Below are 57,671 nucleotides of genomic sequence, written 5' to 3' on the forward strand. Positions count from 1 at the left end.
AAAGTTTTGATAATCTATATGCTTCATTAGCAGAATCAGCTTACAGAGATAGACCAAATAAGTTTCCATATGAACAATTGGATCCGAAAATTCAAAAAACACTTGATTCAGGGAAATCCGTTGAATTTAATTTCTCTACAGATGGAAAAGATTCGGAAGGTAAAGTAACTCATGGCGGGGGTACGGATCTGCCAAATGGTGGCAAGGTTTATCTTCAACCGGATAATAAAAAGTTGTTAGAGGATGAAGAAACTGGATACCACGCTTATTATGTCACGGATACAGATACGATCAACCAAAATACCAAACAGACCTATTTTGCTGTTCGTGGGAGTGATGGTTTCGGAATTGATATAGATGAGGCACAAAAGGACTGGGGTGGATACTTGCAGACTTACAACCCTAGCGATTTCAACTTCCAAGACTGGGTTTACAATGATGCAGCTTTTGCACTGACAGACGCGATTGTTCCACAAGCCAAGCATGCTACTGAAGGCATGAAGGCCAAAATTGCGGAACTAAATCAATATGCAGCACCAGATGCCAAGATGGATATAACAGCTCATTCATTGGGGACGATGACTTCGATACAAGGGGTTGCAGGACTTAATGAGAAAGAGTTGAATAAGGTTGGTCAGATTGTTCTTTTTGATGGTCCGGATCCTACTAAAAGTCTGGAAAAAGCAGGTTATGGCGATAAAATCCCACAATTAGATGCTAAAACAATTTATTATGTTAATCCCTTTGATCCTGTTAGTATGCTCAATCGTGATAAACCTTGGGATCAGCAACTTGGTGATGTCAGAGTGGTAGTTCCGATCGAATATACAAGTATGATGGATAAACACTCCTCCCATGACTTTGGCGCTTATCAGATAGATAGTAAGGGAAATCTCTTGGAGGTTTCTGAAGACTATCATCCTGAATTATGGAAAGCAGGTCATAAACTTGCGGAATTAAACAAAAAGAGCATTGAAAATATAAAAAAATATGTTCCAGAAAAAGCGATTGAAAAATTAGTAACCATGAGTCCGGGTGAGTTTAGTAGATTAGCGGGACAACTACAAGATAGTATTAAGAGCGGAGACCTATCAGAGATTTTAAAAAGTGTACTTGTGATAAAAGAAAAATTGGGGTTGAGCTTGGAAGAAGCATGGAATATTGCTAATAACATAGATAAACTCAAAGCTACATATAAAAATTATGAAAAGGAATATGAAAAAATCATCAAGGATGCAAAGAAGGAGTCCTTGGCTTGGGATCGAAAGAATCTCGATCTTAATAATCCGAATAACTTACACGAGAGAATCAAGCGTGCAGGTAGTTACGAAGATCGTATTTTGCTGAGGAGCCAGCTGTTGTATACTGCTGTAGAATTGGCTGGTTCAGATATTGAACAAAAGATATCTGAAGTGAAAACTGCCTTGGCTGATGCCGAATCGAATCTTAAGGGATTTATTGAGTATAGTAGAAGTGCTATTAAGATTTTGGGTTTTTTATTGTCTGATTCGGAGATAGAGGGACTAATGTCAGAACTGTCCTTTGAAAACTTGTGGGATTCAGGGATTAACGAGTCAAATATCAGTCATTTAAAAGAATTTGAAACTAAGATAACTAATTTCTCTCAAAGTATGATTCAGTGTGCACAAAATCTGGAGCAAGTAGATGCTCAAGGCGCTGCAGATATTTTTGCAGCCTTCTCTTGATTGTACTCAAGTTTAAACGATAAAAGTAAAGGATAATTATGGCAGAAAAAATAAGTGAAAATATTATAATAGAAATATTGAAGAGCCAACAAAGACTAGCTATAAAAGCGGCCGTTACAGTCTCTGTAGTAGCTGCCAAGGCCAAGAGAGAGGCGCTTCAACAAACGTTAGATACCAAAGCACAAGAACTGCAAGATTATGCCAAAAACACATATAACACGAATATCACGGATGGGCTAGAAGGTCAAGCAGCAAATGCAGCTAAAGACTATCTATCCCAAATGCCAAAACCAGAATTAACAAGTCCAATCAAAAGTTAGTTATAGGTGATAAAGATGAATGCAGAAATTTATAGACTGGATGAACAGTTTGATAAAAAGATGAGGGAATTAAAGAAAAAAGAGGAATATTTAGAAGACAATTTGTCTTATGTCCTTCATACGACAGAGCAATTAAAAGATGAAGTTTACCGAATAGCAAACGGAGAACTGCCTGTGGAGGCGTATTCCGATATTTTTCAAATGGATACTAATGCAGAGTTGTTTCGAAAAGATGTTCTTGAGCAAATCGATGATATCGGTGAAGAACGCTCAAAACTTCGTTGGGATTATGAGGAGCAATTAGATGCTCTCTATAAGAAAAAAGCTAAAAAGCAAAATAACTAAGCAAGTATTGGAGTTTTAGGAGATTAAATGTTTATAGACATTCAGGAGTTATTTCTTGGATGGCTTTTTTACGTTATTTAGCTCACCTATAAAATTCTTCTATTACTTTCATAGAAAATATATATTAGCCAGAAAGGGGCAATCATAGTAAAATAGCTATCAAAATAGACTAAAGGAGTTTGGAATGAAGTTAGTTTCTTTATGGTCAAAGGTTTATCTGGGCTTGCAACTCTTGATTGCTTTAATTTTGGGGGTTCTTGTTGCTCTTATCTGGCCGCAGTTTTCGGCTTTTTACCAGTTTTTGGGTCAAGCTTTTATCAGTTTGATTAATATGGTGATTATTCCACTGGTCTTTCCGGTTGTGGTCGTAGCTGTGGCTGGTGTGATTGGTAAGAAATCTTTTGGGAAGCTTTTGTCAAAGAGTCTGCTCTATTTCTTTGCGGTCACGACGGCGATTACTTTTATTTTTGTCTTTGCAGCTTATTATCTGGGCTTTGGTCAGGGAGTCAATATCGGTCAGGCGGGAGCCAGCATTGACGGGCTTGCCAAAAGTATTCAGCTGGATGAGTTCTTGCTTAGCTTCATTCCCTCCAATATTGTCAAGTCGCTTTCGGAAGGAGCTCTGCTTCCTATTATTGTTTTTGCTATATTTTTAGGATTTGGGCTTGGAAGTCTCAAGGAAGAAAAGACTCAGAAAGCTGTTGAGCTGCTGCAGATTTGGATTGAGGCTATTTATAAAATTGTCGGTGTGATTGTGAAGCTGTCTCCGATTGGTATTTTTGGTTTTATTGCTAAGGATGTGGCTACGACAGGAGTTGACAAGTTGGTCGGTTTGGGGCAATTTGTAGCAGGGACTTATCTGGCTTATGCGGTGCTAGCTTTAGTGATTTTTCCTTTGATTGCTTTTGCTTTCAGAATTCCTTATCTAACAAGCTTGCAACGGATTTGGAGTCTTTTGACTTTGGCTTTTGTCTCTGGCAGTTCCAGTGTTGTCTTGCCGTCACTGTTGAAGGATTTAAAGAAGCAGGGCTATGATGAGCATGTCATAGATTTGGTTGTGCCTTTGGGTTACACTTTTAATCTTGAGGGGGCTGCTGTTTATTTCTCTGTAGCAACTGTTTTTATTGCGCATGCTTATGGGATTGCTTTTTCGGTATCAGGACTTTTCTTTACTGTTTTGCTTTTGACTTTGATTGGTAAAACAGCTGCAACGGTGCCTTCAGGAGCGATTGTTGTCTTGCTGGCAGCTGCGCCTCAGCTAGGCCTGCCAGTAGAAGGCGTTGCCCTGATTTTTGCGGTTGATTTCTTTGTCAATGCTGGTCGCACTGCCCTCAATGTTCTAGGCCAGGTCTTGGCCGTCAGTGTTATTGAAAAGACGGAAGGCAATGTAGTAGAAGAATCGAAAAGCAGCAAGCTGGCTGTTCGGTATTCATAATGGAGAGGAGACTTATGAGTCAAGCAAAAGTATACGTTATTCATGAAAATTTGGAGTGGACGCAGCACTTGGTCAAGTGGCTGGAGGAAAAGGATGTGCCCTATGAACTGTGGGATTTGTCAAGTGGGATCCTAGATCTGCAGAGTCCGCCCCCAACAGGAATTTTCTACAATCGGATGTCAGCCTCTTCTCATACGCGTGGACACCGCTATGCACCGGAATTTACAGAACAAGTTCTAACTTGGCTGGAAGCTCACGGTCGCAAGGTCATCAACGGAAGCGGGGCTATTAATCTGGAAATCAGCAAAATTAAACAATATTTGAAGCTTTCTGAGGCTGGAATTGCTTATCCAGAGACAGTAGCCGTTTTGGGACAGGAGAATATTCTTGAGGCAGCTAGAAAGCTTAATATTTATCCCCTGATTACCAAGCATAATCGGGCGGGGAAAGGTTTGGGAGTGCAGCTCTTCAATAGTGAGGAAGAGTTGGAAGCCTATGTAGAGAGTCCTGCTTTTGAGCCTTCTGTGGATGGGATTACCCTGCTTCAGGCCTATATCAAGCCTGCGGATGGTCGGATTCGTCGTTCGGAGTTCATCAACCAGAAGTTTCTTTATACAGTGTCCATTGATTCATCAGATGGCTTTCAGCTTTGTCCGGCAGATGGGTGTCAGATTGGGCAAAAGCCTGCTCAGTTGGAAACATCGGATAAGTTTCAAATCACGGAGCCGCTGCCTGCTAGTCAAAGACAGGCTTATGAAACCTTTCTAGCTAAGGCTGGTATTGATGTAGCAGCTATTGAGTGGGTAGAGTCGGAGTCGGGTCAGATTTATGTCTATGATGTGAATACCAATACCAACTATAATCCGACAGCAGAAGAAAAAGCAGGAATTTTTGCTCATCAGCACTTGGCAGAATATCTAAAGAACGAGCTGGCACCATCCTATTCAGAATAAATTTAAAAAGAACAAGAGCTTTCCGTTTTGGAGGCTTTTTGTTTTTTCTTCGTTTCTAAAATATGACATCTGTCATTTTGTTTTTGTGACAAACGTTAGGTGAAGCGCTTACAAAAATTTGTTATATTTAGATTATTGAGATTGCTTCTTTTTTATAAGGGAGTTAGGTGCTAAATGAGGTGTTCATTTTGAACAAAGAAAGTTGAAAGGAGTGTGTTATGTAACAGTGATTTGGTTGTGAGGAGTCTGATTTTATTTTTAGAATATTGAGGTGTGTCATGAAAAATCATCAGGAAAAAGTGTGTAAAAATTGGTTTATGAGAAAAAGCGGCAAGCGTTGGGTTTTTGGGTGTGCCCTGCTGGCTTTTGGAGCATTCTTGTTAGATGGCGGCGGAGTGGTTTATGCGGATGAGGGTAAGGCTAATCCAGTTCCAGCTCAGATTTTGCAGACTGATTCATCAGCTGTCTCGGAGCCTGAGAGCGGGCAAACAGCTGCTCCTATAAGGAATGCCGATAAGACAGATAACCTTGTAGCTGGGGAGACTGTTGCGACGGAAGCAGGTAATCAGGATGCAGCAATAGAGTCAGCCAACCAAAAGGCTGATAAGGAAGATCAAGTCACAGCAAATGCTAGAGAGACCAAGCAGGAAGAAGACGAACAGCCAGCAGCGAAGGAAGTTGCTTCGGAAAAACTCCTTGCCGTAGAGACTGTGGATAAGCAGACAGGCTTCAATACTAATTTGGCAGAAGCCAAGGGAGACAAAAATGGAGTTTGGGAAGTCCGAGAGCAAGGACTTTATAGTGATGCCAGAGGCAAAGGTGATAGTTTCCTTTACTCTCAAAGTCAGGGCAAGGATTTTGTTTACTCAACGGATGTAACCTTCCTCAGTAGGGAAGGGGCGGCAGCCCTCATTTTCCGCAGTAATAATAATCCGGATGACAAGAGCAGCTATGCAGTTAATATTGATGGTGGCAGTAACAATGTGAAATTTTGGCGTTGGCAAGGCGGACGTGACTATCAATTTATCAATGAAAAACATATCGAGCCAACGGATGATAATAAATATAGACTCAAGGTCGTTTCTATCGGCTCTTGGGTATCCTACTATGTCAATGATATTCTAGTGGCCAGCTCAGGAGATTACACGCTTCAGAGAGATGATAAGGGGCAGAATACTTATCTGTCAGAAGGCTATTTTGGCTTACTTAACTGGAATAGCGAGCTGCTTTTTCAAAATACCTTTTATAAAGAAATCACTCCTCAGTCTAATCCCGAGTTGGAGGATATAAGGGTGACTTCTTCGGTTGGGAGAGTGGAGCAGAAAGGTCAGTTCACTGCCCCTATCACTATCCAGTATGTCAAGCATGATGCTGAGACTGTAGACTTGATTGTCGTAGCGAAAAATCCTGCTGCCAAGGTAAGCGTGACTGATGCTGCAGGTAGGGTTTATAGTGATTTGAAGAATATTCCGCTGGCAGTGGGGGCAAACTATCTGACTGTAACCAGCACTGTGACGGATGCGGATGGGCAGAAGGTCAGCCTGACTTACCGGCTTAATGTCCATCGTCGGCAGGTAGATGAGGTATACTACAATGAGCTCTATCGCGGTCAGTATCACTATTCGGTCAAGGACGGTTGGGCCAATGATCCCAACGGGCTGGTTTATTACAAGGGAGTTTATCATTTCTTCTATCAGTTTTATGACGATACCAAGTGGGGGCCTATGCACTGGGGCCATGCGACCAGCAAGGATTTGATTCATTGGGAAGAACAGCCGATTGTCTTTTATCCGGATGCTAATGGGGCTATGTTCTCAGGCTCTATCGTAGCAGATACTACCAATTCCTCTGGTTTATTCGACAATGACCAGGGCGGTTTAGTCGCACTGATTACTGCCGATGGAAACGGTCAGCGCATCAAGTTAGCCTACAGTAAGGATGAGGGTCGGACTTGGACGAAGCTTGATCAAATTGCAGCTGACTGGACGGATGATCCACTGCAATCTCAGGATTTCCGTGACCCCAAGGTCTTCCGTTGGGAGGGTAAATGGTTTATGGTCGTTGCAGGCGGACCGCTGAGAATTTATTCGTCTGATAATCTGCGTAATTGGAAGGTGGAGTCAACTTATGCGGATCTCCATACGGAGTGTCCAGATTTCTATCCTTTACTGGCAGACGATGGCAGCCTTAAGTGGGTCCTGTCTCGTGGCGGGCGCTCCTATAAGGTCGGTGATTTTAGACAGGTGGAGGGCAAGTGGACCTTCGTCCCAGATGCTGAGTTTGCTCAGGCTGATCAGGTCATGAACTTTGGTAAAGATTCTTATGCGGCCATGACTTACTACGTTCAGGACTTTGGCAGCAAGGCTAATCCAACCCTACCCGACATTATCGCGTCTAACTGGATGAATACCTGGGAGGACTACTGTAATCTGGTAGCCGATACCGTCGGTCAGAAGTTCAACGGCACCTTCAATCTTAACCTCAAACTAGGCCTTATCAAGCAAGACGGCAGCTATCGGCTGACTCAGACGCCAATAGCAGCCTATCAGTCTTTGCGTCAGGAAGACAAGGCTGTGTTGTATAAAGACGTGGAAGTTAGTGAGAAGAATGGGCTGTTGAAAGATTTTTCAGGTGATCAGTATGAAATTGTCTCTACTTTCCGTCCGAGTGAAACGACCAAGAAAGTCGGTTTTAACCTGCGGGTTGGAGATGGAGAAGTGACTAGAGTTACCTATGATTTAGAAAAGGAAACTCTCTCTATTGACCGCAGCCAGTCCGGCATTCTTCTCAGTAATAAATTTGCTCAGGTGGATAGTCAGTCTGTCAAGCGCAATGCGGATGGCAGCATAGATCTGCATCTCTATGTGGATCGCTCCAGCCTAGAAGTCTTTGCAAAAGGGTATACTGTAGCGGGTGCCAATCAGATTTTCCCTGCACCAAATAGTCTTGCCGCTAGTGTGTTTGTAGAAGGTGGTGCTGCTAAGGCTGACATTGCTCTTTATCCGCTGAAGGGCATCTGGAAAGACAAGCAGGCAGTGACCAAACCACTGGAACTAGTGCAGGCTTCTCCTGTAACAAATAATATTTATGTCGGCGATACTTTAGATTTGAAAGCATATGTCATGCCAGCAAGTGTCTCTCAAGCGGTCAGTTGGAGTGTGGATCAGCCAGACCTAGTCTCTGTCACGGAAGATGGCAATAAGCTACGAGTGACTGCTCTGCAAAGGGGTGTGGTCAAGGTAACGGCGACCTCTAAGGAAAATCCAAGCCTTTCCAAGGTCTTCACCATCAATATTAGCCGTAATGACTTTAAGACCAATGTTCCAGACTTAAAAGCTGTCTCTGGTAAGTGGTATGTCGACGGTGAAAGTCTCTATAATCAGAATACCAGCGCCAATGATTATTATATAGGAGGTCAGAAGATACCTTTCCCTGAGTATAACTTGGATGTGGATCTCAAGTATCAAAAAGGCTTGATTAACATTTTCTATGCGTCTGAAAATGTTGATCCTCGCAATGCTTATTCTATTCAATTTGGCGATAATGATAAGATTCGACTTTACCGCTTTATGGGAGAGACGATTGCAGAAAGTAGCATGAATGGCAAGCATCTTAATGACGGCCAGTTCCACCATGTTAAGCTAGTGAAAACTAAAAATGGTGTTAGTGTATCTGTAGACGGTGTAGAATACCTGAACCACCAATTTGATACGGTTGAGCCTTATTATAATGATGCCTATGTCGGTCTGGGGCTTTGGGATGGAGATTTGGAAGCGCGCAATTTCTTTGTGAACAATCTTCATGCGCCAGCGGTTAATAAGGCTTCTCTGCAGAAAGTGGTAGACAGTACATCTAGTCTAGATCCGAGCCTCTACACAGATGAGACAGTTCAGGCTTACCAGTCAGCCTTGGCTCGAGCTCAGTCTCTCTTGGCAGATGAAAAAGCGGAGCAGGCGGATTTAGATAGAGCAGAGCAGGATCTGAAGACAGCTCTTGCTGCTCTGGCTGAGAAACCAAGTCATCAGGTCACTCCGGAAGAAGGGATAAAGGACCTAGTGGAAGAAAAGCCTTTCTTAGAAGTCGTAATGGAAGAGATTGCATATCAGACCCGAGAACAGGAAAATCCAGAACTGGAACAAGGGCAGCGGCGGATACTTGTAGCCGGCCAAAAAGGTCAAAAGCGGGTCTTTGTAGAAGTCTTGAACGGTCAGCGAACCATCCTCGGTCAGGAAGTGCTCTCTCTAGCAGTTGACGAACTAGTAGAAGTTGGCAGCAAGGTGGTGGCTGAAAGTGCTAAACAGCCTTTGACAAGGACCCAGGCTCAAGCTTTGAAACAAGGTGAGGAAGGAAAAGTTATTCCGTCGCCAAGATTGCAGCCAGCTCCCGACTCAGCCCTGCCTAAGACTGGCACTCAAGAAGATAAGTTTCTGCCTCTGGCTGGTTTAGCTTTTCTGGGAATGGGTCTTCTAGCTGGAAGAAAGAAGCAAGAAGACTAAGATGCTAAGCAATGGTTATTTGCACATAAAAAGGATGGGTGTTTTCCCGTCCTTTTTTGATATAATTATGGCTTGCGAAATGATTCGTTTCTAGCTGAGCATGCTCCAGTATTTGGCAAGAAATTTCGCTACATCCTCTTTCCTCCTTTCTTAATCCTCTATCCGAACTTGCATCCGGATGAACATATCGCGGTGCTGCTCCTGGAGTTGTGGCTGTTCATGAATCACCTCGCAGATATAATCGCCCACAGGAGTATATCCAGCTTGGGTCAGAGCCTGGTGAAAATGCGGCAGAGCTTTAAGTTCATCTGCAAAGGAAGAGCAGTAAGCAACAGCATAATTTCCTGCCGGCAGCAACATTCGATTTAAGTGAGGGAGTTCATTGGGAGTATGATGGAAGAGACAGAGTTGTTTGGAAATCCATCTTTCTTTTTGGAAATCTTCTTGTTTCATAATGGAGCCAACACGGCTGAAATGAGTGAAAAAAGGACTGTAACGCAGGATTTCTTGCTTGAAGCAGCGGAGAGCAAGTTCGTATTCCTCACTTTTCATTTGATAAATATTTTGATTAATTTCAAAAGTAAGCAGCTGCCGTTCAGAAAAAGTTAGGATTTCCAGCTCTTGCTCGCTCTGCTTTTCGCCATAGATACGGGCACCAGACCGAAAGATTTCAATTTCTTGGATTTGTTTTTCTAAATTCTCTTTTTCCTCTAGAAGGCGCTGATAGCGCTCCTCGATAAGCTGGTTCAGTTGAAAATGGTCCTTATCAGATAGGATTTCTTTGATGTCTTCTAGAGAAAAATTCAGTTGACGCAGGTACTGAATGGAGTCAACCAGAGAAGATTGATTGATGTGATAGTAGCGATAGTTGGTTTCTGGATCGACTTTATAGGGTTTTAAAAGACCGATTTGGTCATAGAATCGTAGAGTTTGGATGGAAATCTGATTTATTTGGGAAAATTCTCCGATACGCAAAATTTTTTTCATTTTTTAAAACCCTCTATTGACTCTCTAGTTACTAGAGATATTATACTATAATTGTGAAAATAATAACAATTAATGGAGGATTTGCCATGAGAAATACAAAAATTCGTGCTGTTCAGTATGGCTGCGGCAAGATGCCTAAAGTGATTTTCAAGTATCTATTGGATCACGGTGTAGAAATCGTCTGAGCTATTGATAACAATCCTGCTGTTGTAGGGCAGGATGTTGGTGATTTTGCAGAGCTAGGCTATAAGACTGGTGTCTTGATTTCTGATAATGCTGAACGTGTCTTTGAAGAGTGCGACGCTGACATTGCCATTGTCACCATTGCTTCCTATATGCCGGAAATGTATGATTTTTTTGAAACAGCTATCAAGCATGGAGTTAATATCATCACGACCTGTGAGGAAGCTATCTACCCTTGGACGACATCGCCATCTGAAACAAACCGCTTGGACAAGATGGCTAAAGAATATGGTGTCACTGTAATGGGATCAGGCATGCAGGATATTTACTGGATTAATATGCCTTGCTTGGCTATGTCTGGCCTTAATCGCATTCAAAAGGTGAAAGGGATTGTCAGCTATAATGTGGAAGATTATGGTCTGGCTTTGGCAGAAGCGCATGGTGCTGGTTACGATTCAGAGCGATTTGAAAAGGAAATTGCCAGTGCTGAGAGTCTTCCGTCCTATATGTGGAATGCTGCTGAAGCTATTTGCTCTAAGATGAACTGGACCATTCAGGATATTTCACAAAGGAGCGTTCCTTACATTTTGGATGAAGATGTTTATTCTGAAACGCTGGGACGTACAGTTCCGGCGGGGCAAGTAACGGGTATGTCAGCTGTGACAACCATTCATACCCATCAGGGAATTGAGTTGGAAGTAGAGTGTATTGGCAAGGTCTATCGTGAAAATGACGGAGATATGTGTGATTGGGAAATTACTGGTGAGCCAAATCTAGCCTTTTCAGTCAGCAAGCCTGATACTGTAGCCTTGACCTGTGCCACTATCGTCAATCGAATCCCTTCTGTGTTAGACGCACCGGCTGGTTATGTAACCTCAGAGTTGGCGCGTGAGCTGGCCTATCCGACCTATCCGCTTCATACCTATGTGGAAAAATAGAGAGTTTATAACTAAAAATACACCTCCCGCATCAATTGGGAGGTGTATTTTTAAGTATTAGTCTTCCTTTTTCTTTAAAAGTAAGAGTCCAGCTGCTCCTGCGATTAGGAGTCCAGCTAGAGCAAAGCTGGCAGTTTTTTCTTGGCTGCCAGTTTGCGGAAGGGTCTGACTCTTGTAGGTCAGGACTACCGTTTGAGCCGGTGGATTCACTGTAGCAGGCTTCCAGTCAAGGACAGTCTGACTTGGCGCTTGATAGGTTGGAACAGGTGTCGCAGGACTTGGGAGGTCTGTCAGTTCGGCCAACTGGCTGCCAAAGATAGCATTTGAGATCCAACGGTAGAAGTGGACAGGGTGAAGCCGGTTGGTCGGATTGCCAGCATAGACAAAGAGAGGTTGTTCTTTATAAGTGCCGGCAATGGCTACGACTTTGTTGGCCAGTTTTTCATTGCCAGGCCACCAGCCAGCGATGTAGAAGTCACTGCCAGCAATGCTGGCAAGAGTCCTAAAGTTGGCAGGAATCTTAGCAATCCAGTTACCAGAGTTGGAGTAAAAGAGTCCATCCTTTTTGTAGCCGCTTGTCAGCGGGTCTTGGTCTTGAATAACGGCTTTCATCAATCCTTCATAGTCACTGCCGTTCTTGAAGCGCTCAGCGTCAAATCCATCTAAGATTCCTAGTTTTTCCAAGCGCTGCATAGCAGAGCCTCCGACGACGATGGTTGGCTTAAGTCCGATAAGAGACTTGTCATAGTCGTTGCTTTCAAGGACGATGACGTCCGCTTCTTCTGGGCTGTCAACGATTTCAAAGCCCATATTTTTCAGAGCCAAAGCTGTGTGAGCGGGTGAGTCCACACCTGCCCAGTAAAACTGATGCGGCGGTGCATAGACCTTGAGAGGCTTCAGAGTCGGTCCTTGTGGAATCTTATAAAGGGCATCACCATAAATAGCATAACGATCTAGGAGGCTGGTAAAGGTCGGTGTATCAACGATGTAGCCGTCATCTGTCAGGTAGACTTTCTTGCCTTCAGCAAGAGCTTGGTTGACGGCCTTGACCGCGCTCTCAGACGTATTGGCAATGACGTAATAAGGCGCTTTGTGATCAACCTGACTGGTACGTGCAGCACGGAGGGCTGTCACCTCGCCTAGCTTGCCTTCAAAGAGCTTGTCGCCAAAGACTGGCTGGGCTTTGAAGCCTTTCATATCAGGGAAATTGACAACCAATTCCGCATACATAGCAGCCCACTTGGATTCATTTGAGCCTTTGTAGAGGACATGATTGGCATAGCCACGCTTGGCCTGCGCCATATCGACAACCAAATCGCCTTTTTTATAGTTGCCGCTGTCTTCCTTGAGTTCTTTGACCAGGACACCGTTGCGCTTGAAATAGTCAATCATATTAAAGGCTTCTTGGGTATCGTTGTCCTTGTCTACTCCCATCGGGATGACATAGTAGTCTGGGAAGAATTTTTCCTGGCCTTTTTTAATCCGGCCTACGACCTGACCATCAGGTCCGACGAGTTCATTTTCTGCCTTAGGATCTTCGACTTTATTGATGCCGCGCAGGTAGAAGTTGAGACGCATCTCCATGAGTTTATCTGGGTTCTGAGCTAGATAGTCAAGGCCTCCTAGAACTGCATAATATCCAGCCTTGTAGGACTCTTGATTGCCCTCCGGAATTTCGATGGTATGTCCCAGGATGCCATGGTACATAGAATAAACCGCTGTGTAGCCGGAGAAGGAATCGTCCCATCCGTCTCCCCAGTCCAGTTTTGGAATGATGTATTTGTCGTAGCCAGAGTTGGCAACGCCGGCCCGTCCCATATGATGGGCATTGTCCAGCATGAGGTCAGCTAAAAGGTCATATTCAAAGTTAGGATCGTGAGGCGGGGTTGCCGGCTCAATCAGGAATTCCTTGACAAATCCGTGGATATCATAGAGGGCAATTGGGTTCCATTTGTTAATCAATCCAGCAACAGTACGGGTTTCAGGATTGGCTTGGTAGCCAGTATCACGGTTAGGGTCAAGTCCATTGGCCAGAGCCCGAGTGTTGAGGACATCGCCGTCAGGATTCTCCGTAAAGTCAAAGAGAAAGATAAACTTCTTCAGTAAATCTTGGATTTTGAGAGTGACAAGTTTTTCAGAACCATCGGCAGCGGTTGTTTTGAAGCTGATTTGGTCTTTAGTTGCAAAAGTTTTAAAGAGACCTGTGATAATATCAATAGCAGGCTGTTCATCAGCGTGAGTGTTGTTAATGAGCACAGGCAGTTTATAGTCTAAGTTGCCATTTTTGAGAGCTGCCAGCATTTCTGCTGGTTTGGTCAAGGCTTGCGGATTAGTTGTGCTGAGGTAGTCGTCGATGCTCTTTTGGTCAGAACTGATGATACCCAGCTTGATATCGCGCCCCTGAGCGCTCTTTCCAATGTTCTCAATCTGTACCAAACGATCTGTTTTGGCATCCTGTCTGCTCTTTTCAATAGATGCCAGCATCTCCTCATGGCTGTGGAAGTCTTCATAAGGGCGCAAGACGATATTTTTGCGAATAGTCAGGCTCAGGTCCTGGCTCGTACCGACCAGTTCATGGCTGCCAATGAAGTTTCGATAGGTGCGGCGGATATTATGGGGAGAGCGCAGACTGAGATCGTCTCCGAAAAGTTTTTGAAACTGCAGATTCAGATGAAGATCGTTCCCGTCAGCCTTTTCCTCAATTGTGACAAAGGGTTGGCCGGTAAAGGTGCCGCTGTCCATATTCCAGGTTTTCCAGTCGGCTATTGGTTTATTGTCCAGAGTCCAGGTCAGTTTGCCCGCCTGAGAAGCCTGTCCTTGGACGGTTTCCTTGAGCTCTGCAGGTTCGGACATATAAACGGTACTGTCGGCCAGCTGTGTCTTGGCTTCTTCAGAAGCAGCTGCTCTTGTTTGAGCTGCTGCAGAGACAGCTGGATTGCCCGCTGCAGGAGCAGGAGTCTGTTCTTTTTCTCCTGTCTGATTTGGAGCAGCTTCTGTCGCTGGAGTTACAGCCTCTACCTGATTGGCGGTTGGCTGTGACTCAGTACTGTTCTGCTGGTCAGCCGCGGCCTTGCCCTGAGCTAAGACAGCCATCAATACAGCGGCTGATAAACTCAAGACCTGAGTATAGAGACGCTTCTTGTATGAATCGTTCATTAGGAAATCTCCTTTGTGTAAAATATTCTATATTTAGTATAACAAATATCGAAAGCGCTTTCAAACAAAAATAGAAAAAACATACAAAGTTGCCCCAAAAAGTCTCTCAGATGAATTGCTGAGCATAGGGGTCTTCCTAGTTCCAAGTGCTATTTGCAATATCCGAACCTTCTGTCTTTATTTTCTGAAATAGTATACAAAATCCTTGAATTTATGCTACAATGAGACAAACTAAAAATGATTGGAGCCAAGCATGAAAGCAATTATTACCGTTGTCGGAAAAGATAAAACAGGGATTGTAGCCGGAGTTTCCACCAAGATTGCGGAGCTGGGGCTGAATATTGACGATATTTCCCAAACCGTTTTGGAGGAATATTTTACCATGATGGCCTTGGTGTCCAGCGATGAAAAGCAAGATTTTACGGTACTTCGCAATGAGTTTGAAGCTTTTGGCCAAGAGCTCAACGTCAAAATCAACATTCAAAGTGCAGCCATTTTTGATGCCATGTACACTATCTAAGGAGTGAAGGATGGATATTAGACAAGTAACAGAAACCATTGCCATGATTGAGGAGCAGAATTTTGATATTCGGACCATCACCATGGGCATTTCACTCTTGGACTGTATCGACACAGATATTGATCTGGCGGCAGAGAAGATTTACCAAAAAATCACGACCAAAGCGAAAGATCTGGTGGTAGTTGGGGACGAAATTGCTGCCGAGCTTGGGATTCCCATCGTCAACAAGCGGGTCTCTGTGACTCCGATTTCGCTGATTGGGGCAGCGACAGACAGCAGAGACTATGTGCCTCTGGCCAAGGCTTTAGACAAGGCGGCCAAGGAAATCGGTGTTGACTTTATCGGCGGCTTCTCGGCCTTGGTTCAAAAGGGCTATCAAAAAGGCGATGAAATTCTAATTAATTCCATTCCACGTGCTTTGGCTGAGACGGATAAGGTTTGCTCCTCTGTCAATATCGGCTCAACCAAGACTGGCATCAATATGACGGCAGTGGCGGATATGGGGCGGATTATCAAGGAAACAGCCCAGCTTTCTGACATGGGGGCGGCCAAGCTGGTCATCTTTGCCAATGCGGTGGAGGATAATCCCTTCATGGCGGGCGCCTTTCATGGTGTCGGTGAAGCAGATGTGGTCATCAATGTCGGTGTTTCTGGGCCAGGTGTTGTCAAGCGGGCCTTGGAAAAGGTCCGTGGTGAGAGCTTTGACGTGGTCGCTGAAACGGTCAAGAAAACGGCCTTCAAAATCACTCGTATCGGTCAGTTGGTCGGTCAGATGGCCAGCGAGCGTCTGGGCGTCAAGTTCGGGATTGTTGACTTGAGTCTGGCTCCAACACCGGCGGTCGGGGATTCAGTGGCCCGTGTCTTGGAAGAAATGGGCTTGGAAACAGTCGGTACTCATGGTACGACAGCGGCACTTGCCCTGCTCAATGACCAAGTCAAAAAAGGCGGTGTCATGGCCTGCAATCAGGTGGGCGGACTATCTGGTGCATTCATTCCTGTTTCTGAAGATGAGGGCATGATTGCAGCTGTGCAAAATGGCTCGCTCAATCTAGAAAAGCTAGAAGCTATGACAGCTATCTGCTCGGTAGGTTTGGATATGATTGCCATTCCAGAAGCGACACCGGCTGAAACCATCGCAGCCATGATTGCGGATGAAGCGGCGATTGGAGTTATCAATCAGAAGACAACAGCTGTGCGGATTATTCCGAAAGGCAAGGAAGGCGATATGATTGAATTTGGCGGGCTCTTGGGAACAGCTCCGGTCATGAAGGTCAATCAAGCTTCGTCTGCTGCCTTTATCGCGCGGGGCGGTCAGATTCCAGCGCCTATTCACAGCTTTAAAAATTAAAAAGCTAGATTTGAAACAGCTTTTAAGAAAGCATCATAAAGGACAGCTATTCAGTTTCCGAGTAGGAGTTTGCGGGATTGAGTCTAGCTGGATGCTTGAAAGATAGGGGATTATAAGGAGATTGTTTAGGTTATGAATAAAAGAGAGCTAGCTGAGCTGGCCCTTGATTTAGGTTTGGATTTTGATAAGGAGAGCGGCATTATATATGGCCGTAGAGGGGATTATGCTTTTTATCTAGAGACTATAACAGATGGCGACGAATTTGCGATTTTTTTCTCAGTCAGATGTGAGCAGGGCTATATCGGTCGAGATACCTTGGAAGCTTTGATCAACGATTCTGAGGTCTTGATTGATTTTGAGAGAGCTGGCTATAACTTGGCTTGTCAGATTTTGGCTGATCAGGATCGAGATCTGCTGCCGGATATTTTGGAGGAGGCTATTGAGGACTGCACCCGCTACTTTGAGGAGCAAGGGCTGGTTAGCGCCTGTGAAAAAACCGGTGAAACCGGAGATGTGGACCTGTATCAGATCAAAGGCGATTGGCTCTTTCTCACGCCATCTAGCTATGAGCGGATGATTTCCATCTCACAGGATAAGGTGACAAAGCGTTCCCTTCCTCATCAAAGTCCGCAGAAAATACATTATTTTCTGGGTGTTCTCGGAGCATTCTTGACGAGCTTGCTTGGCGCATGTCTTGTCTTCTTTCTGACAGGTGCATCCTTGGCCATGGGCTTCATATCAGGTTTTACACTGCTATTTAGCATTGCTTGCTATGAAAAGTTTGTCAAAGGTATTTCTGTTTTAGGAATTGTGGCAAGTTTCTTTTTTACTTTAGCGATGAGCTTTGTAGCTGTTCAAATTGGTTATGCCAATTCTTTTTACCAAGGGGAAGGCAATATTTTGCAAGCCGTTATCGCTATTAATAAAGCCGCTTTATCCGGACAGTTTGGTCTTAATTATTGGCTCCATTATCTGTACATTGTTCTTGGATGTGTCAGTGCTGTAAAAGTTCATATTAAGTCTCTATAGTTGATTAGATGCTGACTTCAAAGTGAGCAGCTGTCTATCATAGTGGGAAACCGGGTTCTCCCTCTTCTTTATCTAAAGAATACGAAGGCCTATACTATAATAAACAAAGAAAAAATAAAAGAGGTGAAGTATGTCAAAAACAAGACTCTATGTTATCCGTCATGGCAAGACCATGTTCAATACTATCGGCCGGGCTCAAGGTTGGTCTGATACCCCGCTGACTGCTAAAGGGGAGCGCGGTATTCGCGAGCTGGGTATCGGATTGCGAGAGTCTGGTTTTCCTTTTGTCAAGGCTTTTTCCAGTGATAGTGGTCGGACCATTCAGACCATGGGGATTATCCTAGAGGAGCTGGGCCTGACTGGTCAGATTCCCTATCGCTATGACAAGCGCATCCGGGAGTGGTGTTTCGGCAGTTTTGATGGTGCTTATGGTGGTGAGCTCTTTCATGGCGTTATCCCACGAGTTCTTAAGACGGATAATTACAAAGAACTCAGTTGGCCGGATTTGGCGAATGGCCTGGTAGAAGTGGATTCGGCAGGTTGGGCTGAGCCTTGGGACAAGCTAAGCGGTCGGATTTTAGAAGGATTTGAAGCCATTGCTAGAGAGGTGGAGTCCTCAGGCGGTGGCAATGCTCTGGTCGTCAGCCACAGTATGACCATTGGTACTTTGGCTTATCTGGTTGATGAGAATATCACGAAAAATCCTAATGTCGACAATGGCAGTGTCACAGTGCTGGAGTATGAAGATGGTCGCTTTAGCATCCAGGCCTTGGGTGATGTGTCTTACCGTCAGGTTGGTGCAGCTATATTGGATCGAGAAAATCAAGAATGAGCAGGAGTTTTGAGACTCCTGCTTTTTGCTTTGAAAGCCAGATGGAGCCAATTTCTTCATAAAATGGTATAATATGAAAAGAACAACGGAGGAAATGAAATGGCAAAAACAAGATTATACTTGGTTCGTCATGGCAAGACCATGTTTAATACTATCGGCCGGGCTCAAGGCTGGTCTGATACCCCATTGACTGAAGTTGGGGAACGTGGCATTCATGAGTTGGGCATTGGCTTGAGAGAAGCTGGGCTTGATTTCAAATTGGCCCGTTCCAGCGACAGCGGCCGGACTATTCAGACCATGGGCATTATTCTGGAGGAGCTGGATCTGACTGGTCAGATTCCTTATACCTTTGACAAACGGATTCGCGAATGGTGCTTTGGCAGTTTTGATGGTGGTTATGATGGGGAACTCTTTATGGGTGTGATGCCCCGGGTTTTCAATATTGAGCACGTTCATCAGCTCAGCTATGCTGAGTTGGCAGAAGGCCTTGTAGAAGTCGATACAGCAGGCTGGGCAGAAAACTGGGAAAAGCTCAGCGGCCGAATTTGGGAAGGCTTTTCAGCCATAGCTGAGGAGCTGGAAGCTGCTGGCGGTGGGAATGCCCTTGTAGTCAGCCACGGCATGACCATCGGAACCTTTGTCTATCTAATCAATCGAACTCGGCCTCATGGTTTGGACAATGGCAGTGTGACGGTTGTAGACTATGAAGACGGTAAATTCACAGTAGCTTGCGTCGGAGACATGTCTTATCGAGAGGCCGGTGCCAAAGTAATGGAGGAAGAAGTTGAAGCGCGCTAAACATCGCAAAGAAAAGAGAAAATCGAAGTCTAAGAAGATTGGGTTAACGCTTTTGTTGTTAATCATCTTGTGTCTGGCAGCTGGAGGAACGGCGATTTATTTCCGTCCGTCCTTGTTACAAGATCTGCTTGCAAAGATTCAGTTTTCGGGTTCGTCTAGCAGTTCTGCTACGAAAGGCTCTTCTGGCTCAGAGAGCTCGCAGTCTGATTTGCCCAAGGTTTCTTCTACTGACTGGAATTTGATTTTGGTCAATCGAGACAACCAGCAAGAAGAAAAAACACCTGATCTGACTCAGATTGGAGAGGTGCAGGTCGACAGCCGTATTGCTGAAAATACTCGGCAATTCCTAGCAGCAGCCCAGGCGATAGCTCCTGAAGAAACTTTAATCTCTGGCTATCGCAGCCGAGCTGAGCAGGAGGAACTCTATAACGAAAAAGTTGCTGGGGAAGTTGCCAAAGGCTTGTCAAATGAAGAAGCAGTCAGCATCGTGCTGAAGCAGGTGCAGCTTCCAGGAGCCAGCGAGCATCAAACGGGCTTGGCTATTGATATGAGCGCTCCAGAAGGCCAGGGGGATGAATTGGCAGCCAAAATTGCCCAACTAGCTCCGCAGTATGGCTTTGTCCTTCGCTATCCAGATGGCAAGAGTGACATTACTGGAGTTGATTTTGAGAACTGGCATTACCGCTATGTCGGTGTGGAGAATGCCCAGTATATGCAGAAGCACAATCTGGTTCTGGAAGAATATATCGCCCTACTCAAGGCGGCGGGAAAATAAACAAGTAAGTCAGGTGTTCCTGGCTTTTTTTATGCTGATTTATCAGGATGCAGGTCTCTAATCTCTTATGCTTCTGACTTAAAGCAGCTTTAGCTGCAAGTATGGAAAGATAAAAATGAATCACTTTCTGTAAAAATATTTATAAATCCTTGACAACTATATCGGACTGCGATATAATTTTTATATCAAGGTTCGATATATCGAGGTGAAAGTGAGATGAAAAGATGAGTGGATTGACAGAAAAGCTTAGGAGAGTCTATGTGCCAATGACAGAGACAGGTTTTTATATCCTCTTCTGTCTTCAGAAAGAGAGGCATGGTTACAGTATTACTCAAAAAGTCAAGGAGCTGACAGAAGGACAGCTATCTATTAGCCCGGGAACCATGTACGGGACTTTGGCAAAGATGGAAAAAGATGGTCTGATTGCCTTTGTTCGTGAGGAAGAAAAGAGAAAACTCTATTCTATCACGGAGCTTGGAAGCCAGATTTTAGAGTTGGAAATCCAGCGGATTGAGCGCCTTTACCGCAATAGTAAGGAGGAAGTTTGATGGAAAAGAAAATTGTCTATAAAATCTTTACCATTGCAGACTATGACAGAGAAGCAGCTTATTTTAAAAAAATGCATAGCGAAGGCTGGAAATTGAAAAAAGTAAGTTATTCTCCCTTTCTTGTTGCAGTTCGCTATACTTTTGAAGCCTGTCCGCCTCAGGAAGTGGCCTATCAATTAGATTTTCGCCCCATAAAGAAGGCGGAGCAAGAATCCTATTATCAACTATTTGAGGATTGTGGCTGGGAGCATATTACAAACTTTAATCAATTTTCTTATTTCCGCAAGCCGGTTTCTCAGATTGATGCAGACAGTGATCTTGAAATCTATAATGACGCATGGTCTAAGCTAGAAATGGTCAAGCGTTTGCTTGTATGGCGGTTTTTACCAGCCATCATGGTTTTGTGTGTCACTACCTATCTCATCCTAGATATTTCCCAGAAAAGTTTGAAAGCAAGTCTATTATTCAAATCAATCTTAGCAATAGACTGTCTTATATTGCTCATTCTGTTCTGTCAACTGGTCCATATTGCCTTGCGTTTTTGGAAAATGAGGCAGGAACTGAAAGACTGATTGCGGTTTTGGTAAATATGGTTATGAAAGCGAGGAAAAACAATGAAAAAGACCATTATTGAAGTGCAAGGCTTGAAAAAGAAGTTCAAGGAACAAGAAGCCTTGGCAGGAATCGATTTTTCCATCCGAGAGGGAGAAATCTTTGGCTTCCTAGGGCCTTCTGGATCTGGTAAAACCACGACTATCAATATTTTGACTGGACAGTTGTCTGCAGATGCTGGGACAGCTCATGTGCTGTCTGCACCGGTTGAGGATTTGAAGGCAGAAGTGCTGGAGCAGATAGGGATTGTCAGCGATGGCAGTGGTTTTTATGAAAAGATGTCACTTTATAAGAATCTCAAAGCCTATGCCATGCTATTTGGGGTTAAGATGGCAGAAGTCGATGAACTCCTCCGAAAAGTGGGGCTTTATGATAGTCGCAACAAGGTGGCTGAAAAATTATCTACTGGTATGAAACAACGGATGCTACTGGTTCGAGCCCTGATTAATCAGCCCAAATTGCTCTTTTTGGATGAGCCAACCAGTGGTTTGGATCCGTCAACCTCTCGCACCATTCATGAACTACTGCTGGAACTAAAAGCTCAGGGGACAACTATTTTTCTGACGACTCATGATATGCAGGAAGCTACCCTCTTGTGTGATCGCTTGGCCTTGCTAAGTAAAGGAAAACTAGTCGAAGTAGGCAGTCCGCATGAGATAATCCAAAAGTATAATACAGATAAGAGGGTTCGTTTAGAATATGAAGATTTGACGACGAAGACAGTTACCTTTGATGAACTGCAAGGTGGTTTGGATTTGTCCAATGTTATCAGTATTCATTCCTGCGAACCAACTTTGGAAGATGTTTTCATCACTTTGACAGGAGGTACCTTAAATGTCTAATAAATTAAAAGGTATGATTTGGCTAAGAGGTCAAGTGACACTAGCTAATAAAAGTATTCTATTGCAGGTTTTCATGCCGATTTTCCTTATTTTTCTCTATAAATTTATTTTTTCTTTGAATGGAGCTGGTAAGGAAATTGGAGCGGATAAACTAGCTACTATGTTGCTTACGATCTCTCTGCCTTTCTCTCTAGCCATGTCTGTTGGAACACCTATTATTATCATCCTAGCTGAGGAAAGAGAAAAACGTAATTTGCAAAGTTTGCGCTTGGCTGGTGTGACAGCTGGTCAATACATTCTCTCTGCTTTAATCTGGCCAGCAATTATTGGGATTTTTTATATCGTCATTACCCCAATTTTGGTAGGAGCTAAGCTTTCTAATCATCTGTTCAGCTATAGTTTGGTTCTCTTATTGACCATGCTGGTCTTAATTTTCTTCTTTTTAATGGTTGGTCTGTTTTGTAAAAATCAGGTCATGGCACAATCTCTTAGTGTCCCAGCCATGCTCTTGGCGGCATTTATTCCTATGTTTTCAAATATGAGCGAGGATTTATTTAAGGTGCTGCGTTATAGCTTTATGGGCCTATTTACTAGCTATATGAAAGATTGGTCTCATTTCCATTTATGGAGCGGAGAATTTTTGGCTCTGCTAGTTTGGCTGCTTCTTTTTGTAGGAATTTCTTTCTATTTGATGCGCCGTTTGCAAATCTTGGACGACTAATCTAGGTCGCTAGACTGATTTTTAGCACTCTTGTAAAAAGAGTGCTAATTTTTTGAGTTTTTGTCTTGACTTTGGAGTAGAAGAGTGTATAATAGAATCATGAGTTAGCACTCGAGATGGTTGAGTGCTAATCAACAGCAGAATCTTGATTGGAGGTGATGCCGTGGTCACGGAGCGTCAAAATGAGATTTTGAATTTGATTATTGATATCTTTACCAAGACTCACGAGCCGGTCGGCTCCAAAGCCCTGCAGGATTCTATCAATTCTAGTAGTGCCACCATCCGAAACGATATGGCGGCTTTGGAAAAGCAGGGACTTCTGGAAAAGGCGCATACGTCCAGCGGCCGTAAGCCGAGCGTGGCTGGTTTTCAGTACTTTGTCAAGCATTCTCTGTTCTTTGATCGTCTCGCTGAGAATGAACTTTATGAGGTTATCAAAGCCTTTGACCATGAGTTTTTCAACTTGGAGGACATTCTTCAACAGGCAGCGGACCTTTTAACCAAGCTCAGTGGATGCACGGTTGTTGCACTGGATGTAGAACCCAGTCGGCAGCGTTTGACAGCTTTTGATATTGTTGTGCTCAGTCAGCACACGGCTCTGGCAGTCTTCACCTTGGATGAGTCCAATACCATCACTAGTCAGTTTATGATTCCGCGCAACTTCTTAAAAGAAGACCTGGATAGGCTTAAAGGCCTAGTAAGGGAACGGTTCTTGGGACAGACAGTGCTGGACATCCATTACAAGATTCGGACGGAAATTCCGCAGATTATCCAGCGCTATTTCACCACGACGGACAATGTCATTCAACTCTTTGAGCATATCTTTGGTGATATTTTCAAGGAAAATGTGATTCTGTCTGGCAAGGTTCAGCTCTTGGAATTTTCAGACCTGACGGCTTATCAGTTTTTTGATGACCCACAGAAAGTAGCTTTTGAGATTCGCGACAGCTTGGCTGAGGATCAGATGCAAAGCGTACGTGTGGCAGACAGTAGAGAAAGCTGTTTGGCTGATTTGACACTGATTTCCAGCAAATTCCTGATTCCTTATCGAGGATTTGGAGTTCTGGCAGTTGTCGGTCCGGTCAATCTTGACTATCAACGGCTGATCAGTCAGATGAATGTCGTCAACCGAGTGCTGACCATGAAACTGACCGACTTCTATCGTTACCTTAGCAGCAATCACTACGAAGTCCACTAAATATAGTATAAATATTCCTAAAAAGGAGGTGCCTTGTGGCAAAACATAAACAAGAAGAACATCCAGAAGATGTGGAAGTAAAAGAGGAAGCTGTAGAAACAGCTGAGCAAGCTGAATCAGCAAGCCCTGAAAAATCAGAATTAGAACTAGCTAATGAGCGGGCAGAAGATTTTGAAAACAAATATCTCCGCGCTCATGCAGAAATGCAGAATATCCAGCGCCGAGCAAATGAAGAACGCCAACAGCTGCAGAGGTACCGCAGCCAGGACCTGGCAAAAGCTATCTTGCCTTCGATAGATAATCTGGAGCGCGCGCTTGCCGTTGAAGGGCTGACAGATGATGTCAAAAAAGGACTGGAAATGGTGCAGGAAAGCTTGATTCATGCTCTCAAAGAAGAGGGCATCGAAGAAATCCCAGCTGACGGAGCTTTTGATCATAACTATCACATGGCTATTCAAACTGTTCCAGCTGACGATGAGCACCCAGTTGACACTATCGCGCAGGTCTTCCAAAAAGGCTACAAACTTCATGACCGTATCCTAAGACCGGCTATGGTCGTAGTTTACAACTAGGCGAGTCACTAATATTTGCGAAGTGAACTGCCAATCAGTTGCTGCGTAAGACTTGTCCGAAACGACAATAAACTATGAAAGAAAGATAAAAAATTGTTCAGCTTTGCTTCTTACGAGCGAAGCGAACCAAAGAAAAGTATCAAAAATAAAATTAAAGTAAAAAGAGGTAAAAATATGTCTAAAATTATCGGTATTGACTTAGGTACAACAAACTCAGCAGTGGCAGTTCTTGAAGGAACTGAAAGCAAAATCATTGCAAATCCAGAAGGAAATCGTACAACACCATCTGTAGTGTCATTCAAAAATGGTGAAATCATCGTTGGTGATGCGGCAAAACGTCAAGCAGTAACAAATCCAGATACAATCATTTCTATTAAATCAAAAATGGGAACATCTGAAAAAGTAGCTGCCAATGGCAAAGAATACACTCCGCAAGAGATCTCAGCTATGATTCTGCAATACTTGAAAGGCTATGCAGAAGAATACCTTGGTGAAAAAGTAAGCAAAGCGGTTATCACAGTTCCAGCTTACTTTAACGACGCACAACGTCAAGCGACTAAAGACGCTGGTAAAATCGCTGGTCTTGAAGTAGAACGTATCGTCAACGAACCAACTGCAGCAGCCCTTGCTTACGGTCTTGACAAACAAGATAAAGAAGAAAAGATTTTGGTCTTTGACTTGGGTGGTGGTACCTTTGACGTTTCAATCCTTGAGTTGGGTGATGGTGTCTTTGATGTATTGGCAACTGCTGGTGACAACAAACTCGGTGGTGATGACTTTGACCAAAAGATTATCGATCACATGGTAGCTGAGTTCAAGAAAGAAAATGGCATCGACTTGTCAAATGACAAGATGGCGCTTCAACGTTTGAAAGATGCAGCTGAAAAAGCTAAGAAAGACCTTTCAGGTGTGACTTCTACTCAAATCAGCTTGCCGTTTATCACAGCTGGCGACGCTGGACCTCTCCACTTGGAAATGACTCTGACTCGTGCTAAATTCGACGATTTGACTCGTGATTTGGTAGAGCGCACTAAAGAACCAGTTCGCCGTGCTCTTTCTGACGCAGGCTTGAGCTTGTCAGAAATCGACGAAGTAATCTTGGTTGGTGGTTCAACTCGTATACCGGCTGTTGTAGAAGCTGTTAAGGCTGAAACTGGTAAGGAACCAAACAAATCAGTGAACCCTGACGAAGTAGTTGCTATGGGTGCTGCTATCCAAGGTGGTGTTATCACTGGTGATGTTAAAGACGTTGTCCTTCTTGACGTAACACCATTGTCACTTGGTATCGAAACAATGGGTGGTGTCTTCACTAAGCTGATTGACCGCAACACAACGATTCCAACTTCTAAATCACAAGTCTTCTCAACTGCAGCGGACAACCAACCAGCTGTTGATATCCATGTTCTTCAAGGTGAACGCCCAATGGCAGCAGATAACAAGACTCTGGGACGTTTCCAATTGACAGATATTCCAGCTGCTCCTCGTGGAATCCCTCAAATCGAAGTAACATTTGACATCGACAAGAACGGTATCGTATCTGTTAAGGCTAAAGACCTTGGAACTCAAAAAGAACAACACATTGTCATCCAATCTAACAGCGGCTTGACTGACGAAGAAATCGACCGCATGATGAAGGATGCAGAAGCGAATGCTGAAGCAGATAAGAAACGTAAGGAAGAAGTTGACCTTCGTAACGAAGTTGACCAAGCTATCTTTGCGACTGAAAAGACTATCAAGGAAACTGAAGGCAAAGGCTTCGACGCAGAGCGTGACGCTGCCCAAGCTGCTCTTGATGAACTTAAGAAAGCGCAAGAAGATAATAACTTGGACGACATGAAAGCTAAATTGGAAGCTCTTAACGAAAAAGCTCAAGCACTGGCAGTGAAACTCTATGAGCAAGCTGCTGCAGCTCAACAAGCCCAAGCAGGAGCAGAAGGAGCTGAAAACGCGGGCTCAACTAAAGCAGACGACGATGTCGTAGACGGAGAGTTTACGGAGAAATAGGCGGTGAGACAGAACTAAAAATTGAAAGTTTTTAGTTCGTAGTCGAACCCCCGCGAGGATGATTAGGATTTTTGGGAGTCTGAAAGACGAACCTAAAATCCAATCAGCTACCGCGTCAAAAATTTTTCGAAAAATATTGTTTTGAAAATTTCACGTCGTAATGATAGGAAGAAATCCAGAGGTTGCAGCCCAGCCTCTGTTTTTCGCTAAACTAGAGGGTGACGCTTATGAAGAAAGTGCTCTGTTTAATTTATCCTAATTTTTCACTTTGTGAAGTAGTTAGTCTGACCAGTACTTTAGCTCTATCTTTTGGTGTTGAGGTTGATTATGCTGGTTCAGATAGAAATGTTATAACATCAGAAGATGGACTTCCCTGTCAACCTACTAGAACACTGGATGAAGTAGTTATCGAAGACTATTCTTGTGTTATTTTGTCAGGAATGATAAACATTGCTCCTGCTCTGCATGATGAAAAATTGATTTCTTTCCTAAGAAGTTTGAAGCAGCAAGAAGTTTTAATTGCAGCTATTTCCTCAGCTCCCATTTTATTGGCGAAAGCAGGTTTATTGAAGGATACTAAATTTACTGGTGGGATTTGGCAAAACTTTTTTGACTATTTTGAATTTCTTCCGCGTGAAAATTTCAAAGCTCAAGCTGTTCTGCAAGATAATAACATCATTACAGCTGTTGGCTTTGCACATCAAGCGTTTGCAAGAAAAGTGCTTCTTAGTCTAGGTTTGGTAGATAATGCTGACAACTATTTTAAAGAACGGAATCAGTATTCGGAAGAGGACTTGATATTCACTTTATCAGAAGAAGACTTTGCTGAAATGATGCATGAATTTGAAAATACCCCCTGATCAATATTTTCTAAAATTTAAAGAAAGGAACATAGGTGTTCGCAACTGAACACGGGTTCCAAGAATTCTGACTCAATATAAAAGAAAGGAACTGAACCCGACCTAAATTCTTGGAAAAAATAGAAATCAGCCTTGGAGCATCGCTCCGTCGCCTGATTTCCTATTTTTCAGTCGAATTTTACGGTCTTGGTATCTTACATGAACAATACAGAATATTATGACCGTCTAGGTGTCTCTAAGAATGCTTCTCAGGATGAGATCAAGAGAGCCTATCGGAAATTATCTAAAAAGTATCACCCCGATATTAATAAGGAAGCTGGGGCGGAGGACAAATACAAAGAAGTCCAAGAGGCTTATGAAACGCTGAGCGACGAGCAAAAGCGGGCAGCCTATGATCAATACGGCGCAGCGGGAGCTAATGGTGGCTTTGGCGGTGGTGCAGGCGGCTTCGGTGGCTTTGATGGCTCCGGCTTCGGTGGCTTCGAAGATATCTTCTCTAGCTTCTTTGGTGGCGGTGCTTCACGTAATCCTAATGCTCCGCGCCAAGGGGACGATCTTCAGTATCGTGTAAATCTTCGCTTTGAGGAAGCCATTTTTGGAGCTGAGAAGGAAATAAAGTATAACCGCGAAGCGACCTGTCATACCTGTGCTGGGTCTGGTGCCAAGCCAGGGACTAGTCCTGTTACCTGTGGCCGCTGTCATGGCTCAGGTGTCATCAATGTTGATACCCAGACACCGCTTGGCATGATGCGTCGGCAAGTGACCTGTGATGTCTGTCACGGCCGAGGGAAAGAAATCAAAAGTCCTTGTGAAACCTGTCATGGAACGGGGCATGAAAAACAGGCTCACAGCGTCAAGGTCAAAATCCCTGCTGGTGTGGAAACTGGTCAGCAGGTCCGTCTGTCTGGTCAAGGTGAAGCAGGCTTTAATGGCGGTCCTTATGGTGACCTTTATGTCGTGGTCCAAGTTGAGCCGAGTGACAAGTTTGAGCGCGATGGCTCTACCATTTACTACAAGCTCAATCTCAACTTTGTCCAAGCAGCTCTTGGTGACAGCGTGGACATTCCAACTGTTCACGGGGATGTCGAGCTGAATATACCAGAAGGAACACAGACTGGCAAGCGTTTCCGTCTGCGTGGTAAGGGAGCACCGAGTCTGCGTGGTGGAAGCATGGGTGACCAGTATGTTACTGTCAATGTTGTGACACCGACTGGCCTCAACGATCGTCAAAAAGCAGCCCTCAAAGAATTTGCGGAAGCAGGTAATATCTCGGTCAATCCTAAGAAAAAAGGTTTCTTCGACAAAATGAAAGACGCTTTGGAAGATTTGTAATCAGATAAAAAGGAGCAGCCAAAAGCTGTTCTTTTTATGTTTACTCGGATAAAAAACATAATTTAGCTGAAGAAGCCAGTTCGTCTAAACGCCTTTTCTTTAAAATAAATTCGCTAGAAAAGGTGAAGCGATTTTTTAATCTCTTCTTTTACAAAAATAAATGATTTTTTTAAGCAAAATCTATTGTAAAAATTTCCTAAAAGATATATGATAATACTAAGTGTATAAACGTATCTTTTTGGTCTACTGGGGAGTTGGCTAAGAAGATATAGGGAGATTAGCTTTATACATTTTAGGAAAAAGGGGATTTATAAAGTGAAAAGTTTTAAAAAAGTGCAGGAGCGAATTCAGAAATATTCGATTCGCAAATTGTCTGTCGGTGTGGGCTCAGTTGCCATTGCAGCTCTGATTTTTGGGAGCTCTTTGTCCAGTTCGACAGTTGCTGCGGATGAAGTAGGAGGCGGTGCGACTGCTCACTATACTTATGTTGAAGAGCAAGAGCTAACAGATCAGGAAAAAGGGCTGATTAAGAAAGGTCTGCCTGAAAATCTGCAAACGGGGGAAAACTATTACCTGATTTATCGGAAGCAAGATGGGCAAACTGTCTTGCCGCGTACAGGAAATAATGGACAGCCGCTTCTCGGCTTATTTGCGGGAACGGCTATTTTGGCTGTCTTGGTATTCTCACGAAAGAAATCTGGCAAATTACTAGGAGTGCTTTTGCTAGGCAGCTTGGGACAGACTGTATTACAGTCTCCTCAAGCGTTTGCGCTAGAAAATCGGGCATTGCTTTCATATAACCGTCAAGTTGCGGTTTCGTCAACAGTTTCTGAAGCGGATGTGACCATTGCTGGCTATAACTATATCGGTTACTTTACCGCTTCTGATTTGCTGGCTTTGACAGGAACCAAGCCGGCCTCCTTATCAGCTGGCCAAGAAGCTCGAGGACAAGCAGAATTATCAGAAGCTGCAAAAGAGGATTCTGATTCTATTGATCGAGCTGCTCAGGCAGGGTTGCTGTATCAGCTGAACCCTGCTGCAAATGATTCAGGACAGTCAGGGAAGCTTCCAGCTCCTCAGCCATCCAATCCAACTATAGAGACGGCAAAAGGGGAAAGCTTACAAGAGCCAGCTTTGCCAGAGTACACGGGCGGCGTTAATGGCGAATCGCTAGTTCAAGCGGACAATCCTAGCTATACAATTTCGGAAGGCACGGCAGGAGATACAGCCCCGGTTGAGCCGGCCCTCCCAGAATACACGGGCAGTGTTAATGGTGAATCACTAGTTCAAGTGGAGAATCCAGACTACACTGCCCCAGTAGGCATAGCAGGAGATACAGCTCCAGTCGAGCCAACTCTACCAGAATATACTGGTGGTGTTAACGGCGAATCGACAGTTCAAGCGGACAATCCAGTCTATGATGCGCCAATTGGTACAGTTGGTGACATAGCCCCAGTTGAGCCAGCTTTGCCAGAGTACACTGGCGGCGTTAACGGCGAGTCAGTAGTTCAAGCAGACAATCCAGTCTATGATGCTCCAGTAGCTACAGTTAGTGACCCAGCTCCGGTCCAGTCAGGCCTCCCAGAATACACTGGCGGCGTTAACGGCGAGTCGACAGTTCAGCCAGAACAACCTAGTCTGCATACAGACATCAAGTTGGAAACGATTGAGCCTCAAGTTGTCAACAAGACAGATGATAGCCAGTATCTTGATGAAGAGACCACTGTTGATGGAACTCCAGGACAAAAAGAAATTGTAACCAGCTATGAAACCTTAGATGGTAATCGCATATCGGAGCCACAAACAACTGAAAGAATCTTGCATGAAGCAGTTGATACAGTGGTCACTCGGGGTAGCAAGGCTCGAATCAATAAAGAAGAATTGAGCAAGCAGCTGGCTTTAGCAGCAGCTGTGGATCCAGCAGTTTACACCAACCAATCCTATCAGCAGCTACAAGCAATTAAGAATATGGCTACGACGGTTTATCAAACTTCGTCAAGTCAAGATGAAGTAGATGCGGGTGTTAACCAACTCAAGCAGGCTTTGGCCGACTTATTGGCCCTTAAAGCAGCACCAAATCTGACTGTTTCAGCGGTTAAGAAGGATGAATTGCAGAAATCAGTTCAGATTCAATACCAGCTGACGGACAGAGATCAAGCCTTTAGTAGTGCTCAAGTTCGTCTGAAGAAAGATGGGCAGCTGATAGCAGAGCAGAATTTGACGGCCGGCCAGTTGACTGCTAGCTTCAGTAGTTTGGACTACTATACACCGTATAAGATTGAGACGACTCTGTCCTATGACTTAGGAAATGGTTCTGAAAGTCAGGAATTAGCTCAAGAGACAGTCCAGCTTGACCTGAAGAAGGTGGAGCTCAAGTCCATCACTAATGTCTCCTTGATGAAGGTTGAGAATGGTCAGACAAAATTGATGCCTACTTTGGCTGAAAAACCAGCAAATCTGGACCAATATTACCTGCACTTTACATCAGACCAATTTAAGGACACTGTCCTGCCGGTTACCTCTATCGAGGAAGTGGTCGTTGATAACCAGCCTGTCTTTAAAATCCAGGCTCAGCTGCCAGACTTGCTGCAAAGAAGCGCAACCGGTCTTCAAAACAGCTTTGATTTTTATCTGGAAAAGGCCAAGAAACGTGAAGGAAATGTCTACTATGACTTCCAAGACCTTTTGGACGGCATCAAGGAAGATCCTTCTGGAACCTTTATTCTGGGCCGAAGTATCAGTGCCAAGCTGATTGACAAACCTGCTAACAGCAAGTCTTACTTGCCAGGTGAGTTCAAAGGTCATCTGATTGGTGGTCAAAATGGCGAACGCCATGCAATTTTAGACTTGGCGCATCCTCTATTTGATACGATTACTGGCGGAACGGTCAAGGATATTGACTTTAAGCGAGTCAATATGGTTTATCCAGATTCGCAAGCGGGCGATACAATTGCCACAATTGCTGCTCGCTTGAAGAATAAAGGAGTAATCGAAAATGTCAATGTCCAAGGATACTTGGAAGGAAGAGACCATATTGCCGGTCTGGTTAACAATATAGAAGGCCAATCTCGCGTTGAAAATGTCTCCTTTAAGGGTCGTATTAAGTCCAAGGGTGGAAACTCTGTTACAGCCGGTATCGCGGGAACTAATGCTATGTCCTTGGTGAAACGCGCTTATGTCGAAGCCGATATTTGGGTCAAAAGTGGTCAAAATGCAGGTATGCTGGTCGCTCAAAACTTCACTGACTATTCAGGTTCAGGCTGGGGTAACTGGGGCAGATTGATGCAATCAGTTGCCAAAGGTAAGTTAGAGGATGCGGGCTCAAGAAATTCAGCTGGTATCGCTGCTTCCATTTGGCCGTATGGAACCATCAATGACACTGTCAGCTATGCAACGGTAGTGAACGGTAAAGAGCTCTTTAGCTCAGATAATGAGATTACCGATGCTTGGATGGGACAAAAACTCCAAAACCTCTTTGGTGTTCAGGGACAAAGCTCTGGAACCAAGACAGGTAAAGATGCTAAGTTCCGTCGCTTGACAGAAGCAGAAGCTGAGCAAAAAGTCAAGAGCTATCAGATTACGGCTCTTGAGCAAACCAGCGCAAATGAAGTAACAACTGAGAAGCTAAATGCTGCTATCCTGAGAACAAGTACTTATCAAGATAAGCCAGGTTACAAGGCAGAAAATGAACAGCTTTATCAGAACCTCGAGCGCTTTATGCCTTTCTACAACCAAGAGTTCTTGATTCATGAGGCCAATAAGCTGGTGGATGCTGGTAAAGCAGGAGACCTGTTGACTAAGAAAGTTCTAGCAGTTCAAGCCCTGAAGGGCAATCAGTTTGTTGCTGGCGGAACGGATGCAGATAAGATCTTAGTCCATTTTGCAGACGGAAGCAAGACCATCTTCAATCTTCAAAATCAAGCGCGATTTGAACAGACGACTCTGCCAGAATATCAAATCGCAGAACTTGGTACAATCTATACTCCAAATCACTCAACGGCGGTCAAAGAAGACATACTGGCTCAGCTGACTGAGAGCTTGAAGAGCTTTGACCTGTACAGTGATGAAGTTTATCGTTCTGTTGGTCTGCCTAATGATAATGACAAGGTCAACAAAGTGAAGCGTCTCTTCTTGGATGAATCTCTGGCTGAGGTGAAAGCCAACTTGCAGGATATGCTTGGTAAGCTCCTGGCCAATGAATGGACAAGATTCCATGCTGACAATCCAGCAGCCAACGAAGCTCTGAAAGCTAAAATCGAAGAGAATAAGACGGCTATCATGCTCGGTCTGACCTATCTCAACCGTTATTACGATCTCAAGTTTGGCGACTACAACCTCAAGGAGCTGGTGCTCTTCAAACCTGACTTCTATGGTGAAAAAGTACCATTGCTGGATCGCTTGATTAAGATTGGTCGTTCGACAGAAAATCAACTGAAAGGGGCAGACAATGTCAATATGTTTGCACGTCAGTTGAAGGCTGAGTCCAAGTCTAGTGATTTGGTGGCTTACTTGGATTACAATCGTCGTCTGCTGACTGACTTTGCGGACATGGATTCTTGGTTCAAGGATGCAACTCGAGGATTTATTCAGTTTGAAGAACGCCAGTCAGAAGTCGAGGAGATCAAGTCTGCTAAGTATCGCGTCTTTGATAACCTCAACTCTGAATATTTCAGCAACTATATCCTTCCGCTGCTAACCTTGAAAAATACGCGCTTAGCTATTCTGTCAAACTATAGCACGATGGCCTTTGTCAACAGAGACAAGCGCCGGTCATGGTCTGATGAACGATTTAATGCGCGCATCAAGGAAGTAGCGACCCAGCATCGAAATCACGTAGACACTTGGTACAAACTGCTCTCAGATGATATCAAGTCCAGAATGGTCAAGCAAAATGTAACGGCTGTATGGGATGGTTTTGATGTAGAAGGACGTGGCTGGATTGATGTCAACGGAAATGATAATAAGGGCAATCCTTATGCACCATCCCGCGAGTTCTTTAACCTAGTTGGTGGCAGAGCTGGTGGCTGGTACAAGTCAAATGGCTATGGTGCCCACGCTGCTGGTTCAATCCGTGTGAACTTCGAGGCCTTTGATCTCTTGACAGAATACGGTGTGTCCGTCTTCACGCACGAACTCACCCACGTCAATGACAGAGATATTTATCTGGGCGGACATGGCAGACGACAAGGGATCGGACCAGAAGGCTATGCTCAAGGGATGCTCCAATCACCTGTTCCTGATCAGCCGGGCTGGGGTGCTCTGGGTCTCAATATGGCCTTTGATCGTCCAAATAATGGTAGTCTCATTTTCAATAGCTCGCCAAGTCTCTTCAAGAACCGAGCAGACATCGACCATTACATGAAGGGCTATAATGATACTCTCATGCTGCTGGATTACCTTGAAGGTCAAGCGGTTGTGGATAGAGGAAATGCAGCTGTGGCTAAATGGTTCAAGAAGGTTGAGCCAAAGGTTGTAGATGCTCGAACTCAATATGATGTCGTGAGAGAGTTGACAGCAGAGGAGAAAGCGGCCATGTCAGTCTCTTCTGTAGAGGACTTGGTTGACCAAGGCTTGCTGTCTAACCGTGCGGTTGACAATCGAACTTATAATCCTGCTGATTACGACTCTAGTTACATTGCGATCGACTTTATGACAGGTATCTATGGTGGCGGCCAAAACAATACTGGAGCGCCAGGTGCCTTGATGTTCAAGCATAATACCTTCAGAATCTGGGGTTACTATGGCTATGAAAAAGGCTTCGTAAGCTATGCTTCCAATAAACACCGTAAGACAGCCAATGAGCAAGGTGTGACTGGTTTGAGCGATAACTTTATCATCAAGCAAATTTCTGGAGGTGAATTTGAAACTATGGAAGCCTTCAAGAAAGCTTACTTCAGAAAAGTTGTGGATAAAGCACAAACCTCAGGTATTAAGCCAGTGACTGTCAACGGAAAAGTCTATCACACTTATGAAGAGCTGAAAGCTGGCTTTGCAGAAGCTGTTGACAAGGATCTGAAGAAGTCTCGTGTCGATGAACGGGCAACCAAGGACTTCAAGTATGCTGTCTTTACGCAGCTGCTGAAGAACACCAACAGCTTTATGGATGAAAACTCCATTTGGGGTTCCTAAGAAAAAGTGTTAGATTTGCTGCATGTGTAACTGCAAATAATGACCTTTAGCAATATGTAATCAATAACCCATTTGAATTAGCTCTGTTTGTGTTATCACTGACAGTCTGATTCAGATGGGTTGTTTTGTTGTATAATGGCAAGTCAAAGTGCGGATTATCCCTATTTCTTATACAATATTTTTCAAAAAATCTGTCCCCGGACAGTTCCTGCTTTTAGGGCTTGCTGGGGGCTTTTTTTCCTGCTAAAATAAACACATGACACGTTATAAAGCGATTATTTCCTATGATGGCTATGGCTTTGCTGGCTTTCAGCGACAGCCCCATGCCAGAAGCGTTCAGGAAGAGATTGAAAAGACCCTGACCCGTATCAATAAAGGTCAGCCTGTGGTCATTCATGGAGCTGGCCGAACTGACAGCGGTGTTCACGCCCTGGGCCAGGTACTGCATTTTGATTTACCAGAAGAGCGGGATGAAGAGAAATTGCGTTTTGCCTTGGATACCCAGACGCCGGAAGATATTGATTTTATCAGTGTGGAGCAAGTGTCAGATGATTTTCACTCTCGCTACAATAAGCATAGCAAGACCTATGAATTTTTGGTGGATATCGGCCGGCCCAAAAATCCTATGATGCGCCATTATGCCACACATTATCCCTATCCTTTGGAGCTGGGTCTGATAGAAGAAGCGATTGCTCAGCTAGAGGGGACGCATGATTTTACAGGCTTTACGGCTTCAGGGACCAGTGTGGAAGACAAGGTTCGGACCATTACCGAGGCCAAGGTCCGCTTTGATGCAGAGCGTAATTTTCTGGTCTTTACTTTTTCGGGCAATGGCTTTCTTTACAAGCAGATCCGCAATATGGTCGGTACCTTGCTCAAGATTGGCAACAAGCGCATGCCGGTGGAGCAGATTCAGAAGATTTTAGCGGAGAAAGACCGTCATCTGGCAGGGCCAACAGCCGGTCCAAACGGTCTCTATTTAAAGGAGATTCGTTATGAAGAATAAGTTGATTTTAGCCCTTTCGGGCAATGATATTTTTAGCGGCGGTGGACTGCATGCCGATTTAGCTACCTATACGGTCAATGGCCTGCATGGTTTCGTAGCTGTGACTTGCCTGACGGCGATGACTGACAAGGGATTTGAGGTCATCCCAGTTGAGGAAGAGGTTTTTGCCCAGCAGTTATCCAGTCTCAAGGATGTTCCTTTTTCTGCTATTAAGATAGGGCTTTTACCCAATCTGGAAATAGCAGAGCAGGCTTTGGCTTTTGTCAAGCAGCATGGGGATATACCAGTAGTGCTGGATCCTGTTCTGGTCTGCAAGGAAAATCATGACTTGGAAGTCAGTGCACTGAGAGAAGAAATCATCAAGTTTTTCCCTCATGTCAGCATCATCACGCCAAATTTGGCAGAAGCTCAGCTATTGACCCAAAAAGAAATCAAAAGTCTGGAGGATATGCAGGCTGCAGCCAAGAAGCTCTATGATTTGGGAGCCAAGCATGTAGTGATAAAGGGCGGCAATCGCTTGAGCAAGGAGCGGGCGGTGGATGTTTACTATGACGGCCGAGATTTTGAGGTCATGGAATCGCCAGTGCTGGCCAGCAACAATACTGGAGCGGGCTGCACATTTGCTTCCAGCATTGCCAGTCAGCTGCTTCTAAGCAAGTCTCCACTTGCAGCAGTTCAATTGTCTAAAGATTTTGTTTACCGAGCGATTCAGCGCTCAGATCAATATGGGGTAGTTCAGTATGAGAAATAATCAGGTTAAAAAATTAGTTATCTTAGCTTTCATCACAGCTCTATCTGTGGTTTTGGGGAATTTTTTAAAAATCCCAACTCCGACAGGCTTTTTGACACTGCTGGATGCAGGGATTTATTTTACAGCCTTCTACTTTGGCCGCAAGGAAGCGGCTATTGTCGGAGGCCTTTCAGGCTTTTTGATTGATATGATTGCTGGCTATCCTCAGTGGATGATTTTCAGTCTGATTTGCCACGGACTTCAGGGGTTCTTTGCTGGCTTTGAGGGCAAGAAACGCTACCTTGGGCTGGTCTTGGCTGCAGTAGCTATGGTCGGTGGCTATGCCCTCTTTGGTAGTATTATGAATGGTGTCGGGGCTGCCCTAGCCGAAATCTTAAGTAATTTTATGCAGAATGCTTTTGGTTTAGCAGTCGGTTTTGCCCTCTACAAAGCCTTCCCAGAGGGTTTGAAAAAGACGATTGCAGTGAAATAAACGAGGTGAGACATGGACTTAGCTAAGATTGGAGCAGAAACTCGTCAGATTGTTCTAGATGTTTTGGACAAGGCTGCCTTGGTCGAGGGAGATGTCTTTGTTCTGGGTCTATCTTCTAGTGAGGTTGTCGGAGGCCATATCGGTCAGAATTCCAGTCTGGAAGTTGGACAAGTCATTGTCAAAACCATACTGGATATCTTAGAAGAGGAAGGTATCTTTCTTGCAGTTCAGGGATGTGAGCATCTCAATCGCGCCCTCGTAGTTGAAAGAGCCTTGTCGAACAAGAAGGATTTGGAGATAGTCAATGTTCTGCCTACTCTTCATGCTGGAGGCAGCGGTCAGCTAGCGGCTTTCCAATACATGAAGGATCCTGTTGAGGTAGAGTTTATTGTCGCTCAGGCGGGGCTGGATATTGGCGATACTGCTATTGGCATGCATGTCAAGCATGTGCAGATTCCTATCCGACCGATTCTCAAGGAATTGGGAGCTGCCCATGTCACAGCTTTAGCCAGCCGTCCCAAGCTAATCGGCGGCGCTAGAGCGGCCTATACAGAGGATAAGATTAGGAAGGGATAAAAGGAAAAATAATTTTGAAAAAAACTCTAATTATGCTATAATGGGTTGTATTCAATAAATTTTAAGGAGAAATGACAGAATGTCTGTATCATTTGAAAACAAAGAAACAAATCGCGGTCTTTTGACTTTTAGCATCAGTCAAGAGAAAATCAAGCCAGCCTTGGACCGTGTATTTAACTCAGTAAAAAAAGATATTGCTGTACCAGGTTTCCGTAAAGGTCGCCTTCCACGTGCTATCTTCAACCAACGTTTTGGTGAAGAAGCCCTCTACCAAGATGCTTTGAACGCTCTTCTTCCAGAAGCATACGAAGCGGCTGTCAAAGAAGCAGGTATCGAAGTAGTTGCTCAGCCTCAGTTTGATGTCGAGTCTATGGAAAAAGGTCAAGACTGGGTCATCAAAGCTGAAGTAGTCACTAAGCCAGAAGTTAAGCTGGGTGCTTACAAAGACTTAGAAGTAACTGTTGAAGCTACTAAAGAAGTGACTGACGCTGAAGTAGATGAGCGCATTGAGCGTGAGCGTAACAACTTGGCTGAGTTGGTTCTTAAAGAAGGTCCAGCAGCTGACGGTGATACAGTTGTGATTGACTTTGTTGGATCTGTTGACGGAGTTGAATTTGACGGCGGCAAGGGCGATAACTTCTCACTTGGACTGGGTAGCGGTCAATTCATCCCAGGATTTGAAGAGCAGTTGGTTGGCCACAGTGCAGGTGAAACAGTGGACGTTGTCGTAACCTTCCCAGAAGACTACCAAGCAGAAGACTTGGCAGGCAAGGGAGCTAAGTTTGTGACAACTATTCACGAAGTTAAAGAAAAAGAAGTTCCAGCATTGGACGACGAACTTGCAAAAGACATCGACGAAGAAGTTGAAACTCTTGACGAGCTGAAAGAAAAGTACCGCAAAGAATTGTCAGAAGCTAAGGAAACAGCTTATAAGGATGCGGTAGAAGCAGCAGCTATTGATCAAGCAGTAGCAAACGCTGAAATCGTTGACTTGCCAGCTGAAATGGTCCACGAAGAAGTACACCGCGCTGTTAATGAATTCTTGGGCAACATGCAACGCCAAGGAATCTCACCTGACATGTACTTCCAAATCACTGGAACTACTCAGGAAGATCTGCACAAGCAATACGAAGCAGATGCTGAGTCACGCACTAAGACAAACCTTGTCGTAGAAGCAGTTGCTAAGGCAGAAGGTTTTGAAGCTAGCTCAGAAGAAATCGAAGCAGAAGTAACTTCATTGGCTTCAGACTACAACATGGAAGTAGAACGTGTTCGTCAATTGCTGTCAGAAGATATGCTAAAACACGACATTGCTATCAAGAAAGCTGTTGAATTGATTACTAGCACTGCGAAAGTGAAATAAGCTTCATCATTCAAAATGAGATTATTTGAAACTAGTGTACAGATGCACTAGTTTCTTTTTGTACTTGTTCCGTGATTTTTCCTGGATTTTCTTTTGACGAAAATAGAAATTTATCGTACAATAGAAAGTAGCGAAAAATTGCAAGAGGGCGACAAGCCTTTACTTAATCTTAAAGGAGATCAACTTTGGAATTAGAAGTATTTGCTGGACAGGAAAAAAGTGAGCTTTCTATGATTGAAGTGGCGCGTGCCATTTTGGAAGCCCGCGGCCGCGACCATGAGATGTATTTTAATGATCTGGTCAATGAAATTCAAAACTATCTGGGAAAATCAAACAGTGAGATTCGTGATGCTCTGCCTTTATTCTACACAGAACTCAATGTAGACGGCAGCTTTATTCCGCTGGGGGATAATAAATGGGGTCTGCGTTCATGGTATGCCATCGACGAAGTGGATGAAGAGATCATCGCCTTGGAAGAGACTGATGAGGACGATGCACCTAAGAAACGTAAGAAGAAACGCGTCAATGCCTTTATGGATGGCGACGAGGATGCCATTGACTACAGCGATGACGATCCAGAAGATGAGGACGGCTACGAAGCAGATCCAGCTCTCTCATACGATGAGGAAAATCCAGACGATGAGAAGAATGAAGTGGAAGCTTATGATGCTGAAATCAACGAAATCGCTCCGGATGATCTTGGTGAAGAAGTCGAACTCAACGAAGAAGATGACGACTACTCTGACGAAGACACGGAGACCGAAGAGGAAGAATAAATCAACCAAAAGAAACAAGGGGCGAAATCCTTTGTTTCTTTTAATATTCCTTGAAATATAAGTTCGGAAGGTGTAGAATACTAATAAAATTTAACAAAGAAAAGATGGAGGTATGCTGCTATGAAATTTGTCATTGATAAGAGTCTGGGTGATTTAGGCATTAAGAGTGTCGTTATCGGGATTGCCAAGAATGTCAATCCTCATGCAGAACTGTCACCCTCATTTCTAAAAAAGAAAAAGGGAATGGAAGACTGGGCTCTGGCTTGCGACTTGGATGAGGTGCTTGAGTCGCCAGTGGTTCAAGGTTATATAGAAATACTCCAGCGCGTAGGTCGCAGTGTCAAGAAAAATCCTCCGACGGTTCCTGCTCTGATTCGCAATATCCAGCACCGAGGCTCGCTCCCTCATATTAATAGCATTATTGATATTTATAATGTCGAAGCCCTGCATTCTCTACTGGCTATTGGTGGGCATGATTTTGATAAGATTGATGGTCAGATAGAATTCACTGTAAGCCAAAAGGAAGATGTTTTTCTGCCTATTTTGTCCAAGGAGAAGCATGTTGCCAAGACGGACTATGTCTATCGGGATGCCAAAGGCATTTTGGCTTGGCTGGATGTTCGTGACAGTGAGTATTATAAGTTTGATGAAGAGACCAAGGATGCCATTTTCATCATTCAGGGGAATGCCAATACCTCTGTCGAAATGCGTCTGGAAGCCTTGGAACGAATCCGACACGATTTAGCAGAGTGCATGCCTGATGTAGAATTCGAAACACATGTCATCAGTATTGGTGAAAATGGATGAAAACCAAATGAAATCATTTGACAATTTTTTAGGTTTGCGATATGATACTGTTCGGGCACCTCTTTTAGAGGTCAGAGCTTCCTGTGTTCAGGGAGCTATTTTTCTTTTTCAGACAGATTATGGAAAATTCTCCTCTAGATAAGTTTCCAGCAACGACGTGGTTGCTGGAATGAATAGTTTTATGAAAAGGAGCACGTATGTCAACTAAATATATTTTTGTCACCGGCGGTGTGGTTTCTTCTATCGGGAAAGGGATTGTGGCAGCCAGCTTGGGTCGGCTTTTGAAGAATCGCGGTCTCAAGGTTACAATTCAGAAATTTGACCCTTATATCAATATTGATCCCGGTACCATGAGCCCTTACCAGCATGGGGAAGTGTTTGTCACAGATGATGGAGCCGAGACGGATCTGGATCTGGGGCATTATGAGCGTTTTATTGACATCAATCTCAATAAATACTCCAATGTCACCACTGGTAAAATCTACAGCGAAGTCCTACGCAAGGAGCGTAAAGGCGAGTATCTGGGGGCGACGGTTCAAGTCATTCCGCATATTACGGATGCTCTCAAGGACAAGATCAAGCGGGCAGCGCGGACGACGGACTCGGATGTGATTATCACAGAGGTCGGTGGCACAGTGGGCGACATCGAGTCTCTTCCTTTTTTAGAAGCTTTGCGCCAGATGAAGTCGGACGTCGGAGCAGACAATGTCATGTATATCCATACGACCCTCCTGCCCTATCTCAAGGCGGCTGGCGAAATGAAGACCAAGCCGACTCAGCATTCTGTCAAAGAGCTGCGCGGTCTGGGGATTCAGCCTAATATGCTGGTCATCCGTACAGAGAAGCCGGCTGGACAAAATATCAAAAATAAGCTGGCTCAATTCTGTGATGTGGCGCCGGAGGCGGTCATTGAGTCGCTAGATGTGGAGCATCTTTACCAAATTCCTCTCAATTTGCAGGCGCAAAAGATGGACCAAATCGTCTGTGATCATCTGAAGCTGGATGTGCCGGCAGCGGATATGACTGAATGGTCAGCCATGGTAGAGAAAGTGATGAGTCTGGAAAAGCAGGTCCGTATTGCTCTAGTCGGTAAGTATGTTGAGTTGCCAGATGCCTATATTTCAGTTGTTGAAGCGCTCAAGCATGCCGGCTATGCCAATGATGCGGAAGTTAAGATTGACTGGATTGATGCGAATCAGGTAACGGCTGAAAACGCCGCAGAGCTTCTTGGAAATGCGGATGGGATTATCGTTCCGGGTGGCTTTGGTCAGAGAGGAACTGAGGGTAAGGTTCAGGCAATCCGCTATGCGCGTGAGCAGGATGTGCCTATGCTGGGCATTTGCTTGGGTATGCAGCTAACCTGTGTCGAATTCGCCCGTCACGTCCTAGGGCTGGCAGATGCCAACTCAGCAGAGCTCAATCCAGACACAGCATTTCCGATTATTGATCTCATGCGTGATCAGATTGATGTCGAAGACTTGGGTGGAACGCTGAGGCTGGGGCTCTATCCTTCTAAGCTTAAGCCTGGCTCTAAGGCAGCAGCGGCTTACGACTATCAAGAAGTCGTGCAGCGCCGTCACCGTCATCGCTATGAGTTTAACAATGATTTTCGCGAGCAGTTTGAGGCGGCCGGATTTACATTTTCAGGAGTTTCACCAGACAATCGCTTGGTCGAAATAGTGGAAATCCCAGAAAATAAATTCTTCGTGGCCTGTCAGTATCACCCAGAGCTTTCCAGCCGACCGAATCGACCTGAAGGTCTTTATACGGCTTTTGTCACCGCAGCGGTAGAAAAGAGTCAGGAGAGATAGACTAGTTTTGTCTGACCTAAGCGACTTTTCTAGAGAAATGTTATAATGAAAACAAAAGGAGGGAAGAAGATGTTTCTAAACATTTTAGCTAGTATTCGTACTAATAATTTTCAAGATGAGCACTGTATAGAAAAAATCCAGGCTCTCTGGCAGGAACAAGAGGAAGCGGTGAAAGAAGCTTTTGCCCAAGGGGAACCAGTCTATGCCGTCTATCATGACTATGCCAGTGATTACAAAGGAGACTACAGTCTCTCTATCTGTCGTTTGACAGATGGGGAAGTATATGATTTTGATACATCCGAGCAGACCTATCAAGTATTTGAGGCTGATAAGGAGGATCCGCAAGCAATTCTTCATGCTTGGCAGAGGATTTGGCAGGCAGAAGAAACAGGTGAGCTTCATCGAGACTACACTATTGACTTTGAAAAATACGATCCCGACCAAACGGTGGCTGTCTTTGTTGCGACTCAGCAGCACTGAGTTTTCTGTGTTCCGTCCTTAGCTTCATTTTCGCTTAGATTTCCCAATTTTGTTGATTGAGTAGAAAGTTGATTTTTTGAAATAAAGTCAAAAATTTTCTTGACAAGCCTTAGCTGTCCTGTTATACTAGTAAGGTACTCAATCGCGGGGATGGCGGAATTGGCAGACGCGCAGGACTAAGGATCCTGTGACCGCTTTAGGTCGTGAGGGTTCAAGTCCCTCTCTCCGCATCAAGTAAGCTGGCTTCGGTCAGCTTTTTCTTTTTGCGATAGGTACGCTTAAAAAGGCTAAGCGTCTCCCTGCAATTCTTTAAAATTTCAGGAAAAACTAGCAATTTTAGTGAAAAAGTGATAAAATAAACAATGTAAGTGGTTTAACCACAAAAAATAAGAGGAGGCCTGATAAGAATGGCAATCGTTTCAGCAGAAAAATTTGTCCAAGCAGCTCGTGACAATGGTTACGCAGTTGGTGGATTCAACACAAACAACCTTGAGTGGACTCAAGCTATCCTGCGTGCGGCAGAAGCAAAGAAAGCACCAGTGCTTATCCAAACTTCAATGGGTGCTGCTAAATACATGGGTGGCTACAAAGTTGCTCGTAACTTGATCGCTAACCTTGTAGAATCAATGGGCATCACTGTACCAGTTGCGATTCACTTGGACCATGGTCACTACGAAGATGCACTTGAGTGTATCGAAGTTGGTTACACTTCTATCATGTTTGATGGTTCACACCTTCCAGTAGAAGAAAACCTTAAATTGGCTAAAGACGTTGTTGAAAAAGCACACGCTAAAGGTATCTCAGTAGAAGCTGAAGTTGGTACTATCGGTGGTGAAGAAGACGGTATCATCGGTAAAGGTGAATTGGCTCCAATCGAAGACGCTAAAGCAATGGTTGAAACTGGAATCGACTTCTTGGCAGCAGGTATCGGTAACATCCACGGCCCTTACCCAGCAAACTGGGAAGGTCTTGACCTTGACCACTTGAAGAAATTGACAGAAGCTCTTCCAGGCTTCCCAATCGTATTGCATGGTGGTTCAGGTATTCCTGATGACCAAATCCAAGCAGCTATCAAACTTGGTGTTGCGAAAGTTAACGTTAACACTGAATGCCAAATCGCATTCGCTAACGCAACTCGTAAATTTGCTCGCGACTACGAAGCAAACGAAGCAGAATACGACAAGAAGAAACTCTTCGACCCACGTAAATTCTTGGCTGACGGTGTAAAAGCCATCCAAGCATCAGTTGAAGAACGTATCGACGTATTCGGTTCAGAAGGTAAAGCTTAATCTAGCTGAAGACTACAAAACGGAAACCTGCCCGTAAGGGTGGGTTTTTTTGGTGTGTGATAAAATATGATAATTATTTTTAAATTACCTATGTTCGTTTGGAAGCAAAAGTGGTAGTATAGTGGGGAGATAAGATTCTATTTTTCCTGATATTGCTAGGTAAAATAGTCTGAAACATGAATTGAATGATAGGATATTGAGAAACGTATGGCGATGATAGAAGTAGAGCATCTTCAGAAAAATTTTGTAAAAACAGTTAAGGAACCAGGGTTGAAAGGAGCTTTGCTCTCCTTTATTCATCCTGAAAAGCAAACCTTTGAAGCGGTCAAGGATTTAACCTTTGAGGTTCCCAAGGGGCAGATTTTAGGTTTCATCGGGGCCAATGGTGCTGGGAAGTCAACAACCATTAAAATGCTGACCGGGATTTTGAAGCCCACTTCTGGTTTGTGTCGAATCAATGGCAAGATTCCGCAGGATAATCGCCAAGACTATGTCAAGGATATTGGAGTGGTCTTCGGGCAAAGAACCCAGCTGTGGTGGGATTTGGCTTTACAAGAGACCTACACGGTCTTAAAGGAGATTTATGATGTGCCAGACTCGCTGTTCCATAAGCGCATGGACTTTTTGAATGAAGTCTTGGATTTGAAAGAATTTATCAAAGACCCCGTGCGGACTCTTTCACTGGGTCAACGGATGCGGGCGGATATTGCAGCTTCCTTGCTCCACAATCCTAAGGTTCTCTTTTTAGATGAGCCGACCATTGGTTTGGATGTTTCGGTCAAGGATAACATTCGTCGGGCCATCACCCAAATCAATCAGGAGGAAGAAACAACCATTCTCTTGACCACTCACGACCTTAGTGATATTGAACAACTCTGTGATCGGATTTTTATGATTGACAAGGGGCAGGAAATTTTTGATGGAACGGTGAGTCAACTCAAGGAGACCTTTGGTAAGATGAAGACACTTTCCTTTGAACTGGTGCCAGGGCAAAGTCATCTTGTCTCTCACTATGAAGGCTTGCCTGATATCACTATTGAAAGACAAGGAAATAGCCTCAACATTCAATACGATAGTTCACGCTACCAGTCAGCTGATATTATCAAGCAAACCCTGTCTGATTTTGAGATCCGTGATTTGAAGATGGTGGATACGGATATTGAGGATATTATCCGTCGCTTCTACCGAAAGGAGCTCTAAGATGGTCAAATTGTGGAGACGTTATAAACCCTTTATCAATGCAGGGATTCAGGAGTTGATTACCTATCGAGTCAACTTTATTCTCTATCGGCTTGGCGATGTCATGGGGGCTTTTGTTGCTTTCTATCTCTGGAAGGCAGTCTTTGATTCCTCGCAAGAGTCCTTGATTCAAGGCTTCAGTATGGCAGATATCACCCTCTACATCATCATGAGTTTTGTGACCAATCTCTTGACCAGGTCGGATTCTTCTTTTATGATTGGAGAAGAGGTCAAGGACGGATCCATTATCATGCGCTTGCTGAGACCGGTGCACTTTGCGGCTTCTTATCTCTTCACCGAGCTTGGTTCTAAGTGGTTGATTTTTATCAGCGTTGGTCTTCCATTTTTAAGTGTTATTTTTCTGATGAAAATCCTTTCTGGGCAAGGGATTGTAGAAGTGCTGGGATTAACCGTTATCTATCTCTTTAGCTTAACCCTAGCCTATCTGATCAATTTTTTCTTTAATATCTGCTTTGGATTTTCAGCCTTTGTATTTAAAAATCTATGGGGTTCTAATCTACTCAAGACTTCTATAGTGGCCTTTATGTCGGGGAGTTTGATTCCCTTGGCTTTCTTTCCTAAAATTGTTTCAAATATTCTTTCCTTTTTGCCTTTTTCATCCTTGATTTACACTCCGGTTATGATTATCGTTGGGAAATACGATGCCAGTCAGATTCATCAAGCGCTTTTGCTACAGTTTTTCTGGCTCTTAGTGATGGTGGGCTTGTCTCAGTTGATTTGGAAAAGAGTCCAGTCATTTATCACCATTCAAGGAGGTTAGTATGAAAAAATATCAGCGCATGCATCTGATTTTTATCAGACAGTACATCAAGCAAATCATGGAATACAAGGTTGATTTTGTGGTTGGTGTTTTAGGTGTCTTCCTGACCCAAGGCTTGAACCTCTTGTTTCTCAATGTCATCTTTCAACACATCCCCTCGCTAGAAGGCTGGACCTTTCAAGAGATTGCCTTTATCTATGGTTTTTCCTTGATTCCCAAGGGACTGGACCATCTCTTTTTTGACAATCTCTGGGCACTGGGGCAACGATTGGTGAGAAAGGGAGAGTTTGACAAGTATCTGACTCGTCCTATCAATCCTCTCTTTCACATCCTAGTCGAGACTTTTCAGATTGATGCCTTGGGTGAGCTCTTGGTCGGTGGAATTTTACTAGCGACAACGTTCTCTAGCATTACTTGGACTATTCCCAAGTTCTTGCTTTTCCTAGTCTGCATTCCTTTTGCGACCCTGATTTATACTTCTTTGAAAATCGCGACAGCCAGTATCGCTTTTTGGACCAAGCAGTCAGGTGCTATGATTTACATTTTCTATATGTTTAATGATTTTGCCAAGTACCCGATTTCCATTTACAATTCGCTCCTTCGTTGGTTGATTAGTTTTATCGTGCCTTTCGCCTTTACGGCCTACTATCCAGCTAGCTATTTCTTGCAGGAAAAGAATGGACTCTTTAATATCGGTGGTTTGATTCTAATTTCCCTTGTCTTCTTTGTCATTTCTTTGAAACTATGGGACAGGGGCTTGGACGCCTATGAAAGTGCTGGATCTTAAGATAGAAAATATGATTGGTCCTAAAGCTTAAATCAAGAAAGGGTTTTAAGATGATGGTAATTGAAGAAGTGAAGGAAGAAAAACAAAAGATGATAGTGGTTAGCGAAGTTTTGAAGGATCTACCAGAATGGTTTGGAATACCTGAAAGTACACAAGCTTACATTGAAGGAGCCAAGGATTTGCAAGTTTGGGCTGCCTATCAGGAGCGCGATTTGGCTGGCTTTATCAGCTTATCCTACTCTAGTGAAGATTGTGCTGAGATTGACTGTCTAGCTGTTAAGAAATTCTATCATAGAGCAGGAATTGGCAGTCAACTTCTAGGAGTTTTAGAAAAATCTGCTCGTCAACAAGCGTCCTATCTGCAGGTAAAAACGGTAGCACCAGGTCATTATCCTACTTACGACAGGACTAACGCCTTCTATCAGGCTCGGGGCTTTAAAAAGTTAGAAATCTTTCCTGAACTTTGGGATAAAAGCAACCCTTGTTTGATTTGGGTTAAAAAGTTGTGAAATTTTCCCTTGACAAAAAAACTTAAGATGCTAAAATAAAAGGGAAAAGGCGCCGATTTAGCTCAGTTGGTAGAGCAACGCACTCGTAACGCGTAGGTCACAGGTTCGAACCCTGCAATCGGCAGAAAGAAAACCAGCAACTTTTTCATGGGTTGCTGGTTTTGTTTATCTAATTCTTATAAAGAAGTAAGAAAAGTTAGACCGCCTAATATCACTCCTGCCGCATTGGGAATGATAAGGATCCAGTCTTTTTTAGGTTCTTTGGTCCAACCATAGATTACCCAAATTAAACAAGAAACTGCTGCGAATAGTGGTTGGAATGGTTGAGCTTTTTCTCCTTGCAAGTTAGCGATAATTTGTGGAATATATGCAATAAAGACAAGAATCCCAATAAAAGCTCCAATAGATCCGACAAAGCGATTAATTTTTTGTTTAGACATATAGTACCTCCTGAGGTACTATTATATCAGAAGGAAAAAAGTTTTCAAATTTGTTTGATCATAAAATAAGACAGATATTCAATATGTGTAAGTCGTGCTTTTATACTAAACGAATCTATTGGAGAGTCTAGGATGAGAAATCAAATTTGCTTAACATTTTTTGAGAAGGGTAAGCTACCACTTAGTTATCAAAAATAACCACTTACTGAAAATGCCTTGTTTCTTTTTTGAAAATTGTTATAATGAAGTCAGAAGCAAGGAAAGGAGTGGCTATGAAGATTAGGATTGAGCTTGATACAGATATGGCAGAAACTGAAGTCGTTATCCGAACGGCTCAATATGGTGAAGAGGTGGCTCGGATTCAAGCAGCTCTTGAACAAGCCAACCGTCAACCGATAGCTTTCTATAAGGATACAAGTGAATATTTTGTCGATTTGAAGAATATTTTATTTTTTGAAACGGATGCTACCAAAATTTATGCTCATAGCAGGGATGATGCTTATGAAGTCAAATTGAAGCTATACGAATTAGAAGAGAGACTTCCGGCATATTTCTGTCGCATTTCAAAGTCTACTATTGCCAATGCCAAGGCTATTTACGCTTTGGATAAATCATTTTCGGGAACCAGTACTATCCAATTTTATGACACACATAAACAAGTGCACGTTTCCCGACACTACTATCAAATTTTAAAAGAAAAGTTAAACGAAACGAGGTAATTTTCATGAAAAAAACAATTTTTGGAATCGGCTTTTTAGTCTTGGCAGCTTGGGTTCTGCTGCAGGGGAATTTTGGGATTCCTGCCTTCAATTTTAATATTTGGCCCATGCTAGTAGTTGCAATGTTTGCCTATTTCGCCTTGGAAAATTTCTTAGAAAGAGACTTTGGCACTGGGCTGATCATGGCAGTTATTGCGCTGATTATTGCCAATGCCGTTTACCACTTTTTAGCTATTTCAACAGGAACCTTGGTTTTGGGTGGTATTCTGGCTTGCATCGGTCTCAATATGATTTTCAAGCCCCGGCGCATTTTTAAGGGGCGTATCTTCTCAACTGCCTCTTCTTCCTCAAAAGATGATATTGCTTTTGGCAGCGGCACGCGCTATATCAACTCAGATAACTTCACCTATGAAAAGTTAGACTGTGCTTTTGGCAGTGCATCGGTTTATTTTGATAATGCGACTATCGAAGGGGACTCAGCAACTTTTGAAGTGGATCTGTCTTTTGGCAGTGTGATGCTTTATGTGCCCAGCGACTGGCGTGTAGAGCTGGATGTAGATAATGCCTTTGGCTCTGTCTACAATCCCCGCAATGTCAATGAAAAGAGAAAAACTCTCTATGTCAAAGGCAACGTAGCTTTCGGTTCTTTGAAGATTAGCTATGTTTAGGAAAACGGATTAATTTCGAAACTTTGGACAAATGTACTTGTCAAACGTCAAGTTTTTTGGTAATATAGGAAGGTATGTGGTGCTAGCACATCCGTAATATTAGATCTAATAGGAGGAAACACGATAATGGCTAAAGTATGTTACTTTACTGGTCGTAAGACTGTATCAGGAAACAACCGCTCTCACGCGATGAACCAAACAAAACGCGCTGTTAAACCAAATCTTCAAAAAGTTACTGTTTTGATTGACGGTAAACCTAAAAAAGTTTGGGCTTCAGCTCGTGCCCTTAAATCAGGTAAAGTTGAACGCGTTTAATTTTTATTTAAAAGGATGGAAATTTTCCGTCCTTTTTTGCTTGTAAATTTCCGCCTAGACAGTTGATTTAGACCCTTCCTCTTTTACACCCTGTATAAAATATGGTAGAATAAACTATAAAATACTTTTGAGGTACAAATTATGACTGTGAAAATTAATACAAAAGATGGTCAAATTGAGCTGACTGATGATGTGATTGCGACAATCGTCGGCGGTGCAGCGACTGAAATTTTTGGTGTAGTTGGCATGGCCAGCAAAAATGCAATCAAGGATAATTTTCAAGCCCTTTTAGGAAAAGAAAACTATGCTAAGGGCGTGGTTGTGAAAGCGACTGATGAAGGTGATATCGCAGTTGATGTCTACACTGTGTTAAGCTATGGAGTCAAAATCAGCGAAGTTTCCAAAAACATCCAAGAGCGTGTTAAATTCAGTTTGGAAAACAAGCTCGGAATTACTGCCCATGCAGTGAATGTTTATATCCAAAATATTAAAGTCGTAGGAGAATAATCGTGGCAAATATTACTACTAGTTTATTTCAAGAAATGGTGCAGGCGGCATCTACTCGCTTAAATAAACAGGCTGAATATGTAAACTCTTTGAATGTCTTCCCGGTTCCAGATGGCGATACAGGGACCAACATGGGCATGACCATTGAAAATGGTGCCAAGGAAGTGTCAGATAAGTCTGCTTCAACAGTTGGCGAAGCGGCGGGTATCTTTGCGAAAGGCCTTTTGATGGGCGCGCGTGGTAACTCAGGAGTTATCACTTCCCAGCTTTTCCGCGGTTTTTCTCAAAGTGTGAAAGAGCATGAAGAGCTGACTGGTGAAGATCTAGCTCTGGCCTTTCAGTCTGGTGTAGAAGTGGCTTACAAGGCAGTTATGAAGCCGGTTGAGGGAACGATTTTGACTGTTTCCCGCGGTGCGGCTATCGGAGCCAAGAAGAAAGCTGAAGTCACTAATGATGCTGTAGAAGTTATGAAAGCAGCTCTTGAAGGAGCAAAGGCTGCTTTGGCTAAGACACCGGATATGCTGCCGGTTCTGAAAGAAGTCGGTGTTGTGGATTCTGGCGGTCAAGGATTGGTCTTTATCTACGAAGGCTTCTTGTCTGCTCTTACAGGCGAATACATCGCTTCTGAGGACTTTGTGGCGACACCTGCGACCATGTCTGAGATGATTAATGCTGAGCATCATAAATCTGTAGCTGGCCATGTGGCAACAGAGGATATCACTTACGGCTACTGTACAGAAATCATGGTGGCTCTCAAGACAGGACCAACCTATGTAAAAGACTTTGATTATGATGAGTTCCGCAACTACCTCAACGATTTGGGAGATTCCCTGTTGGTAGTCAATGATGATGAAATCGTCAAAGTCCATGTCCATACTGAAGATCCAGGACTGGTTATGCAGGAAGGTCTCAAGTACGGTAGTCTGGTTAAGGTCAAGGTTGACAATATGCGCAACCAACACGAAGCGCAGGTTGAAAAGGAAGAGCGCTCAGCTAAGCCGGCTCAAGAAAAAGAGTTTGCGATTATCGCTGTAGTGGCTGGTGATGGTCTGGCTGAAATCTTTAAGGCTCAAGGAGTTGACTACATCATCTCTGGCGGGCAAACTATGAACCCATCAACGGAAGACTTTATCAAAGCTGTGGAGCAAGTCAATGCTCGTAATATTATTATCTTGCCAAATAATAAAAACATCTTCATGGCAGCCCAATCAGCAGCAGAAGTGATTGAACAGCCTGCAGCTGTTATTGAGACTCGCACAATCCCTCAAGGTTTGACCAGTCTCTTAGCTTTTGATGGCGGCAAGACTATCGAGGAAAACCAAGAGCGTATGACTGCAGCCTTGACAGAAGTAGTCAGCGGCAGCGTGACGACTGCGGTTCGTGATACGACAATTGATGGCTTGGAAATTCATGAAAATGACAACCTCGGTATGGTGGATGGTAAGATTGTTGTTTCTAATCCAGATATGCTGACAGCTTTGAAAGAAACGTTCAGCAAGATGCTCAATGAAGACAGCGAGATTGTCTCTATCTATATCGGTGAAGACGGTAGCGAAGAGTTGGCTAGCAGTCTTGCTCAAGATTTGATGGAACAATTCGAGGATGTCGAAGTAGAAATTCATCAGGGCAGTCAGCCGGTTTATCCATATATTTTTAGTGTTGAATAATACTATAGTCTAACGATTCTTGGATTTGACTTTTAAATTTTATAATAAAAAAAGGCAAAGGAAGCTTTCCTGCAGCCTTTTTTATTTTTTTAAAAAAATATTTAGACAAATTTATGGTATTATGCTATACTATGGTATATAATTATAGAAAAAGGTGTATAATGAGAAAATTATTAATAATATTTTCAACGGCTTTATTCCTATTGACAGGATGTTCTATGGCAGAACATCGTTCTGATAGTGAGTCTGTAAAGCAGTCTAGCCTGCAAATTGATTCGTCATCAAAATCTTCTGGAGAAGTTGAGATAACAAGTAAAACCTTAGTAGGAGATGTTCAAGGGGTTCATCATCGTGATACGGTAACCTATCAAGGGAAAAAGATTCTTAGTTTGCACATGGAAATGCAGACAGACTTACCGCAAGATATAGCATTATCATACGCTGAGTTATCTCCTGAAGAAATGACAACTCGTATTCAAGAAGGAATAAAACAAGATCCTCAGATTGCTGAATTACTAGCAATCGATGGTTTTAAATTAGTCTACTCTGTAACAGCGGAGAGAAAGTTTCAAACAAATGTTGAGATGGATTTTCAAAAGCTTACAAAGGAACAAATAGATAAAATTTCAAGTAAAAAAGAGTTGGGCTTAGGAGACTTTAAAGATTTTACACCTGAAAGAGTTATTTTAGGACTGAAAATGAATGGTCTGAAAGAAGAATAGAATAAAAACGAGGTAACTCGTTTTTTTTATGTGAGAAAGTGACATTTGTCATGTCAGTCGGTGACAAAATAAACTAGTAGGAAAAATTTCTTTGCCTTATAATATAGTTAACAACATGATAAAAGGTTGCTGTAAGAATTCAAATAGCATTTGGTCTTTATTATTCTTCCGGCTTTGGAAAAATAAAGGAAAGATGCATATGAGGCTTATCAAATCAAAGGAGGAGAAAAATGGAACTGATTGAAGTAAAGAATCTTTCAAAAAGCATTCATGGTAAGGAAATTTTAAAGGATATTTCGTTTGAAATCTCCCAAGGTGACTGTGTGGCCTTGATTGGTCCCAATGGAGCAGGGAAAACGACTCTTATGGATTGTTTGCTGGGCGATAAGTTTCTGACAGCAGGTGAAGCAAGGATTCAGGGACTCAAACCAACTGACAATCATCTCAAGCAGTCTGTAGCGATTTTACCACAAGAAAATACAGTGGTGGAGGATTTGAAGGTCAAGGAACTCTTGGCGTTCTTCCAACCTATTTATCCAAATAGTTTATCCAATCAAGAAATTGATGACTTGCTACAATTTACAGACAAGCAAAAGAATCAGTTGGCCAGCAAGCTGTCTGGTGGACAAAAGCGTCTCTTCTCTTTTGTTCTGAGTCTGATTGGCCGTCCTAAGATTCTGTTCTTGGACGAACCGACTTCAGCTATGGACACCTCCACTCGTCAGCATTTCTGGGAAATTGTTAATCAGCTCAAGCAGCAGGGAGTGACCATCGTTTATTCTTCGCACTATATCGAAGAAGTTGAGCATACGGCAGACCGGATTTTGGTGCTGCACAAGGGCGAGTTGATTCGGGACACGACGCCTTATGCCATGCGCAGTGAGGAGCAGGAAAAACACTTTACCTTGCCGCTGACTTATCAGTCTGTGCTGGAAAAACTGGATAATGTGACTGATTTAGAAATCAAGCAAAAGGCTTTATCATTTGCTACTAGGGATGCTGGACAGGTCTGGCAGGTTCTTCAGGAAAACGGCTGTACAATCGAAGAGATTGAAGTACGTAACCGTACCCTCTTGGATAGTATTTTTGAAACGACACAAGAATAGGAGAGTAATCATGAAAAATATGGCAAGTCTTATGAAGATTGAGTTGATTTTAATGAAGCGGCAGGCTGCTTATTATCTCTTGTCTATTGGTCTGCCCAGCGTCTTTTACCTGATTTTCTCAGGAATGATGTCTGGAAGTGATACGCCTGAGCGTGTGCTTCGAGGATATCTCTTCTCTATGACCCTTTTTAGTATCATGTCTAGTGCCTTCTTTAGCATTCCAAGCACTTTGCAGTCTGATAAAAATAATAACTGGCAAAAAATGATTCAGCACTCGCCGATTTCTATGGTAAAATATTATATATCAAAACTTTGCAGTACGCTGTTGACTTTTATGCTTTCTATTATCGTAGTCTTCTCGATTGGGCATTTTGTTCGCGGGGTTAATCTGCCAATGGTAGACTGGCTTCTTATTGCCTTGATACTTCTAGTAGGAAGTGTGGTCTTTATTGCCATGGGGGTATTGGTCAGTCTCTTACCAAGTGCTCAGCTCATGTCTGTTGTGGGAAATATCGTCTATATGGCACTGGCTGTTCTGGGCGGTCTATGGTTTCCTCTGACTATGTTTCCAAAATGGCTCCAGCCAATCGGTAAGCTGACGCCAAGTTATCAACTAATGCAGGTCGTGTCTTCTTATCTAGAACACCATCAGTTTAATGGCAAGGCCGCTTTGATTGTTCTGATTTATACGGTTTTGGTCAGCATTCTTGTGCTGCAGCTCAAAAAGCGAATTGAGGTAAAATAAATTCATGTGGGAAAAACTTAAACAAGTCCACTATATGTTTCATATTGCGCTGGTCTTTATTATCTTTCCAGTGGCGGGAGTGATTAGCGGGGAATACCCGCTTTTCCTCTTGCTCTGGACAGCTATTTTTGTTATGGCTTACTATGCAGTTTTGCTAAGTAACCATCGCCTCATCCAGTTCTTTTCTTGGTGGCTCTTGATTGCTTACATTTATTATAGTTCTGTCTGGTTAAATACAGGTTTTACTTGGTACATTTTTTATCTATCTAATATACTCATTTACGAACTGGATGATATTTCTTTTAAATCCTGGCGCTTTTTGACCTTTATCGCCTTGCAGCCTGCTATTGTACTAACTAATTATTTGATGGGCAATGTTGGTCCAACAGAGTTGCTTTTCTATATTGTAATCTTTCTCTTTTCGGATGGTATGACCTTTGGTCTCTATCGGATTCAGACGACAGAGCGAATCAAGGAAGAAAAGATCAAGCAAAATGCCCAGCTGAATCTTTTCCTGGCAGAAAATGAGCGCAATCGGATTGGTCGCGACTTACATGATAGTCTAGGACATACCTTTGCTATGCTCAGTGTTAAGGCGGAGCTGGCTCAACAGTTTTTACAGATGGAAGCCTATGACAAGGCAGCAAAAGAACTGCAGGAAGTGCAAGAGATTAGTAAGAAGTCCATGGCTGATGTTCGGCGGATTATTAATGATCTAAAGAATCGGACGCTGGACGAGGAACTAGTGACCATTCGTGCCATGCTGGAGATGAGCGGTGTTCAGGTCGAGATAGATAACCAGCTCAATGTTGCTAGTATCCCACCGAGTCAGCAGTCAACAATCAGTATGATTTTGCTGGAGGCTGCTACCAATATTATTAAGCATGCCAAGGCTAAAAAGAGCAATTTTTCTTTGGTAAAGAAAAACGAAAAGCTTATTTTAGACATTCAGGATGATGGTTGTGGTTTTCAGAAGCTGACCGGACGGGAGTTGCATAGTATTCGAGAGCGGCTGTCTGCCTTATCAGGAAAGCTTGAGATTCTTAGCAGCCAAGATCCAACATGGATTCGAATTGAATTGCCATACGGAGGGAAGGAAGCATGAAACTTTTGTTAGCAGAAGATCAAAGTATGCTGAGAGATGCCTTAGCTCAGCTCTTACAGCTGCAGCCAGATGTCGAAGAAGTCTATCAGGCCGCAGATGGGCAGAAGGCTATTGACTGTCTTAACTCAGAAACTGTTGATGTAGCTATTTTGGACGTGGAAATGCCCCACCAAACCGGCCTAGACGTTCTCGAATGGGTCAAGGCCAATCGACCCAACATCAAGGTCATCATCGTCACAACCTTCAAGCGACCGGGCTACTTTGAGCGAGCTGTTAAGGCGGATGTAGATGCTTATGTGCTCAAAGAGCGCAGCATTGCGGATTTGATGAAGACCATCCATACCGTTCTAGATGGGCAAAAGGAATATTCGCCGGAATTGATGGAGGTGCTAATGACCAGTAGGAATCCTCTCTCTCAGCAGGAGAGGCTAGTCCTGCAAGCTGCGGCGACTGGCCTGTCCAATAAAGAAATTGCTGAAAAACTCTACTTGTCAAATGGAACGGTTCGTAACTATATGTCTGCTATTTTGACCAAGCTAGATGCTGAAAATCGAACAGAAGCAGTCCGAATCGGTCAAGAGAAAGGCTGGTTATAGCTGGAAGATTCAGCTTCGTAGAAAAGATGAGGAGCGGGAGCTTTCCCATAAACGGAACATTTGAGAGCTAATAATTCTAATGAAAAGTCAGTACTATAGATATAGTTCTGGCTTTTTATCTTTTGTTTGAAAAACATTCGGATTTAGATAAAAAATCAAGAAAAAAATTAACTAGCGGCTTGCAATTTTTTTCAAAAATGTTATCATAGTAGAAAGCTTTTTGAATTTTTAGAAAATTGTAAATAAATGAAAGGGGAAGAATGGAGAAAATCAAATTAGAAACTTCTAAGACAGGCTCAGAGCTTGTGTTAGAAACCTTGAAAAATCTTGGTGTTGATACGATTTTTGGCTATCCCGGCGGCGCTGTACTGCCGCTTTATGATGCTATTTATAGTTTTGAAGGCATCCGTCATATTCTAGGCCGCCATGAGCAAGGCTGTGTTCACGAAGCAGAAGGCTATGCTAAGTCTACTGGGAAAATCGGAGTTGCGGTTGTGACCAGCGGTCCAGGAGCGACCAATGCTATTACTGGAATTGCTGATGCCATGAGTGATAGCGTTCCCCTTTTAGTCTTTACTGGTCAGGTAGCCAAGGCTGGAATCGGTAAAGATGCTTTTCAGGAAGCGGATATTGTCGGTATTACGACCCCTATTACAAAGTACAATTACCAGGTTCGGGAGACGGCGGAAATTCCGCGTATCATTACAGAAGCTATTCACATCGCGACGACAGGTCGTCCTGGGCCAGTCGTTATTGATTTGCCTAAGGATGTCTCCGCTCTGGAAACGGACTTTATCTATGACAGCAAGTTGCATCTGCCGAGCTATCAGCCGACTATTGAGCCGAATGAATTGCAGATTAAGAAGATTATCAAGCAGATTTCTAAGGCTAAAAAGCCGGTTCTGCTTTCAGGAGGCGGTATTAGTTATGCCGAGGCAGCAGCAGAGCTGGTTGCTTTGTCGGAGCGGTATCAGATTCCAGTAGTCACTACCTTATTGGGCCAGGGAACCATTGCGACAGACCATCCTTTATTCTTAGGTATGGGTGGAATGCACGGTTCTTTTGCGGCCAATATTGCCATGACTGAGGCCGACTTTATGATTAGTATCGGCTGCCGCTTTGATGACCGTCTGACTGGTAATCCGAAAACTTTTGCCAAGAATGCTAAAGTAGCACATATTGATATTGACCCAGCGGAAATTGGAAAAATTATCAGTGTAGACATTCCTATCGTAGGGGATGCTAAGAAAGCCCTGCAGATGCTGTTGAATGAAGAGCAGGTGCATAACAATACCAGCAAGTGGATTGAAAAAGTAACGCAGGATAAGGAGCGGGTCCGCTCATATGATAAGAAAGAACGTGTTGTACAGCCTCAGGCTGTCATTGAGCGCGTAGGTGAGTTGACCAAGGGTGATGCCATCGTTGTAACAGACGTCGGTCAGCACCAAATGTGGGCCGCCCAATATTATCCGTATAAAAACGAGCGTCAACTGGTAACATCTGGCGGTCTAGGAACCATGGGCTTCGGTGTACCTGCAGCGATTGGAGCTAAGATTGCCAATCCGGATAAGGAAGTGGTGCTCTTTGTCGGAGATGGTGGCTATCAAATGACAAACCAAGAGATGGCTATTCTCAATATCTATAAGATTCCAATTAAGGTCATCATGCTTAATAATCATTCGCTAGGCATGGTGCGCCAGTGGCAGGAAGCTTTCTATGATGGTCGTACCTCTGAGTCTGTCTTTGATACTTTGCCAGATTTTCAGCTCATGGCTCAGGCCTATGGTGTTAAAGC

At 43.6% G+C, this 57,671-nt stretch carries 50 protein-coding genes, 2 tRNA genes and 1 pseudogene (1 of these 53 running past the window's edge); 50 read left to right on the top strand and 3 right to left on the bottom strand.

Translation table 11 applies throughout. The annotated features are described in order from the left end of the window. From AX677_RS09440 to AX677_RS06505, 6 genes are all read left to right on the top strand, one after another. Positions 1–1,706 (top strand): hypothetical protein (locus AX677_RS09440; RefSeq protein WP_060976564.1); only part of this gene is annotated, 1,706 nt, incomplete at its 5' end. Between the two features lie 38 nt (positions 1,707–1,744). Continuing rightward, positions 1,745–2,026, top strand: a complete 282-nt coding sequence (locus AX677_RS06485; RefSeq protein WP_004193378.1) for a hypothetical protein — start codon at positions 1,745–1,747, stop codon at positions 2,024–2,026. Positions 2,027–2,041: 15 nt separating this feature from the next. After that, positions 2,042–2,371, top strand: coding sequence for a hypothetical protein (locus AX677_RS06490; protein ID WP_004193376.1), 330 nt, complete (start codon positions 2,042–2,044; stop codon positions 2,369–2,371). 184 nt (positions 2,372–2,555) lie between these two features. Next, positions 2,556–3,806, top strand: a complete 1,251-nt coding sequence (locus AX677_RS06495; protein ID WP_060976565.1) for a dicarboxylate/amino acid:cation symporter — start codon at positions 2,556–2,558, stop codon at positions 3,804–3,806. Between the two features lie 14 nt (positions 3,807–3,820). Further along, positions 3,821–4,759, top strand: a complete 939-nt coding sequence (locus AX677_RS09445) for a RimK family alpha-L-glutamate ligase (protein ID WP_060976566.1) — start codon at positions 3,821–3,823, stop codon at positions 4,757–4,759. A 278-nt stretch (positions 4,760–5,037) separates the two neighbouring features. Next, positions 5,038–9,255 (top strand): GH32 C-terminal domain-containing protein, encoded by a 4,218-nt coding sequence (locus AX677_RS06505; RefSeq protein WP_060976567.1) that lies wholly within the window; start codon positions 5,038–5,040, stop codon positions 9,253–9,255. 150 nt (positions 9,256–9,405) lie between these two features. On the opposite strand, the gene AX677_RS06510 is transcribed toward AX677_RS06505, so the two are convergent. Continuing rightward, positions 9,406–10,242 (bottom strand): helix-turn-helix domain-containing protein, encoded by an 837-nt coding sequence (locus AX677_RS06510; RefSeq protein ID WP_060976568.1) that lies wholly within the window; start codon positions 10,240–10,242, stop codon positions 9,406–9,408. A gap of 86 nt (positions 10,243–10,328) precedes the next feature. Between AX677_RS06510 and AX677_RS06515 the strand changes: the two are divergent. Beyond that, positions 10,329–11,363, top strand: a pseudogene (locus AX677_RS06515) (dihydrodipicolinate reductase). 57 nt (positions 11,364–11,420) lie between these two features. Here AX677_RS06515 and AX677_RS06520 read toward each other — a convergent pair. Continuing rightward, a complete protein-coding gene (locus AX677_RS06520; RefSeq protein WP_060976569.1) occupies positions 11,421–14,519 on the bottom strand; it encodes an LPXTG-anchored zinc carboxypeptidase in 3,099 nt (1,032 codons plus the stop codon). 253 nt (positions 14,520–14,772) lie between these two features. Here AX677_RS06520 and AX677_RS06525 point away from each other — a divergent pair, with 253 nt between their 5' ends. The 32 genes from AX677_RS06525 to AX677_RS06680 all read left to right on the top strand — a co-directional run bounded on the left by AX677_RS06525 (position 14,773) and on the right by AX677_RS06680 (position 47,410). After that, positions 14,773–15,039 (top strand): ACT domain-containing protein, encoded by a 267-nt coding sequence (locus AX677_RS06525; protein WP_002911697.1) that lies wholly within the window; start codon positions 14,773–14,775, stop codon positions 15,037–15,039. 10 nt (positions 15,040–15,049) lie between these two features. Next, positions 15,050–16,387, top strand: coding sequence for a PFL family protein (locus tag AX677_RS06530; protein WP_002911698.1), 1,338 nt, complete (start codon positions 15,050–15,052; stop codon positions 16,385–16,387). A gap of 132 nt (positions 16,388–16,519) precedes the next feature. Continuing rightward, on the top strand, positions 16,520–17,416 hold the full coding sequence (locus tag AX677_RS06535) for a hypothetical protein (protein ID WP_060976570.1): 897 nt from the start codon (positions 16,520–16,522) through the stop codon (positions 17,414–17,416). A 130-nt stretch (positions 17,417–17,546) separates the two neighbouring features. After that, on the top strand, positions 17,547–18,248 hold the full coding sequence (locus AX677_RS06540; protein ID WP_060976571.1) for a histidine phosphatase family protein: 702 nt from the start codon (positions 17,547–17,549) through the stop codon (positions 18,246–18,248). Between the two features lie 99 nt (positions 18,249–18,347). Continuing rightward, positions 18,348–19,046 (top strand): histidine phosphatase family protein, encoded by a 699-nt coding sequence (locus AX677_RS06545; RefSeq protein ID WP_060976572.1) that lies wholly within the window; start codon positions 18,348–18,350, stop codon positions 19,044–19,046. Beyond that, the gene (locus tag AX677_RS06550; RefSeq protein ID WP_060976573.1) at positions 19,033–19,821 is read left to right on the top strand and encodes a D-alanyl-D-alanine carboxypeptidase family protein; all 789 of its coding nucleotides are present in this window, start codon (positions 19,033–19,035) and stop codon (positions 19,819–19,821) included. The genes AX677_RS06545 and AX677_RS06550 overlap by 14 nt, the downstream gene beginning before the upstream one ends. A gap of 224 nt (positions 19,822–20,045) precedes the next feature. Next, positions 20,046–20,369 carry a PadR family transcriptional regulator gene (locus tag AX677_RS06555; RefSeq protein ID WP_060976574.1) on the top strand — a complete coding sequence of 108 codons (324 nt, stop codon included), beginning with the start codon at positions 20,046–20,048 and terminating at the stop codon, positions 20,367–20,369. After that, positions 20,369–20,941, top strand: coding sequence for a DUF2812 domain-containing protein (locus tag AX677_RS06560; RefSeq protein ID WP_060976575.1), 573 nt, complete (start codon positions 20,369–20,371; stop codon positions 20,939–20,941). The genes AX677_RS06555 and AX677_RS06560 overlap by 1 nt, the downstream gene beginning before the upstream one ends. Before the next feature lie 42 nt (positions 20,942–20,983). After that, a complete protein-coding gene (locus AX677_RS06565) occupies positions 20,984–21,823 on the top strand; it encodes an ABC transporter ATP-binding protein (RefSeq protein ID WP_060976576.1) in 840 nt (279 codons plus the stop codon). Continuing rightward, positions 21,816–22,544 carry an ABC transporter permease gene (locus AX677_RS06570; protein WP_060976577.1) on the top strand — a complete coding sequence of 243 codons (729 nt, stop codon included), beginning with the start codon at positions 21,816–21,818 and terminating at the stop codon, positions 22,542–22,544. Before AX677_RS06565 ends, AX677_RS06570 begins: the two co-directional genes overlap by 8 nt. A gap of 163 nt (positions 22,545–22,707) precedes the next feature. Beyond that, positions 22,708–23,742, top strand: a complete 1,035-nt coding sequence (gene hrcA, locus AX677_RS06575; protein ID WP_060976578.1) for a heat-inducible transcriptional repressor HrcA — start codon at positions 22,708–22,710, stop codon at positions 23,740–23,742. Positions 23,743–23,777: 35 nt separating this feature from the next. Continuing rightward, complete coding sequence (grpE, locus tag AX677_RS06580; RefSeq protein WP_060976579.1) at positions 23,778–24,314, top strand: nucleotide exchange factor GrpE; 537 nt, start codon at positions 23,778–23,780, stop codon at positions 24,312–24,314. Between the two features lie 174 nt (positions 24,315–24,488). Beyond that, the gene (gene dnaK / locus AX677_RS06585) at positions 24,489–26,318 is read left to right on the top strand and encodes a molecular chaperone DnaK (RefSeq protein WP_002905346.1); all 1,830 of its coding nucleotides are present in this window, start codon (positions 24,489–24,491) and stop codon (positions 26,316–26,318) included. A gap of 227 nt (positions 26,319–26,545) precedes the next feature. Continuing rightward, positions 26,546–27,178 carry a DJ-1/PfpI family protein gene (locus AX677_RS06590; RefSeq protein ID WP_002920194.1) on the top strand — a complete coding sequence of 211 codons (633 nt, stop codon included), beginning with the start codon at positions 26,546–26,548 and terminating at the stop codon, positions 27,176–27,178. Positions 27,179–27,376: 198 nt separating this feature from the next. Then, a complete protein-coding gene (dnaJ, locus tag AX677_RS06595) occupies positions 27,377–28,510 on the top strand; it encodes a molecular chaperone DnaJ (protein ID WP_002893708.1) in 1,134 nt (377 codons plus the stop codon). A gap of 315 nt (positions 28,511–28,825) precedes the next feature. Continuing rightward, positions 28,826–34,639, top strand: a complete 5,814-nt coding sequence (locus tag AX677_RS06600) for a ZmpA/ZmpB/ZmpC family metallo-endopeptidase (protein WP_060976580.1) — start codon at positions 28,826–28,828, stop codon at positions 34,637–34,639. Positions 34,640–34,895: 256 nt separating this feature from the next. Then, on the top strand, positions 34,896–35,645 hold the full coding sequence (gene truA, locus AX677_RS06605) for a tRNA pseudouridine(38-40) synthase TruA (protein WP_060976581.1): 750 nt from the start codon (positions 34,896–34,898) through the stop codon (positions 35,643–35,645). Continuing rightward, positions 35,635–36,396 (top strand): bifunctional hydroxymethylpyrimidine kinase/phosphomethylpyrimidine kinase, encoded by a 762-nt coding sequence (locus tag AX677_RS06610; RefSeq protein WP_060976582.1) that lies wholly within the window; start codon positions 35,635–35,637, stop codon positions 36,394–36,396. Before truA ends, AX677_RS06610 begins: the two co-directional genes overlap by 11 nt. After that, positions 36,386–36,868: an ECF transporter S component gene (locus tag AX677_RS06615; protein WP_060976583.1), complete on the top strand. Its 483-nt coding sequence runs from the start codon at positions 36,386–36,388 to the stop codon at positions 36,866–36,868. The genes AX677_RS06610 and AX677_RS06615 overlap by 11 nt, the downstream gene beginning before the upstream one ends. 12 nt (positions 36,869–36,880) lie before the next feature. Continuing rightward, on the top strand, positions 36,881–37,444 hold the full coding sequence (locus AX677_RS06620) for a TIGR01440 family protein (RefSeq protein ID WP_060976584.1): 564 nt from the start codon (positions 36,881–36,883) through the stop codon (positions 37,442–37,444). A gap of 79 nt (positions 37,445–37,523) precedes the next feature. Further along, positions 37,524–38,807, top strand: coding sequence for a trigger factor (gene tig, locus AX677_RS06625; protein ID WP_060976585.1), 1,284 nt, complete (start codon positions 37,524–37,526; stop codon positions 38,805–38,807). A 185-nt stretch (positions 38,808–38,992) separates the two neighbouring features. Then, positions 38,993–39,583 carry a DNA-directed RNA polymerase subunit delta gene (gene rpoE / locus AX677_RS06630; protein ID WP_004193350.1) on the top strand — a complete coding sequence of 197 codons (591 nt, stop codon included), beginning with the start codon at positions 38,993–38,995 and terminating at the stop codon, positions 39,581–39,583. Between the two features lie 120 nt (positions 39,584–39,703). Next, positions 39,704–40,390, top strand: a complete 687-nt coding sequence (locus tag AX677_RS06635; RefSeq protein WP_004193349.1) for a B3/4 domain-containing protein — start codon at positions 39,704–39,706, stop codon at positions 40,388–40,390. Between the two features lie 197 nt (positions 40,391–40,587). Then, positions 40,588–42,201 carry a CTP synthase gene (locus AX677_RS06640; protein ID WP_004193347.1) on the top strand — a complete coding sequence of 538 codons (1,614 nt, stop codon included), beginning with the start codon at positions 40,588–40,590 and terminating at the stop codon, positions 42,199–42,201. 69 nt (positions 42,202–42,270) lie between these two features. Then, positions 42,271–42,681, top strand: coding sequence for a GyrI-like domain-containing protein (locus AX677_RS06645; protein ID WP_032907697.1), 411 nt, complete (start codon positions 42,271–42,273; stop codon positions 42,679–42,681). Between the two features lie 144 nt (positions 42,682–42,825). Continuing rightward, positions 42,826–42,911: transfer RNA gene (locus tag AX677_RS06650), tRNA-Leu, on the top strand. Between the two features lie 177 nt (positions 42,912–43,088). Next, positions 43,089–43,970 (top strand): class II fructose-bisphosphate aldolase, encoded by an 882-nt coding sequence (locus tag AX677_RS06655; protein ID WP_002893690.1) that lies wholly within the window; start codon positions 43,089–43,091, stop codon positions 43,968–43,970. 207 nt (positions 43,971–44,177) lie between these two features. Then, positions 44,178–45,170, top strand: a complete 993-nt coding sequence (locus AX677_RS06660) for an ATP-binding cassette domain-containing protein (RefSeq protein WP_060976586.1) — start codon at positions 44,178–44,180, stop codon at positions 45,168–45,170. Between the two features lies 1 nt (position 45,171). After that, positions 45,172–45,990: an ABC-2 family transporter protein gene (locus tag AX677_RS06665; protein ID WP_060976587.1), complete on the top strand. Its 819-nt coding sequence runs from the start codon at positions 45,172–45,174 to the stop codon at positions 45,988–45,990. Position 45,991: 1 nt separating this feature from the next. Then, positions 45,992–46,777, top strand: coding sequence for an ABC transporter permease (locus AX677_RS06670; RefSeq protein WP_060976588.1), 786 nt, complete (start codon positions 45,992–45,994; stop codon positions 46,775–46,777). A gap of 50 nt (positions 46,778–46,827) precedes the next feature. Then, positions 46,828–47,286: a GNAT family N-acetyltransferase gene (locus AX677_RS06675; protein WP_060976589.1), complete on the top strand. Its 459-nt coding sequence runs from the start codon at positions 46,828–46,830 to the stop codon at positions 47,284–47,286. 51 nt (positions 47,287–47,337) lie between these two features. Beyond that, positions 47,338–47,410 (top strand) — tRNA-Thr (locus AX677_RS06680). A gap of 52 nt (positions 47,411–47,462) precedes the next feature. Here AX677_RS06680 and AX677_RS06685 read toward each other — a convergent pair. Continuing rightward, positions 47,463–47,726 carry a SemiSWEET family transporter gene (locus tag AX677_RS06685; protein ID WP_002902394.1) on the bottom strand — a complete coding sequence of 88 codons (264 nt, stop codon included), beginning with the start codon at positions 47,724–47,726 and terminating at the stop codon, positions 47,463–47,465. A gap of 272 nt (positions 47,727–47,998) precedes the next feature. On the opposite strand from AX677_RS06685, the gene AX677_RS06690 reads away from it, so the two are divergent. From AX677_RS06690 to AX677_RS06740, 11 genes are all read left to right on the top strand, one after another. Continuing rightward, a complete protein-coding gene (locus tag AX677_RS06690; protein ID WP_023917202.1) occupies positions 47,999–48,445 on the top strand; it encodes a LytTR family DNA-binding domain-containing protein in 447 nt (148 codons plus the stop codon). A gap of 5 nt (positions 48,446–48,450) precedes the next feature. Further along, entirely contained in the window at positions 48,451–49,113 is a 663-nt protein-coding gene (locus AX677_RS06695) for a hypothetical protein (protein WP_002905297.1), read from the top strand. A 126-nt stretch (positions 49,114–49,239) separates the two neighbouring features. Next, positions 49,240–49,428 carry a 50S ribosomal protein L28 gene (gene rpmB, locus AX677_RS06700; protein ID WP_001140948.1) on the top strand — a complete coding sequence of 63 codons (189 nt, stop codon included), beginning with the start codon at positions 49,240–49,242 and terminating at the stop codon, positions 49,426–49,428. Positions 49,429–49,569: 141 nt separating this feature from the next. Next, complete coding sequence (locus AX677_RS06705; protein WP_002893676.1) at positions 49,570–49,935, top strand: Asp23/Gls24 family envelope stress response protein; 366 nt, start codon at positions 49,570–49,572, stop codon at positions 49,933–49,935. Between the two features lie 2 nt (positions 49,936–49,937). Further along, on the top strand, positions 49,938–51,602 hold the full coding sequence (locus tag AX677_RS06710) for a DAK2 domain-containing protein (protein WP_060976590.1): 1,665 nt from the start codon (positions 49,938–49,940) through the stop codon (positions 51,600–51,602). Positions 51,603–51,763: 161 nt separating this feature from the next. After that, positions 51,764–52,324: an SP0191 family lipoprotein gene (locus tag AX677_RS06715; protein ID WP_032907696.1), complete on the top strand. Its 561-nt coding sequence runs from the start codon at positions 51,764–51,766 to the stop codon at positions 52,322–52,324. A 230-nt stretch (positions 52,325–52,554) separates the two neighbouring features. Next, entirely contained in the window at positions 52,555–53,430 is an 876-nt protein-coding gene (locus AX677_RS06720) for an ABC transporter ATP-binding protein (RefSeq protein ID WP_060976591.1), read from the top strand. Positions 53,431–53,440: 10 nt separating this feature from the next. Continuing rightward, the gene (locus AX677_RS06725; protein ID WP_004193330.1) at positions 53,441–54,175 is read left to right on the top strand and encodes an ABC transporter permease; all 735 of its coding nucleotides are present in this window, start codon (positions 53,441–53,443) and stop codon (positions 54,173–54,175) included. Between the two features lie 4 nt (positions 54,176–54,179). Next, entirely contained in the window at positions 54,180–55,280 is a 1,101-nt protein-coding gene (locus tag AX677_RS06730) for a sensor histidine kinase (RefSeq protein WP_004185451.1), read from the top strand. Then, complete coding sequence (locus tag AX677_RS06735) at positions 55,277–55,876, top strand: response regulator transcription factor (RefSeq protein WP_060976592.1); 600 nt, start codon at positions 55,277–55,279, stop codon at positions 55,874–55,876. The genes AX677_RS06730 and AX677_RS06735 overlap by 4 nt, the downstream gene beginning before the upstream one ends. Before the next feature lie 260 nt (positions 55,877–56,136). After that, positions 56,137–57,671, top strand: the 5' portion of a protein-coding gene (locus AX677_RS06740) for an acetolactate synthase large subunit (protein WP_060976593.1). Its footprint extends 166 nt past the window's final position; the window shows 1,535 of its 1,701 coding nt (coding positions 1–1,535); it begins with the start codon at positions 56,137–56,139; the stop codon falls past the right edge of the window.

It is taken from the genome of Streptococcus sp. CCH8-C6 (assembly GCF_001557225.1).
GTDB lineage: Bacteria > Bacillota > Bacilli > Lactobacillales > Streptococcaceae > Streptococcus > Streptococcus sanguinis_C.

Excerpts from the sequence above, each read along its gene's own strand:
- AX677_RS06665 (WP_060976587.1), top strand. The coding sequence starts at position 45,172 with ATGGTCAAATTGTGGAGACGTTATAAACCCTTTATCAATGCAGGGATT.
- AX677_RS06615 (WP_060976583.1), top strand. The coding sequence starts at position 36,386 with ATGAGAAATAATCAGGTTAAAAAATTAGTTATCTTAGCTTTCATCACA.
- AX677_RS09445 (WP_060976566.1), top strand. The coding sequence starts at position 3,821 with ATGAGTCAAGCAAAAGTATACGTTATTCATGAAAATTTGGAGTGGACG.
- AX677_RS06540 (WP_060976571.1), top strand. The coding sequence starts at position 17,547 with ATGTCAAAAACAAGACTCTATGTTATCCGTCATGGCAAGACCATGTTC.
- AX677_RS06730 (WP_004185451.1), top strand. The coding sequence starts at position 54,180 with ATGTGGGAAAAACTTAAACAAGTCCACTATATGTTTCATATTGCGCTG.
- AX677_RS06660 (WP_060976586.1), top strand. The coding sequence starts at position 44,178 with ATGGCGATGATAGAAGTAGAGCATCTTCAGAAAAATTTTGTAAAAACA.
- AX677_RS06620 (WP_060976584.1), top strand. The coding sequence starts at position 36,881 with ATGGACTTAGCTAAGATTGGAGCAGAAACTCGTCAGATTGTTCTAGAT.
- AX677_RS06530 (WP_002911698.1), top strand. The coding sequence starts at position 15,050 with ATGGATATTAGACAAGTAACAGAAACCATTGCCATGATTGAGGAGCAG.
- AX677_RS06505 (WP_060976567.1), top strand. The coding sequence starts at position 5,038 with ATGAAAAATCATCAGGAAAAAGTGTGTAAAAATTGGTTTATGAGAAAA.
- AX677_RS06610 (WP_060976582.1), top strand. The coding sequence starts at position 35,635 with ATGAAGAATAAGTTGATTTTAGCCCTTTCGGGCAATGATATTTTTAGC.
- AX677_RS06560 (WP_060976575.1), top strand. The coding sequence starts at position 20,369 with ATGGAAAAGAAAATTGTCTATAAAATCTTTACCATTGCAGACTATGAC.
- AX677_RS06495 (WP_060976565.1), top strand. The coding sequence starts at position 2,556 with ATGAAGTTAGTTTCTTTATGGTCAAAGGTTTATCTGGGCTTGCAACTC.
- dnaJ (WP_002893708.1), top strand. The coding sequence starts at position 27,377 with ATGAACAATACAGAATATTATGACCGTCTAGGTGTCTCTAAGAATGCT.
- AX677_RS06645 (WP_032907697.1), top strand. The coding sequence starts at position 42,271 with ATGTTTCTAAACATTTTAGCTAGTATTCGTACTAATAATTTTCAAGAT.
- AX677_RS06485 (WP_004193378.1), top strand. The coding sequence starts at position 1,745 with ATGGCAGAAAAAATAAGTGAAAATATTATAATAGAAATATTGAAGAGC.
- AX677_RS06690 (WP_023917202.1), top strand. The coding sequence starts at position 47,999 with ATGAAGATTAGGATTGAGCTTGATACAGATATGGCAGAAACTGAAGTC.
- dnaK (WP_002905346.1), top strand. The coding sequence starts at position 24,489 with ATGTCTAAAATTATCGGTATTGACTTAGGTACAACAAACTCAGCAGTG.
- AX677_RS06670 (WP_060976588.1), top strand. The coding sequence starts at position 45,992 with ATGAAAAAATATCAGCGCATGCATCTGATTTTTATCAGACAGTACATC.
- AX677_RS06490 (WP_004193376.1), top strand. The coding sequence starts at position 2,042 with ATGAATGCAGAAATTTATAGACTGGATGAACAGTTTGATAAAAAGATG.
- AX677_RS06640 (WP_004193347.1), top strand. The coding sequence starts at position 40,588 with ATGTCAACTAAATATATTTTTGTCACCGGCGGTGTGGTTTCTTCTATC.
- AX677_RS06685 (WP_002902394.1), bottom strand. The coding sequence starts at position 47,726 with ATGTCTAAACAAAAAATTAATCGCTTTGTCGGATCTATTGGAGCTTTT.
- AX677_RS06520 (WP_060976569.1), bottom strand. The coding sequence starts at position 14,519 with ATGAACGATTCATACAAGAAGCGTCTCTATACTCAGGTCTTGAGTTTA.
- truA (WP_060976581.1), top strand. The coding sequence starts at position 34,896 with ATGACACGTTATAAAGCGATTATTTCCTATGATGGCTATGGCTTTGCT.
- AX677_RS06570 (WP_060976577.1), top strand. The coding sequence starts at position 21,816 with ATGTCTAATAAATTAAAAGGTATGATTTGGCTAAGAGGTCAAGTGACA.
- AX677_RS06555 (WP_060976574.1), top strand. The coding sequence starts at position 20,046 with ATGAGTGGATTGACAGAAAAGCTTAGGAGAGTCTATGTGCCAATGACA.
- AX677_RS06635 (WP_004193349.1), top strand. The coding sequence starts at position 39,704 with ATGAAATTTGTCATTGATAAGAGTCTGGGTGATTTAGGCATTAAGAGT.
- AX677_RS06535 (WP_060976570.1), top strand. The coding sequence starts at position 16,520 with ATGAATAAAAGAGAGCTAGCTGAGCTGGCCCTTGATTTAGGTTTGGAT.
- AX677_RS06565 (WP_060976576.1), top strand. The coding sequence starts at position 20,984 with ATGAAAAAGACCATTATTGAAGTGCAAGGCTTGAAAAAGAAGTTCAAG.
- AX677_RS06525 (WP_002911697.1), top strand. The coding sequence starts at position 14,773 with ATGAAAGCAATTATTACCGTTGTCGGAAAAGATAAAACAGGGATTGTA.
- AX677_RS06735 (WP_060976592.1), top strand. The coding sequence starts at position 55,277 with ATGAAACTTTTGTTAGCAGAAGATCAAAGTATGCTGAGAGATGCCTTA.
- tig (WP_060976585.1), top strand. The coding sequence starts at position 37,524 with ATGTCTGTATCATTTGAAAACAAAGAAACAAATCGCGGTCTTTTGACT.
- AX677_RS06715 (WP_032907696.1), top strand. The coding sequence starts at position 51,764 with ATGAGAAAATTATTAATAATATTTTCAACGGCTTTATTCCTATTGACA.
- AX677_RS06590 (WP_002920194.1), top strand. The coding sequence starts at position 26,546 with ATGAAGAAAGTGCTCTGTTTAATTTATCCTAATTTTTCACTTTGTGAA.
- AX677_RS06675 (WP_060976589.1), top strand. The coding sequence starts at position 46,828 with ATGATGGTAATTGAAGAAGTGAAGGAAGAAAAACAAAAGATGATAGTG.
- AX677_RS06510 (WP_060976568.1), bottom strand. The coding sequence starts at position 10,242 with ATGAAAAAAATTTTGCGTATCGGAGAATTTTCCCAAATAAATCAGATT.
- AX677_RS06725 (WP_004193330.1), top strand. The coding sequence starts at position 53,441 with ATGAAAAATATGGCAAGTCTTATGAAGATTGAGTTGATTTTAATGAAG.
- AX677_RS06695 (WP_002905297.1), top strand. The coding sequence starts at position 48,451 with ATGAAAAAAACAATTTTTGGAATCGGCTTTTTAGTCTTGGCAGCTTGG.
- AX677_RS06705 (WP_002893676.1), top strand. The coding sequence starts at position 49,570 with ATGACTGTGAAAATTAATACAAAAGATGGTCAAATTGAGCTGACTGAT.
- AX677_RS06545 (WP_060976572.1), top strand. The coding sequence starts at position 18,348 with ATGGCAAAAACAAGATTATACTTGGTTCGTCATGGCAAGACCATGTTT.
- rpmB (WP_001140948.1), top strand. The coding sequence starts at position 49,240 with ATGGCTAAAGTATGTTACTTTACTGGTCGTAAGACTGTATCAGGAAAC.
- AX677_RS06720 (WP_060976591.1), top strand. The coding sequence starts at position 52,555 with ATGGAACTGATTGAAGTAAAGAATCTTTCAAAAAGCATTCATGGTAAG.
- AX677_RS06655 (WP_002893690.1), top strand. The coding sequence starts at position 43,089 with ATGGCAATCGTTTCAGCAGAAAAATTTGTCCAAGCAGCTCGTGACAAT.